The organism is Rhodoglobus sp. (genome assembly GCF_053580035.1).
This window is the reverse complement of the sequence record NZ_JBMDVL010000001.1, coordinates 1,705,064-1,760,748: the sequence shown is the minus strand read 5'-3', so window position 1 is coordinate 1,760,748 and position 55,685 is coordinate 1,705,064. Positions and strand designations below refer to the sequence as shown.

The 55,685-nt window shown below is 61.3% G+C and carries 58 protein-coding genes (2 of these 58 running past the window's edge); 27 read left to right on the top strand and 31 right to left on the bottom strand.

Features of this window, described 5'->3' with window-relative positions:
• The 3 genes in view from ACOH1Z_RS08645 to ACOH1Z_RS08635 are tightly spaced (at most 58 nt apart) and all read right to left on the bottom strand, a layout consistent with a single transcriptional unit that may run on beyond the window.
• Positions 1-356, bottom strand: partial view of an endo alpha-1,4 polygalactosaminidase gene (locus ACOH1Z_RS08645; protein WP_449648037.1) — the start only. The gene continues 544 nt to the left of window position 1, outside the view; 356 of the gene's 900 nt are visible here — the first part of the coding sequence; its start codon is at positions 354-356; the stop codon falls past the left edge of the window.
• Between the two features lie 58 nt (positions 357-414).
• Entirely contained in the window at positions 415-1,251 is an 837-nt protein-coding gene (locus ACOH1Z_RS08640; RefSeq protein WP_449648036.1) for a M56 family metallopeptidase, read from the bottom strand.
• Between the two features lie 2 nt (positions 1,252-1,253).
• Positions 1,254-1,616 carry a BlaI/MecI/CopY family transcriptional regulator gene (locus ACOH1Z_RS08635; protein WP_449648035.1) on the bottom strand — a complete coding sequence of 121 codons (363 nt, stop codon included), beginning with the start codon at positions 1,614-1,616 and terminating at the stop codon, positions 1,254-1,256.
• Between the two features lie 88 nt (positions 1,617-1,704).
• On the opposite strand from ACOH1Z_RS08635, the gene ACOH1Z_RS08630 reads away from it, so the two are divergent.
• The 4 genes from ACOH1Z_RS08630 to ACOH1Z_RS08615 all read left to right on the top strand — a co-directional run bounded on the left by ACOH1Z_RS08630 (position 1,705) and on the right by ACOH1Z_RS08615 (position 8,231).
• Positions 1,705-3,315 carry a cytochrome ubiquinol oxidase subunit I gene (locus ACOH1Z_RS08630; protein ID WP_449648034.1) on the top strand — a complete coding sequence of 537 codons (1,611 nt, stop codon included), beginning with the start codon at positions 1,705-1,707 and terminating at the stop codon, positions 3,313-3,315.
• An 18-nt stretch (positions 3,316-3,333) separates the two neighbouring features.
• Positions 3,334-4,377, top strand: coding sequence for a cytochrome d ubiquinol oxidase subunit II (cydB, locus tag ACOH1Z_RS08625; RefSeq protein WP_449648033.1), 1,044 nt, complete (start codon positions 3,334-3,336; stop codon positions 4,375-4,377).
• 45 nt (positions 4,378-4,422) lie between these two features.
• A complete protein-coding gene (cydD, locus tag ACOH1Z_RS08620) occupies positions 4,423-7,749 on the top strand; it encodes a thiol reductant ABC exporter subunit CydD (protein ID WP_449648032.1) in 3,327 nt (1,108 codons plus the stop codon).
• A 92-nt stretch (positions 7,750-7,841) separates the two neighbouring features.
• Positions 7,842-8,231 carry a hypothetical protein gene (locus tag ACOH1Z_RS08615; protein WP_449648031.1) on the top strand — a complete coding sequence of 130 codons (390 nt, stop codon included), beginning with the start codon at positions 7,842-7,844 and terminating at the stop codon, positions 8,229-8,231.
• Between the two features lie 11 nt (positions 8,232-8,242).
• On the opposite strand, the gene ACOH1Z_RS08610 is transcribed toward ACOH1Z_RS08615, so the two are convergent.
• From ACOH1Z_RS08610 to ACOH1Z_RS08585, 6 genes are all read right to left on the bottom strand, one after another.
• Complete coding sequence (locus ACOH1Z_RS08610) at positions 8,243-9,346, bottom strand: acyl-CoA dehydrogenase family protein (protein WP_449648030.1); 1,104 nt, start codon at positions 9,344-9,346, stop codon at positions 8,243-8,245.
• 39 nt (positions 9,347-9,385) lie between these two features.
• Positions 9,386-9,790, bottom strand: a complete 405-nt coding sequence (locus ACOH1Z_RS08605) for a type II toxin-antitoxin system VapC family toxin (RefSeq protein ID WP_449648029.1) — start codon at positions 9,788-9,790, stop codon at positions 9,386-9,388.
• Entirely contained in the window at positions 9,787-10,035 is a 249-nt protein-coding gene (locus ACOH1Z_RS08600) for a type II toxin-antitoxin system Phd/YefM family antitoxin (protein ID WP_449648215.1), read from the bottom strand. Before ACOH1Z_RS08600 ends, ACOH1Z_RS08605 begins: the two co-directional genes overlap by 4 nt.
• Before the next feature lie 167 nt (positions 10,036-10,202).
• Positions 10,203-10,400, bottom strand: coding sequence for a hypothetical protein (locus tag ACOH1Z_RS08595; protein ID WP_449648028.1), 198 nt, complete (start codon positions 10,398-10,400; stop codon positions 10,203-10,205).
• Positions 10,401-10,431: 31 nt separating this feature from the next.
• Positions 10,432-10,704, bottom strand: coding sequence for a HigA family addiction module antitoxin (locus ACOH1Z_RS08590; RefSeq protein ID WP_449648027.1), 273 nt, complete (start codon positions 10,702-10,704; stop codon positions 10,432-10,434).
• Positions 10,705-10,719: 15 nt separating this feature from the next.
• Positions 10,720-11,013, bottom strand: a complete 294-nt coding sequence (locus tag ACOH1Z_RS08585) for a type II toxin-antitoxin system RelE/ParE family toxin (protein ID WP_449648026.1) — start codon at positions 11,011-11,013, stop codon at positions 10,720-10,722.
• Positions 11,014-11,866: 853 nt separating this feature from the next.
• Between ACOH1Z_RS08585 and ACOH1Z_RS08580 the strand changes: the two genes are divergently transcribed.
• A complete protein-coding gene (locus ACOH1Z_RS08580; protein ID WP_449648025.1) occupies positions 11,867-12,307 on the top strand; it encodes a hypothetical protein in 441 nt (146 codons plus the stop codon).
• Positions 12,308-12,390: 83 nt separating this feature from the next.
• On the opposite strand, the gene ACOH1Z_RS08575 is transcribed toward ACOH1Z_RS08580, so the two are convergent.
• The 8 genes from ACOH1Z_RS08575 to ACOH1Z_RS08540 all read right to left on the bottom strand — a co-directional run bounded on the left by ACOH1Z_RS08575 (position 12,391) and on the right by ACOH1Z_RS08540 (position 20,641).
• A complete protein-coding gene (locus ACOH1Z_RS08575; RefSeq protein ID WP_449648024.1) occupies positions 12,391-12,780 on the bottom strand; it encodes a VOC family protein in 390 nt (129 codons plus the stop codon).
• A gap of 158 nt (positions 12,781-12,938) precedes the next feature.
• On the bottom strand, positions 12,939-13,352 hold the full coding sequence (gene mnhG / locus ACOH1Z_RS08570; protein WP_449648023.1) for a monovalent cation/H(+) antiporter subunit G: 414 nt from the start codon (positions 13,350-13,352) through the stop codon (positions 12,939-12,941).
• Positions 13,342-13,689 (bottom strand): MrpF/PhaF family protein, encoded by a 348-nt coding sequence (locus ACOH1Z_RS08565; RefSeq protein ID WP_449648022.1) that lies wholly within the window; start codon positions 13,687-13,689, stop codon positions 13,342-13,344. Before ACOH1Z_RS08565 ends, mnhG begins: the two co-directional genes overlap by 11 nt.
• Positions 13,686-14,324 carry a Na+/H+ antiporter subunit E gene (locus ACOH1Z_RS08560; RefSeq protein ID WP_449648021.1) on the bottom strand — a complete coding sequence of 213 codons (639 nt, stop codon included), beginning with the start codon at positions 14,322-14,324 and terminating at the stop codon, positions 13,686-13,688. The genes ACOH1Z_RS08565 and ACOH1Z_RS08560 overlap by 4 nt, the downstream gene beginning before the upstream one ends.
• Positions 14,317-15,879, bottom strand: coding sequence for a Na+/H+ antiporter subunit D (locus ACOH1Z_RS08555; protein ID WP_449648020.1), 1,563 nt, complete (start codon positions 15,877-15,879; stop codon positions 14,317-14,319). Before ACOH1Z_RS08555 ends, ACOH1Z_RS08560 begins: the two co-directional genes overlap by 8 nt.
• Positions 15,876-16,385, bottom strand: coding sequence for a Na(+)/H(+) antiporter subunit C (locus ACOH1Z_RS08550; RefSeq protein ID WP_449648019.1), 510 nt, complete (start codon positions 16,383-16,385; stop codon positions 15,876-15,878). Before ACOH1Z_RS08550 ends, ACOH1Z_RS08555 begins: the two co-directional genes overlap by 4 nt.
• Entirely contained in the window at positions 16,382-19,303 is a 2,922-nt protein-coding gene (locus ACOH1Z_RS08545; protein WP_449648018.1) for a Na+/H+ antiporter subunit A, read from the bottom strand. The genes ACOH1Z_RS08550 and ACOH1Z_RS08545 overlap by 4 nt, the downstream gene beginning before the upstream one ends.
• A 159-nt stretch (positions 19,304-19,462) precedes the next feature.
• On the bottom strand, positions 19,463-20,641 hold the full coding sequence (locus ACOH1Z_RS08540; RefSeq protein ID WP_449648017.1) for a low temperature requirement protein A: 1,179 nt from the start codon (positions 20,639-20,641) through the stop codon (positions 19,463-19,465).
• A 75-nt stretch (positions 20,642-20,716) separates the two neighbouring features.
• On the opposite strand from ACOH1Z_RS08540, the gene ACOH1Z_RS08535 reads away from it, so the two are divergent.
• Entirely contained in the window at positions 20,717-21,154 is a 438-nt protein-coding gene (locus ACOH1Z_RS08535; protein ID WP_449648016.1) for a nitroreductase/quinone reductase family protein, read from the top strand.
• Between the two features lie 51 nt (positions 21,155-21,205).
• On the opposite strand, the gene ACOH1Z_RS08530 is transcribed toward ACOH1Z_RS08535, so the two are convergent.
• The gene (locus ACOH1Z_RS08530; protein ID WP_449648015.1) at positions 21,206-21,427 is read right to left on the bottom strand and encodes a helix-turn-helix transcriptional regulator; all 222 of its coding nucleotides are present in this window, start codon (positions 21,425-21,427) and stop codon (positions 21,206-21,208) included.
• Complete coding sequence (locus ACOH1Z_RS08525) at positions 21,427-21,861, bottom strand: hypothetical protein (RefSeq protein WP_449648014.1); 435 nt, start codon at positions 21,859-21,861, stop codon at positions 21,427-21,429. The genes ACOH1Z_RS08530 and ACOH1Z_RS08525 overlap by 1 nt, the downstream gene beginning before the upstream one ends.
• 94 nt (positions 21,862-21,955) lie before the next feature.
• On the opposite strand from ACOH1Z_RS08525, the gene ACOH1Z_RS08520 reads away from it, so the two are divergent.
• Positions 21,956-22,699 carry a DUF4386 domain-containing protein gene (locus ACOH1Z_RS08520; protein ID WP_449648013.1) on the top strand — a complete coding sequence of 248 codons (744 nt, stop codon included), beginning with the start codon at positions 21,956-21,958 and terminating at the stop codon, positions 22,697-22,699.
• Positions 22,700-22,801: 102 nt separating this feature from the next.
• Here ACOH1Z_RS08520 and ddaH read toward each other — a convergent pair whose 3' ends face one another.
• Complete coding sequence (gene ddaH, locus ACOH1Z_RS08515; protein WP_449648012.1) at positions 22,802-23,638, bottom strand: dimethylargininase; 837 nt, start codon at positions 23,636-23,638, stop codon at positions 22,802-22,804.
• A 103-nt stretch (positions 23,639-23,741) separates the two neighbouring features.
• Here ddaH and ACOH1Z_RS08510 point away from each other — a divergent pair, with 103 nt between their 5' ends.
• The 12 genes from ACOH1Z_RS08510 to ACOH1Z_RS08455 all read left to right on the top strand — a co-directional run bounded on the left by ACOH1Z_RS08510 (position 23,742) and on the right by ACOH1Z_RS08455 (position 35,822).
• Positions 23,742-24,179, top strand: a complete 438-nt coding sequence (locus ACOH1Z_RS08510) for an Lrp/AsnC family transcriptional regulator (RefSeq protein WP_449648011.1) — start codon at positions 23,742-23,744, stop codon at positions 24,177-24,179.
• Positions 24,180-24,373: 194 nt separating this feature from the next.
• Positions 24,374-25,618, top strand: a complete 1,245-nt coding sequence (locus tag ACOH1Z_RS08505) for an ABC transporter ATP-binding protein (RefSeq protein WP_449648010.1) — start codon at positions 24,374-24,376, stop codon at positions 25,616-25,618.
• 13 nt (positions 25,619-25,631) lie between these two features.
• Complete coding sequence (locus ACOH1Z_RS08500; RefSeq protein ID WP_449648009.1) at positions 25,632-26,813, top strand: polyamine ABC transporter substrate-binding protein; 1,182 nt, start codon at positions 25,632-25,634, stop codon at positions 26,811-26,813.
• Between the two features lie 26 nt (positions 26,814-26,839).
• Positions 26,840-27,796, top strand: a complete 957-nt coding sequence (locus tag ACOH1Z_RS08495) for an ABC transporter permease (protein WP_449648008.1) — start codon at positions 26,840-26,842, stop codon at positions 27,794-27,796.
• A complete protein-coding gene (locus tag ACOH1Z_RS08490; RefSeq protein WP_449648007.1) occupies positions 27,796-28,638 on the top strand; it encodes an ABC transporter permease in 843 nt (280 codons plus the stop codon). Before ACOH1Z_RS08495 ends, ACOH1Z_RS08490 begins: the two co-directional genes overlap by 1 nt.
• 50 nt (positions 28,639-28,688) lie before the next feature.
• A complete protein-coding gene (locus ACOH1Z_RS08485) occupies positions 28,689-30,389 on the top strand; it encodes an amidohydrolase (RefSeq protein WP_449648006.1) in 1,701 nt (566 codons plus the stop codon).
• Positions 30,390-30,426: 37 nt separating this feature from the next.
• Positions 30,427-31,854, top strand: coding sequence for an NAD(P)/FAD-dependent oxidoreductase (locus tag ACOH1Z_RS08480; RefSeq protein ID WP_449648005.1), 1,428 nt, complete (start codon positions 30,427-30,429; stop codon positions 31,852-31,854).
• Between the two features lie 79 nt (positions 31,855-31,933).
• Positions 31,934-32,554 (top strand): TetR/AcrR family transcriptional regulator, encoded by a 621-nt coding sequence (locus ACOH1Z_RS08475; protein ID WP_449648004.1) that lies wholly within the window; start codon positions 31,934-31,936, stop codon positions 32,552-32,554.
• Complete coding sequence (locus ACOH1Z_RS08470; protein WP_449648003.1) at positions 32,554-33,171, top strand: hypothetical protein; 618 nt, start codon at positions 32,554-32,556, stop codon at positions 33,169-33,171. Before ACOH1Z_RS08475 ends, ACOH1Z_RS08470 begins: the two co-directional genes overlap by 1 nt.
• Positions 33,168-35,027 (top strand): YhgE/Pip family protein, encoded by a 1,860-nt coding sequence (locus tag ACOH1Z_RS08465; protein WP_449648002.1) that lies wholly within the window; start codon positions 33,168-33,170, stop codon positions 35,025-35,027. Before ACOH1Z_RS08470 ends, ACOH1Z_RS08465 begins: the two co-directional genes overlap by 4 nt.
• A 5-nt stretch (positions 35,028-35,032) precedes the next feature.
• On the top strand, positions 35,033-35,389 hold the full coding sequence (locus tag ACOH1Z_RS08460; protein WP_449648001.1) for a cupin domain-containing protein: 357 nt from the start codon (positions 35,033-35,035) through the stop codon (positions 35,387-35,389).
• A gap of 70 nt (positions 35,390-35,459) precedes the next feature.
• Positions 35,460-35,822, top strand: coding sequence for a hypothetical protein (locus tag ACOH1Z_RS08455; protein ID WP_449648000.1), 363 nt, complete (start codon positions 35,460-35,462; stop codon positions 35,820-35,822).
• Positions 35,823-35,857: 35 nt separating this feature from the next.
• Here ACOH1Z_RS08455 and ACOH1Z_RS08450 read toward each other — a convergent pair whose 3' ends face one another.
• The 6 genes from ACOH1Z_RS08450 to ACOH1Z_RS08425 all read right to left on the bottom strand — a co-directional run bounded on the left by ACOH1Z_RS08450 (position 35,858) and on the right by ACOH1Z_RS08425 (position 40,858).
• Positions 35,858-36,322: a nitroreductase family deazaflavin-dependent oxidoreductase gene (locus ACOH1Z_RS08450; RefSeq protein WP_449647999.1), complete on the bottom strand. Its 465-nt coding sequence runs from the start codon at positions 36,320-36,322 to the stop codon at positions 35,858-35,860.
• On the bottom strand, positions 36,319-37,527 hold the full coding sequence (locus tag ACOH1Z_RS08445) for an MFS transporter (RefSeq protein ID WP_449647998.1): 1,209 nt from the start codon (positions 37,525-37,527) through the stop codon (positions 36,319-36,321). Before ACOH1Z_RS08445 ends, ACOH1Z_RS08450 begins: the two co-directional genes overlap by 4 nt.
• 83 nt (positions 37,528-37,610) lie before the next feature.
• Positions 37,611-38,120, bottom strand: a complete 510-nt coding sequence (locus ACOH1Z_RS08440; RefSeq protein WP_449647997.1) for a hypothetical protein — start codon at positions 38,118-38,120, stop codon at positions 37,611-37,613.
• A gap of 117 nt (positions 38,121-38,237) precedes the next feature.
• The gene (locus ACOH1Z_RS08435) at positions 38,238-39,239 is read right to left on the bottom strand and encodes a 3-hydroxyacyl-CoA dehydrogenase (RefSeq protein WP_449647996.1); all 1,002 of its coding nucleotides are present in this window, start codon (positions 39,237-39,239) and stop codon (positions 38,238-38,240) included.
• A gap of 56 nt (positions 39,240-39,295) precedes the next feature.
• Positions 39,296-40,075: an SDR family NAD(P)-dependent oxidoreductase gene (locus ACOH1Z_RS08430; protein ID WP_449647995.1), complete on the bottom strand. Its 780-nt coding sequence runs from the start codon at positions 40,073-40,075 to the stop codon at positions 39,296-39,298.
• Positions 40,076-40,858 carry an SDR family NAD(P)-dependent oxidoreductase gene (locus ACOH1Z_RS08425; RefSeq protein WP_449647994.1) on the bottom strand — a complete coding sequence of 261 codons (783 nt, stop codon included), beginning with the start codon at positions 40,856-40,858 and terminating at the stop codon, positions 40,076-40,078.
• A gap of 312 nt (positions 40,859-41,170) precedes the next feature.
• Here ACOH1Z_RS08425 and ACOH1Z_RS08420 point away from each other — a divergent pair, with 312 nt between their 5' ends.
• From ACOH1Z_RS08420 to ACOH1Z_RS08385, 8 genes are all read left to right on the top strand, one after another.
• Positions 41,171-42,136 (top strand): VOC family protein, encoded by a 966-nt coding sequence (locus tag ACOH1Z_RS08420; protein ID WP_449647993.1) that lies wholly within the window; start codon positions 41,171-41,173, stop codon positions 42,134-42,136.
• Between the two features lie 17 nt (positions 42,137-42,153).
• A complete protein-coding gene (locus ACOH1Z_RS08415; protein WP_449647992.1) occupies positions 42,154-42,933 on the top strand; it encodes an amino acid ABC transporter ATP-binding protein in 780 nt (259 codons plus the stop codon).
• Complete coding sequence (locus tag ACOH1Z_RS08410; RefSeq protein ID WP_449647991.1) at positions 42,933-43,706, top strand: amino acid ABC transporter permease; 774 nt, start codon at positions 42,933-42,935, stop codon at positions 43,704-43,706. The genes ACOH1Z_RS08415 and ACOH1Z_RS08410 overlap by 1 nt, the downstream gene beginning before the upstream one ends.
• Positions 43,707-43,766: 60 nt before the next feature.
• Complete coding sequence (locus tag ACOH1Z_RS08405; RefSeq protein WP_449647990.1) at positions 43,767-44,597, top strand: transporter substrate-binding domain-containing protein; 831 nt, start codon at positions 43,767-43,769, stop codon at positions 44,595-44,597.
• Between the two features lie 3 nt (positions 44,598-44,600).
• Complete coding sequence (locus ACOH1Z_RS08400; RefSeq protein ID WP_449647989.1) at positions 44,601-47,285, top strand: FAD-dependent oxidoreductase; 2,685 nt, start codon at positions 44,601-44,603, stop codon at positions 47,283-47,285.
• Positions 47,286-47,343: 58 nt separating this feature from the next.
• Complete coding sequence (locus ACOH1Z_RS08395; protein WP_449647988.1) at positions 47,344-48,288, top strand: dihydrodipicolinate synthase family protein; 945 nt, start codon at positions 47,344-47,346, stop codon at positions 48,286-48,288.
• Positions 48,285-48,611 (top strand): (2Fe-2S)-binding protein, encoded by a 327-nt coding sequence (locus ACOH1Z_RS08390; RefSeq protein ID WP_449647987.1) that lies wholly within the window; start codon positions 48,285-48,287, stop codon positions 48,609-48,611. The genes ACOH1Z_RS08395 and ACOH1Z_RS08390 overlap by 4 nt, the downstream gene beginning before the upstream one ends.
• A gap of 97 nt (positions 48,612-48,708) precedes the next feature.
• The gene (locus ACOH1Z_RS08385) at positions 48,709-49,791 is read left to right on the top strand and encodes an NADH:flavin oxidoreductase/NADH oxidase (RefSeq protein ID WP_449647986.1); all 1,083 of its coding nucleotides are present in this window, start codon (positions 48,709-48,711) and stop codon (positions 49,789-49,791) included.
• A gap of 43 nt (positions 49,792-49,834) precedes the next feature.
• Here ACOH1Z_RS08385 and ACOH1Z_RS08380 read toward each other — a convergent pair whose 3' ends face one another.
• The 5 genes in view from ACOH1Z_RS08380 to ACOH1Z_RS08360 are tightly spaced (at most 22 nt apart) and all read right to left on the bottom strand, a layout consistent with a single transcriptional unit that may run on beyond the window.
• Positions 49,835-50,815: an NAD-dependent epimerase/dehydratase family protein gene (locus tag ACOH1Z_RS08380; protein ID WP_449647985.1), complete on the bottom strand. Its 981-nt coding sequence runs from the start codon at positions 50,813-50,815 to the stop codon at positions 49,835-49,837.
• A gap of 12 nt (positions 50,816-50,827) precedes the next feature.
• Positions 50,828-52,561 (bottom strand): FAD-dependent oxidoreductase, encoded by a 1,734-nt coding sequence (locus tag ACOH1Z_RS08375; protein WP_449647984.1) that lies wholly within the window; start codon positions 52,559-52,561, stop codon positions 50,828-50,830.
• The gene (gcvPB, locus tag ACOH1Z_RS08370; protein ID WP_449647983.1) at positions 52,561-54,093 is read right to left on the bottom strand and encodes an aminomethyl-transferring glycine dehydrogenase subunit GcvPB; all 1,533 of its coding nucleotides are present in this window, start codon (positions 54,091-54,093) and stop codon (positions 52,561-52,563) included. The genes ACOH1Z_RS08375 and gcvPB overlap by 1 nt, the downstream gene beginning before the upstream one ends.
• A complete protein-coding gene (gene gcvPA, locus ACOH1Z_RS08365; protein WP_449647982.1) occupies positions 54,090-55,496 on the bottom strand; it encodes an aminomethyl-transferring glycine dehydrogenase subunit GcvPA in 1,407 nt (468 codons plus the stop codon). Before gcvPA ends, gcvPB begins: the two co-directional genes overlap by 4 nt.
• A gap of 22 nt (positions 55,497-55,518) precedes the next feature.
• Positions 55,519-55,685: the 3' end of an ATP-NAD kinase family protein gene (locus ACOH1Z_RS08360; RefSeq protein WP_449647981.1), read on the bottom strand. The gene runs 961 nt beyond the window's last position; only the last 167 of its 1,128 coding nucleotides appear in the window; the start codon falls outside the window, past its right edge; its stop codon occupies positions 55,519-55,521.

Below are 55,685 nucleotides of genomic sequence, written 5' to 3'. Positions count from 1 at the left end.
GTCGGCCACTGCTCGCCCGGTTGCGATTGGAAAGCATTGATGTAGCAAATGGAATATGCCCCGTCGAGCGGCTGCTCTTCTGAGTCGCGAACGACCACCGACACTGCCGCGCCGGGCTCGTAGGCTCCGCCTAACTGGTAGTCGGCGATCGCTCCCGGCTCGAAAAGGCTCCAGGCCGAGGGAGATGACCCGGCGTTGGCGGATGCGGCGGGAGAGCTCGAGTGCGTCTCCCCTGCGGGGGCGGCGGCAGTGCATCCCGCGATGGAGAGCACGAGCGCCGTCGCGAGAGTGAGTCGCATCGTCCGCGAGTTGCGTGGCCACACCGTGGAGGGTGCGTTAGGTGTGGTTGCGTTCATGACGCTGAGTTTAGACCGCACGCTATCACGTCGTGAAACGCGATGAGGCCGCGAAAAACTACGCCAACCGCAACAACCGCGCCCGCAGTTCTTTCGGGGTCGACTCGGGCAGGGCAGCGGAAAATTCTCTGCGCTGCGGCAGCGCACCACCTTCGGCGACGACGGTGATTGCCCGAGCCAAACTGCCGCGACTCACGTGCGTGAGGGCGTTGTCGTCGGCGTGCATCTCGAGAAGCAGTGCCACTTCACGCGAGGCATTGCGCGCGGTCGGTAACCACGGCAGCGATACCTTCCAGGCCGTGAAAAAGATGAGCACGATGTCATGGCGCAATCGAACGTGGGCCCGCTCATGCTCAATGACGGCACGAAGTTCTTCTTCATCCAGCAGTTTGATCAGGCCAGCCGTCAAGACGGTGATCGACTTGAGGGCACCAGGCAAGCAGTAGGCGACGGGAGCCGGGGTGTCGATGAGTCGGGTGCCGGGACGGTCGACCATTGGCTCACTGAGAAGGGTGATGAGTTGAGCATGGCGGGCACGCTCTCGCTCCGCATATACAACCGTGACGAGCAGGTTTAGGAGGAGGTGGGCGGTGAGGAAGAGAGCTCCCGAGAGCGCGAGCAACGACCACACCGAGGAGCCGTCTGGCAACTCATTGTGGGTGACGAAGCGCCACATGCCGTTAGCGGCATCCGAAAGGTCATTGGCGAATGTTGAGGCCCCCAAAAGAACGAGCGAGCCAATCATGCTGGTGCCACCGACGAGTGCGACGAGTTGCCAAACCAGCAACCCCAGTGTCGGGCGACGGTAGGCCCATCTCGCCCCTGGCAGCAGTGCGGGAACAGGCCACGCTAACAAGATCGCGATGAGGCCGAGCGCGATGGCGGCAACGAGCATTTTTAGCGACCGGCGAGGATGCGGCGCAGAGTGTCGGCTTCTTCGCTCGAGACCTGACCGACGAAACGTTCGAGTACCGCAGCGCGATCGCTCGCACCACCAAGCACTTCGTGCATGAGGTCGGCCATGTGCGCCTCGCGAGCGGCGGCGGCACGGTAGCGGTGTGGTCGGGAGTCTCGCTCGCGCACCACAAAGTTTTTGTTTTCGAGCCTCGACAGCACGGTGAGGATCGTGGTGGGGGCGAGCTCACGGCCCGATTCCGAATGCTCAGCTAGTGCCGCTTGCAGGTCATACGCCGAAAGGCTTTCGCCACCTGCCCACAGCAAATCCATGACGCTGCGTTCGAGTTCTCCCAACGAATTCATGAGCCAATTCTACCTCAGGTAGAAATTATTTCTACAACCGTGTAGAAATAGTTCTACAAGACGTAGAAAATGCAGTGGAAGGTGCGGAGTGGACCCCCTAGAAATCGCGAGATGGCAGTTCGGCATCACCACCGTTTACCACTTCATCATGGTTCCCCTCACGATTGGCCTTGGCCCGGTCGTCGCACTCATGCAAACCCAGTGGGCGCGCACGGGCGACGAGAAGTGGCTGCGCATGACTAAATTCTGGGGCAAGTTGTACCTCATCAACTTCATCATGGGTGTTGCCACCGGCCTCGTGCAGGAGTTTCAGTTCGGCATGGCCTGGAGTGAATACTCTCGCTTCGTCGGCGACGTCTTCGGCGCACCGCTCGCCATGGAAGGCCTCCTCGCCTTCTTCTTCGAATCAGTCTTCCTCGGCCTCTGGATCTTCGGCTGGAGCCGCCTGCCCAAGAAGATTCACCTCGCCACCCTGTGGATCGCGGTAGCCGGTTCGATCGTCTCCGCCTTCTTCATCATCGTGGCGAACTCGTGGATGCAGCACCCGGTCGGAGTTGAGCTCATCGACGGTCGCCCCGTCATGACCGACATCTGGGCAGTGCTCACCAACAACACCGCGCTCACCGCCTATTCGCACACAATCACTGGCGCCCTCGCCGTCGGCGCCGGGTTCGTCGTCGGCATCTCCTGGTACCAGCTCTGGCAGCGTCGTCGCGATGGAATCGACACTGTGGATGCCGCAGGCCGTGTCGTCGTCGGCGAGAACACCAGCATCCCCGGCCGCGATCGCAAGGACCACTCGGTCTGGATCACGAGCATCCGCATCGGTGCCGTCATTGCGATTGTCGGATTCGGTGGAGTCGCCATCACCGGTGACCTGCAGGCGAAGCTCATGTTTGAACAGCAACCGTTGAAGATGGCCGCGGCCGAGGCCGCCTGCCATGACGGTACGAGTTTCTCGGTGCTTTCGATTGGCCCGCTCGGTTCTCAGGACTGTGAGGCTGTGGTCGGCATTATCGAAATTCCGGGCATCCTCTCATTCCTCGCTCATGGCGACTTCGATACGGAGATCAAGGGTGTGAACACGCTCATCCCCGAGTACCAAGCACTTTATGGAACCAACCTTCCCGACGACCCGCTCTATGGCGAACGTGCCGGAATGGAAATCAACTACTTGCCGATCATGGAGGTCACCTACTGGGGCTTCCGCCTGATGATCGGCTTCGGGATGCTCGCGGCTGGTTTCGCTCTGCTCACCCTATGGATTGTTCGCAAGGGAACGGTGCCGCGGTCGAAGTTCCTGATGGGCACGGCACTCCTCAGCATTGCGGCCCCGTTCGGTGCCAACATCGCGGGTTGGGTGTTCACCGAAATGGGACGTCAGCCGTTTGTGGTTGCCCCTAACCCGACCCCCGGTGGCGTTGACGGTGTCTACATGTTCACCGCGGCAGCAGTTTCCCCTGGGGTGAGTGGTGAAGAGATCATCTTCTCCCTCGCTTCCCTCGCGCTCGTCTACGCCTTCTTGCTGGTCTTCGAAGTGAAGCTGCTCGTCAAGTACGTGCGCGGTGGCGTTGCCTCGGCGATGCCTGAGCTCGGGCATCCAGAAGCTGGTCCCGGCGACAGCGAGAGCGATCCCAACAACCCTGACGACCCCAACCGGCCAGACCAACGCGACGACGTTCTCGCGTTCGCCTACTAAGTAGAGAGGCAGACACTCATGGAACTTCTTCCCACCGTCTGGTTCATCGCCATCGCGGCACTCTGGATTGGCTACCTCCTGCTCGAAGGCTTCGACCTTGGGGTCGGGATGCTGCTGCTCTTCAGCACGCGCAACGACAAGCAGCGCCGGCTCATGCTCAATGCCATCGGCCCGGTCTGGGACGGTAACGAGGTCTGGCTGATCACGGCTGGAGCCGCCACCTTCGCTGCATTCCCGTTTTGGTATGCGTCGCTGTTCTCAGCCCTTTACATCCCGCTGACAATCGTGCTCGTGAGCCTCATCTTCCGCGCGGTCGCGATTGAGTACCGCGGCAAAGGTTCCACGGATAAGTGGCGTATGTGGTGGGATCGCGCTCTCGGTCTCGGCTCCCTCGGGTCAGCGTTCGGCATCGGTGCAGCGCTCGCCCTCACTACGACCGGCCTTCCGATTGATGCAAACGGTGACCGCGTTGGCGGCGCCTTCGCCTGGTTCACTCCCTATGCCGTGCTCGGTGGCCTTGCTGTTGTCGGCTTCGCGCTCGTGCACGCCTCCGCGTTCCTCGGTCTGAAGACCGATGGCGACGTGCGTGTCCGTGCCCGCAACTTTGTGGTGCGGTGGAGCCCCGTTGCTCTGCTGCCGATTGTCGCGTGGGTGCTCATCATCCAATTCCAGAACGGCACCGTTATTACGTGGGCGCTCGTGGTAGTTGCGGTGATCGCCGTAGTCTTCGGCTGGGTCAGCGCGCGAGCCGGGCGCGAGGGCTGGGCCTTCGTCGGTATCGCAGCATTTTTGGTCGCGGGAGCGTCATCCATTTTCGCTGCGGTCTACCCTGTAGTCCTGCCGTCGACCATTGATCCTGCCTTCAACCTGACGATCTCCAACGCGGCGAGTGGCGAATATACCTTGGGCGTTATGAGTGTCGTGACCGCGTTTGGTCTGCCGCTGGTGTTCGTGTATCAAGGCTGGACCTACTGGGTATTCCGCAACCGCCTGAGCGACAAGCACATCCCGGAGGCTCACGTGGTGAAGCCTGCGGTGGCACCCGCTTCCTCCGCAAACTAGGGCACTCCCAGCGTTGCACAATCAGCAGAGGGCACCATGGAGGGCATGAAGGCCAAACTCCGCGAACGACTCGCAGCCGGTTTCGGCCCAGGCGGCGTACACACGCTGTTCGGGCTCGGGCTGTTGGCCGCGCTCAAGGGGCTCGCCCTCGTGCTCATGGCGGAGGCGGTTGCCCGCGGCGTCGTCGGCGTCATCGAAACGGATGATCGGGCGTGGCAGTTCGCGATTGTGCTGGGCATTGCCGCTGGCCTTCTGCGCGCGGCCGCCGCTTGGGCAACGGAGAGTTTTGCAACCCGCGCTGCTCTCGGCGCGAAGGAATCGCTGCGACGCGAACTCGCCGAGCGAGTGCTCACGGGTTCGGATTCGCGCGTCGGTGCGAGCACGGCAATTGCGACGGTCGGTCTCGATGAGCTCGACAACTACTTCCGTGTTGTGTTGCCGTCGATTGTGACGACGGCAACGGTTCCGTTGCTGATTGGCGCCCGCATCCTCTCGGTCGATTGGGTGAGTGCGCTCATCATTGTGTTGACGGTTCCTCTGGTTCCCGTCTTCATGGTGCTTGTCGGTGGGCACACGCGCGAGCGTGCTGACGCGGCGAGTGCGAGTCTCGAACGCCTTTCCGATCATCTTGTTGAGCTGGCGCGCGGCCTGCCCGTTCTGGTGGGGCTTGGCCGGGTCGGTGAGCAGTCGCGTGCTCTTCGGGCGATCTCGGCCGAGAATCGCACGACCACAATGGCGACGCTACGCACGGCGTTCCTCTCCTCCCTAGTGCTGGAACTCATTGCCACCATCTCGGTCGCTATTGTTGCCGTCTTTGTTGGTGTGCGGCTTGTCAACGACCAGCTCCCCCTCACGGTTGGCCTCATCGCCCTTGTGCTTGCGCCCGAGTGTTTTGCGCCGTTCCGCGAACTGGGTGCCGCGTTCCACTCCTCCGAGAATGGGCTCACCGCTCTGCGCCGGGCCCGCACGATCATCGATGCGCCGCGAGCCCGTGTTCACCGGCAGCCGGAGGGCTCCTTCCGTGTTGTCGATCTGACGGTCGCCTACAACGGTCGTGCTCTTCCTGCGATTGACCAGCTCAGTTTCCGAGCGACGCCGGGAACAATCACGGCATTGGATGGGCCAAGCGGCAGCGGAAAGTCCAGTGTTCTTGAGGTGCTGGCGGGCAATCGTGAGCCCGACGGCGGCACCGTGTGGGGCGTCGACGTTTCCCGGGTGGCGTGGGTTCCGCAACATCCGCAGACCGTTGCCGACACCGTCCTCGACGAACTGCGCCTCTATAGCGACGATGAACAATCCATCAAAGCAGTGCTGCTCGAACTTGGCTTGGGTTCAATCGCTGACACCGACCCCCGCCAGGTGAGCCCCGGCGAGCTGCGTCGCATTGCTGTCGCGCGCGGACTGCTGCGCGTCGAAGCGGGCGCAACTCTGTTGCTGTTGGATGAGCCAACAGCCCATCTCGACCCGGCATCCGCTGCTCGCGTGGAGACAGCAATCGCTGAGTTGCGCGGCCGACCGGTGACGGTGTTGGTGGCGTCGCACGAGTCGGGAATCGCAGCGCTTGCCGACCAAGTGATTTCGGTCGGTGTGTCAGGCGGAACCAGGGCTGTCGAAGCGCGCGTTGACCCGATTGCGGCAACAACGGAACCGGATGCTGGCGCCCTCGCCGCGCCAAGCTCACCCCGCGCCACTCTCGCCGCCCTCCTCGAGTTTGTGCGTCCCTCATTCGGCACTCTCGTCGGAGCTATTGCTCTCGGCATTGGCGCGAGCCTCTTCGCGATCTCGTTGACCGCAATCTCGGGCTGGCTGATTGTGCGGGCGAGCGAGCATCCGCCGATCATGTACTTGCTGGTGGCGATCGTTGGCGTGCGGTTCTTCGGGTTGGGTCGCGCCGGCCTGCGCTATGCCGAACGTCTGGCGACTCACAGTGCGGTGCTGCAATCGTTGATCGAACTGCGGGTATCACTCTGGAACGGTCTCGGCGCTCGGGCCCTGGGTTCGCGGGCTCTCGCGAATGGCGGGGTCGCTCTCGACTATCTCGTCTCGGCCGCTGACCGGGTGCGCGATCTGGTTCCTCGGGTCGTGCTGCCGCCCGCGGTTGCTCTCGGCACGTCACTCGCTGCGGTTATTGCGGTTGCGTTGCTTCATACTCCCGCCGTGTCGGTGTTGCTGTGGGGGCTCGCCGCTGGTCTTATCGCGGCACCGGTCGTTGCCGTGCTGGTTGATCGCTCGGCCGCCAACGGCATCGCCAATGTGCAATCTCGTGTCGTGCGCGCCTTTGCCGCCATGACGGGTGCGGCTAACGATCTGCGCGCCAATGGTGTCGGTGAGCGGATGCTCGTGCGCCTCGATCGCATCGACGCCGAAGCCGGGGCACTCTCCCGCCGCAGCGCTCGCGCCCTTGGCCTCGGCAATGCCGTCGTCGTACTCGCCTGCTCGGTGACCGCCGTCACGATGCTCCCCGTTGCCGCGCCCGCCGTCGTCGCCGGCACCCTTCCGATCGGTATTGTCGCCGTGCTCGTGCTTATCCCCATCGGCCTCGTCGACTCGCTCATCGCCTTTGTTGATTCCGTACAGCAGTGGCCAGCACTCAGTGCCGCTTTGGCGAAGGTGCGTGGGGTGACGGCGGGGGTGGACGCTGCGGGAGGTGCCATTTCAGGCGGCGCTGCTGCCGCGAGCGCAGACCAACCACTCGGCGACGTGACCATTCTTGAACTGCGGAAGCTCGGCATCCGCTGGCCTTCGAGCCCGACGCTCGCTTTCTCGGGCGCGACCGCTCGGGTTGAGCGGGGTGAGTGGCTTGTCGTCGAGGGGCCATCGGGGGCGGGCAAGTCGACGTTGTTGGCGGCGCTGCTCGGGTATCTTCCGGCAGCCGCGGGTTCGTGGAGCCTCAATGGGGTGGATGCGCGCGAGCTGTCGCCTGAGCAATTGCGCGCGGCGGTCACATGGTGCCCGCAGGAGTCGCACCTCTTCGACTCAACGATTCATGGCAACCTGCTGTTGGGCCGCGCCCACGATGATCAGCCGACCGAGCAGGAGCTTGTTGCGGTGTTGCGCCGGGTGGGTCTCGGCCCGCTATTCGATTCGCTCGAGTACGGCCTCGATACTCGGGTGGGTTCGGCGGGTGCGAGCTTGTCGGGCGGCGAGCGTCAGCGCCTCGCGGTTGCCCGCACCCTGCTCACGCGAGCGGATGTCGTGCTGCTCGATGAACCGACCGCCCACCTGGATGCCGCGAGCGCCGAGCACCTCATCAGCGACCTGCGCACGGCTCTCGCCGACAAGATCGTGGTGCTCGTGAGCCATCACGATGACGAGCGCCGCGACTTCGATGTGAGCTTGCGGCTCGGGGCGCGCGAGGTCGCTGCGGTCTAGCGCTGCCGCTTTGGCTGAGGGTGCGCCCGTAACACACTGCACCTTGAGCTAGCTGCGACGATGCGTCAGTTGTTCTGGTACCGTCAGATCGCATGAGCATAACTCGCAAACAATGGGTGTGGGTCGGCGCAAGCGTGGTCATCACCGCATTCGTGATCGTGTATTTGCTGCGTCTCACCTATTTGACCGTTGCCGTTTCGGAGTGGGAGGTTCCTCCGACCTCCTCAATTCCCCTCCCTCAGGGAAGCGAGATTGTTGCGGTCGACGAAAAGTGCGCCTCGGGCGGCTGCTGGTCTCTGGTCTCGGTGCGTCCGCCCGAGGGCATGACCCCGGGCGAGCTCTCAAACGAGCTGGGGACATCGCCGCGAGAATACATCTCGGGCTCGTTCTGGAATCCGCTCACCATCGAGCTAAGTTCCGAAACTCAGGGTCCGCTTCTCATTGTCACCGCCGGCTTCGCTCCGGACAACTACATCCCCTGAGCCCTGCCCACCTAACTCCCGAACAGGTCGCTCGCGACGGTCTTATGCACCGACTCCGGGTTCGAGGGGTGGTAGATCCCGGCGAGCACATCGCGTTGCAAGCGCGAGAGTTCGCTTGTGCTGCGGAAGGCTCCTCCCCCGGCCGAGCGCATGACCTGGTCGACAACGTGGCGTGCGGTTTCGATGCTGCGGTGCTTCACACCGGCCAGTTTGCGGAACCACCCAGCCCCGTGATCCACGAGCGCATCAACGTCATCGACAATGCCGTGCAGTTGGGGTTCGATCGCATCGAGCGCGAGGGCGGCATCCGCCATCCGCCAGCGCAGATCCGGATGCTCGGAGTACGCGGCACCGGTGATGGCCGAGCTGCGCTGCTGGAGTGCTTCGACACCGAGCTCGAGCGCGCGGTCAGCAAGCCCCGCGTACACGGAGGCGATGAGCGGCAAAAAGTTGGCGAAGACCGCGAAGATGAAGGGATCGGCGTTGGGGCCGACGGGCAGCACCCGGGCGACCCGGTTCGCGGGAACGAAGGCGCCATCCAACACCGTCGTGTGGCTTTGGGTGGCGCGCATGCCGAGGGTGTCCCAGTCCTCGAGGGAGCGCCAACCGGGTGCCGAGCGTTCGATGAAACCGTGCACGAGAGTTTCAGTTCCATCGTCGGCGGTGTGCTTGCCGAAGAGGCCGAGCTGGGTCCACGCCGGCGATAGCGACGTGAAGATTTTGGTGCCCGTAAATGCGTAACCGCCTTCGACGGTTTCGGCGGTGGTGAGCGAGTCCCACATGACGAGATCGTTGCCGGGTTCGCTCAGGCCGAAGGCGAAGATTTCACCGGCTTCGGCATCCGCCAACAGCCAGTCGAGGCTGGAGTCGCCGCGTTCGCGCAGCGCCCAGGCGACGCCGATCCAGACGAGGTGCATGTTGATGGCGAGCGCCGTAGCGGGAGCGTAGGCGGCAAGCAGGCGCTGGTCATCCGAGAGCTCACGCAGACTGCGCGGCTTCAGGTAGCCGACGGCACGCAGCTCTTGCAGGTCTTCGGTGAAGAAGATGTTCTCGTGGTCGTAGCGTTCGGCGCGGGAGCGGATGCGGTTGAGCAGTGCTGGGGTGAGTACCGTCATGGGTTCACGCTACCGCGCGAACCGGAGCATCACAGTGGTTTACGAATTCACGGAAGGCGAAGTGACATTCATCGCCAAGTTTTTCGCCGCCGGGGCAAGGCGATCGTCGTTAGTCCACAACTCGTCACACCCATGCATTTGGGCGGCGGCGAGGTGAAGCGCATCTGGCGTTTTAAGACCATAGCGGGCTCGAAGCTCAGCCGCTCTCATGTAGTGCTCGGCCTCCAGCGGAAGCGGTTTGAAGTTGCTGAGCGCTCGGAGGTAGTGGTCGTGGAGACCGAAGTTTTCGTCGCGAAGTGGTCCGACGAGACATTCGAGAGTGACAAGGGGGCTCACTGCGACAACTGCATCGGCAGCGTCAGTAAGTCTCTGACGCACTGCGTTGCCACGCGGCCCGTCATCTTCCACAGCGTAAATCACAATGCAGGAGTCGAGGTAGATCACTCCCAGCCCTCACGCTCGGCTGCAATCTGGCGGTCAAGTTCATCTGCGGCGCGCGCCGGGTGGCTAGGAACTGGGTTACGGGTAAGCCATTCTGCAGCTTGCGCCGCAGTGTGCTCGGAGACGATCTCGACGGCAGGTACCAGCCGCGCGACCGGCTTGCCGCGCTTGGCAATAACCACTTCGTCACCATCGCTCACCGCCGCCACCAGCCGGGACAGCGTATTGCGCGCTTCAAGGATGTTCACAAGTCTCAATTGACACCTCCACCATTATGGCTAGCTTTCCTAGCCATAATACGCTGGTGTGAACTTGGGCTCAATAACCCCCAAGGCGCAACGTCGCTTTGGGGCTTCCCTCCTGCAGGCAAGCCGTCGTCCGAGCGGTCGATGGCCTGCGGAATGTCGTCGGGCACCTATTTTTCGACTGCCACCGTGACATCGATAGCCTCTGGGTCAACATCGAGCCAGAGACCGATAATTTGGCGGGCTACCGTTGTGCACTCTGTGACGCTCCGCGCTTGGCCGACGGTGTCGAGTTCAGGCGCCTCAATGAGCCACCAATCGCCGTCCTTGCGAGCGGTTGCTACGTAGGACTGTTTAGTGGGCGTCATGGGTTTTCTCCTATCGCGCTCGGCGCTATGCCTAGCTCGCTAGCGACAAGATTTCGGGGAGAGGCTTCTGGCGCTCAACCCACAGGTCGTACGCGGTCTGCATGCCGAGCCACAGCTCAGCGCTGGTGCCGAGCAGAATTCCGAGGCGCACCGCCATATCCGCGGTCACGGACGCATGACCATTACGGATGCGCGACAGGGTCGCCCGCGTGACGCCGAGTCGGCGGGCAGCTTCAGCGAGGCTGACGTCGCCGAGGTAGTCCTCCAGCAACATGCCGGGGTGGGGTGGGTTGTGCATGCTCATCGTTGCTGCTCCGTTCTAGTGATAATCGAGGTAGTCCAGAAGATAAACGTCGGTACCTTCAAATCTGAAAACCATCCTCCAGTTACCGCTCACCCAAATTGCATAGTGACCGGCGACATCGCGTCCCCTAGCTGTTGAGCCGCTGAGCGAGTGCGGTTTCCACACCGCGGGGATGTCGTCGACCGACTGAGCATTATCGAGCACTGCGAGCTGTCTCTGAAGTTTGTTCGCGTGATCTGGCCGTATCCCCGACTTCTTTCCTGTCGCGAAGAACGTTTCGAGACCTTTGTGGCGAAACGACTTGATCACAGCTTCAACCGTACAGCGACGCTATACGTATAGCAAGGGCATACACATGATTGTTGGAGTGATCGATCGTGGGCGGAGTCCAGCGCAACTGTTGCTTCGGCACGGTTCTGCATAGCTGCCAGTGGGCTCCTGTCGCCGCGTTGTTCAGCGCATTGCGCGCGTCCAAGGGCTTAGGGAACAGCTCGCGACTGCTGAGGAACAGAGGCAGTTCGATCAAGGGGCGTAGTTCGGAAGGAGAGGCCCCACACCTTTTCCTGCGACCAACACCTCGCCTTCGTCGCGACAAGCGTGCCTACCGGTCTGTTCCGCGGCCCTGCCAAATCGAGCCCAACAAATAGCTCCTGAGCGCGCCGGTCTCGGAGTCCCACGCAAGCCTTATCTTCGTCACCTGCCCCGCCTTCACCTGACGCGAATGGGTGCGTGTAGGGGTGCGGAAGCTCAACTCCCCGTCAGCGTGGCTCGGAAAATCTAGAGTTTCGAGTCGACTCACGTTTCCGACTTCGACTCCATCCCATAGGACCCTGACTCCGGGGTTCACAGCGAATTCCTCCAGATAGCCATGTACCTCTACCCTCGACTTCGCGGACGCAAGAGCCTCCGGTCCCCAGCCTTCTGCTGTCGGAACTTCCGTAGATTTTTGTACCCAACTGGTCGGTGACAGCGAAACATCGCGAGCATCTCGCGGAGTCGAAGATGCAGCGCGCTGCATCAACGACTCGACGTGTTTAGAAGCTGCCTCACGCGCAGCATCGGCTTGTTCGCGCGCCTCCCTCTTGGAAGCCAACGCGAAAAAGGCATATGAAGCCCCAAAACCGAACCCGTCACCGAAGCACCCGCGGAAGAAACCAACACTGTGCAGCGCTGGGCGGACGACACCTTCGGCACCTTCGACCCCGTCACTCAGTCAGGCACCGGCGACCTGCTCGTCAACACCATCGGCCCCTACAGCGGCATCAGCGTGTACGGCTTCAACTCCTTCACCGATGCCACCACCCTCGAAGTCAAAGCCGACGGAAACTGGACCATCACCATCACACCCATCTCCACTGCTCCCGCCCTCGCGACATCGGGAACTGGCGACGGCGTGTATCTGTTCGACGGCCCGGCCGGAAAACTCACCGCAACTCACGACGGCTCAAGCAACTTCGTCGTGCTCGAAGAGACCGGCGAAACCTTCTCGGTAGGACTCCTCGTCAACGAAATCGGAGCCTACAGCGGAACCGTGCCGCTGAGCTCAGGCCCCTCCGTGATCAGCGTGCAAGCTGACGGCAACTGGACGCTACTCGCCGAGTAACCCGACGGCGCGCGAAGGCAGTGTGGGGCGAGACGATTGCCGTCTCGCCCCACAACTCTGACGTGAATTCGCTCACGCGAAAGCTAAGGCGCCATCACAGACAGCACGTTTCCCGCCGGATCCATGAACCAGGCGATCTCTGGCCCGTGCCCACGCATGATCCCGTTCTCGTCAGTGTTCAGATCGCCTTCGTGCCCAGAGTCGTCATAGATCTTCGTGCGGACCCCGAGTTTGTTCAACTGGTCAACGGCAGCCTCAACATCATCAACCACAAAATTGAGCATCGTATAGCTAGCGGGTTGATGATCCGTCTTGGGATAGACGATCAACTGTGCACCACCAGGCACCGTGATCAGCAGTGTTCCCATCTCGCCATCGACCACGGTCAAGCCCAGAGTCTCACCGTAAAAAGTCTTCGCTGCATCAAGATCATCCACACTAAAACCAGATAGCGCGAGTGTCGGAGAGAACATGATTGGCCTGCTTTCGTTGAGGGAGTTCACGCGTGAACATTCCATACCCATCGAAGCCCCGGTGCAACCAGTTTGCCTAAGCCGCCGCCAAACGCACCGGCAAAACTCGCGTCACCACCTCAGTCAGGGTGAGATCGCCAATCAGAGGATTGTTGTGCTCAACGATCGCGAGCTGCACCCGATGGGGGTGGTGTCGGTGCTTCCTGACCGGATGACTCCTCGTCGTTCGCCTGCTCAATCGCGGCGGCGAGCTCATCCTTGTACATCAGGTCCTTCGTGAAGTTGCCCATACGGTACGCGGCCCGCGCGACAATATGGGCCGAGATCGGCACAGTGATCAGTTGGAACACGATAACGGGGATCAGCATCAAGAGAACTGACCAACTGCGTGCCGACAGCGCGAGTGCGATAACCACCAGAACGAGGCCGAGCACTTGGGGCTTGGTTGAGGCGTGCAACCTGCTCGGGGCATCGGGGAAGCGTACGAGTCCGACACCAGCGGCGAGGGTGAGGATGCCACCAAACAGGAGCAAAATTGCCGCGATCAGGTCGGGGACGGTATCAGTCGTCATCGGAGCCCTCCCCGTGCGCAGCCGAAGCCGTGGAGGTGCCGATCGCGTTTGCCGCAATCCGGGCAGACGAATCGCTGGCGTCTTGCTTCGAAACGTAGCGGGAGACGGCGATCGTCGCAAAAATCGCGGTCGCCGCGAGGGCGAGCACGACCGGAATGGTGCGCGTATGGCCGTTGATCACCATGTCGGCTCCCACCGCCAGCATGAGTGTCGTTAGCAGAACGTCGGATGCGATCATCCGGTCGAGAATTGTGGGCCCCCGAAGCACGCGGTACAGGGCTAGCAGCGCGCCAATGGCAAACAGCGCTACGGCCACCCCCTGAAGTATGGGAATCATCGCGAACCTCCCGCTCGGTCGCTCGACGGGCTCGAGTGTCGTTCGCGCTCGTCGAGGGCGGCGACCGTTCTGCAATTGGAGACATCCTCCGGGGATCCGAGCGCCCGCACGAGGGAGCGCTCGAAAGAATGGACGGAACGTCGCAGTGCGTTCACTGCCACCTCATCCGTGGTGTTGAGAGCGTGCAGGTACAACACGGATTGTTGACGATCCACCTCAAGGACTAAGGAGCCGGGAATAAGCGTGACCGAGATCGCGGTGAGGGTCATGATGATGTCGGAGCGCGTCACCAGTTGCACCGCAATGACCGAGTTGCCCGTAACCCCGCTCGGGGAGAACGCCCGCAACGCAACGTTGACCGAACCGACAACGAGTTCGCCCAGAAAGCGAACCAGGTAAACGGCGAACCAGAACGGGTTGAAGCGACCGGAGAGCTGCACGGGCGGCAAGTAGAGCACGGTCGTCACAACGAGTGCGATCACGACCCCGCTCGTCACGCTGAGCACGCTGACGGTCCCCCAGAGCAGCATCCACAGGGCAACGAGCACGAGGATCAGCGGCAGCTGTTGCCAGAGTCGCCAGCGAAGCTGCCGTTTCGTCAGCGGATCGCTCGTCTCGGGTGCAGAATCACTCATTGTCACCGCCCGGGAAAACAATGCCAATATACGTGCGCGGCCCTTGCAGGTTCTGGCCAGCACGGTCGCTGAAGCTATAGAGCGGCCCCGCGAAAACGGTGAGGGCAAGGCTGACCAGCACCATAATGCCGGTCGCCACCACCATCAGTGTTGGCGCTCGCCGGGCAGCGCGTACCTTCGTTGAACCCGGCGCTTCGGAGACGTTATCGAGCAGCGGCGATTCGTACCCCTGAACGTCTTTCACCGGCCTCCAGAAAGCCATATTCCACACCCGCGCGAGGGCATAAAGAGTGAGGAGCGAGACGAGGGCCCCGGCCGCGATGAGCACATAACCGAGAGGCGTGCCCTGCTGTGCCGTCGCCTCGAAGAGTCCGAGCTTGCCAATAAATCCGGAGAAGGGTGGGATGCCCCCGAGATTGAGTGCGGGAACAAGGAACATCACGGCCACCAGCGGCGCGGCCTTCAGTAGACCACCCAACTTCGTAATGGATGTCGTGCCTCCGATGCGTTCGATGAGTCCAGCACCGAGGAACAGGGTCGTCTGCACGATGATGTGGTGCACGATGTAGTAGATCGCTGCAGCGGTTCCGGCCGCGGTCCCCAGTGATATCCCGAGGATCATGTAACCGATGTGGCTCACGAGGGTGAACGACAGCAGTCGTTTGATGTCCGCCTGCGCGACCGCTCCGAGCACGCCAACAACCATCGTGAGCAGCGCAACCACCATGAGTGCTGTGTTGAGTTCTGGGCCGGGGAACATGATTGTCTCGGTGCGGATGATCGCGTAGACACCCACCTTCGTGAGAAGGCCCGCGAACACAGCGGTCACCGGTGCCGGAGCCGTTGGGTAGGAGTCGGGAAGCCAGAACGACAGCGGGAAGATGGCCGCTTTGATACCGAAAGCGATGAGAAGCATCACATGCAGCACAATCTGCACATCGAGCGGAATCTGCTCCATCCGTAGTGAGATTTGCGCGATATTGACGGTGCCCACCGCGCCGTAAATCATCGCAATAGCGGCCAAGAAGAAGAACGACGATACAAGGCTGACCACTACGTAGGTGGTTCCTGCTCGGATGCGTTCCTGCGTTCCCCCGAGAGTGATCAGCACATAGCTGGCGACTAGGAGAATCTCGAAGCCGACGTACAGATTGAAAAGGTCCCCGGCGATGAAGGCATTGAAAACGCCGGCCGCAAGAATCAGGTAGGTCGGATAGTAGATCGACACGGGGGTTTCGTTGTCACTGTCAGCGAGACCCTGCCCGAGGGAGAAGACGAGCACTGCGAGCAACACGATCGCGGACACGACAACCATCAGCGCCGAAAGGCGGTCAACGACGAGCACAATGCCGAAAGGGCTCGCCCAGCCGCCGACCTCCATCGCGAGCGATCGTTCAGCGTCCACCACCGAAATGAGAACGATGCCGATAGCGAGCACAACGACGAGGGCGCCAATAGCGATGACACGCTGTGCCTTGGGTCGTTTGCCGAGGATGAGAGTCAGCGCAGCACTCACGAGCGGGATCAAGACGACGAGAGGAACGAGGGCGTTCATGAGTCACCCCGATCTGTCGTTATTGTCAACTGTTCTATCTCAACGGCCGCTGCCTGCGCATCCGCTTCTTCAATATCGCGCATCTCTGCGCCATCGTCGTCAGCATCGCTGCCGGAGGTTGCGTCTGCGGGGTTCTCCCCCGGAACGCCGAGGCTCGTGCGGAGCGCGATATCTTCCTCGTCGTCTTGGAGGGTGTCACCCTGCGCGAGTCGCCAGGCCCGGTAGATGAGCGCAAGCAAGAACGCCGACACCCCGAAGGTAATGACGATGGCCGTGAGAATGAGGGCCTGAGGCAGAGGGTCAGTCATGTCTTCGGCGGGGATTCCGCCTCCGACGATCGGTGCGACGCCAACCTTGCCCGCCATGATGAGCAGAAGCAGGTTGGTGGCGTTGCCGACGAGCAGGAACCCGAGCAGCACCCTAGTGACGCTGCGCTCGAGCATGAGAGAGATCCCGCACGCGTACAGCACCGCCATGACGATGATGGGGATGAGTGCAATCGTCACGACGGCACCCCCTCTGAGTCGCTGTCGCGCTTCGCCGTCGTACCGACATTGTCTTCCTCATATTGCCGGTCAACCTCTGCCCCGAGGCTGCGCAGCACATCGAGCACGAGTCCAATGACGACAAGATACACACCGATATCGAAGATGGTGGATGTCACGAACTCGACATGACCAAAGATGCCGAATTCACCTTCGAACAGGGTCGAGGAGAGCGCGTCACGACCAAATAGCAGTGGTGCGATCGCCGTTCCGACGGCGAGGACGAGGCCAGCACCGAGAACTTTGCCAGCGTCCAAGGGTGCGGCAGCACCGAGTTCGTATCTACCCCCGGCGAGGAATCGAGCCACCAGTGCCATGCCGGCGACGATTCCCCCGGCGAAGCCTCCTCCTGGCGCGTTGTGGCCGGAAAGAAGCAGGTAGATCGAGAGCACGATGATGGAGTGGAACAGCAGCCGCACGACCACCTCGAGGAGAATGGAACGGTTGAGAGCAGCGAGCGCCCCACCGGCGAGCAACCACGAGCCACGATCGTCATTGCTGGGATCGCTGGCGTTTCGCAGTGTGGCGCGTCCGGTCAGTTGAGCTTCCCGCCGCCCAACTTTCGGAAGATTGTCGACGCCTCGGCCACTGATGAATACGAGGCTTGCCACCCCCGTCGCGGCGGCGATGATGACTGAGAGCTCTCCCATCGTGTCCCACCCCCGGATATCGACGAGTGCGACGTTGACCACATTGCGTCCGTGGCCTTCGTTGAAGGCGAGAGCTGGCCACTCGAGCGAGATGGGGAGTTGAGTTCTGACCCCGGTGGCGACGAAAGCAACAACGCCCATGATCATTCCAACGGCAACACCGATAGTTATCCGGAGACCACGTTTCGCAGAACCGTGGGCGGTGCCGAGCCTGGCCGGCAATCGTCGCAAAACGAGGACGAAAGCGATGAGGGTGACTATTTCAACGAGCACCTGGGTAAGAGCGAGGTCGGGGGCGCCCTGCAGCGCGAAGAGTGCCGCCATCCCCATACCGGTCACGCCAACAAGCACCGCCGCCTGGAACCGTTTCTTCGCTCGCGTCACGGCAATCGCCGCAATCACCATGATGAGGCCGATGATGGCCTGCACGGGGTAATCCCAGAGCCGGAGAGACCCGGTCCAGGTGCGGTTGAATGCGAGCGAAGTGCCCACGGCAAAGACAAATACGGCCAAGATGATGCCCAGGTAAAAGGGGAGGGAGCCGCGCTGGGTCAGCCCGGTTGTGCGTGCCGCGGTGCGATCGATCGCACGCATGACAGCGTTGTATCCAGCGGATGCCGAGTAGCCGGTCGCGATGCGCTTCTGCAGGCCAGCGACCCGGATTCGGGCGAAAAACAGCGCTGCACCTGCCACTAGCGTGAATGCCGAGAAGGCCAAAGCTGGCTCAAATCCATGCCACAGAGCGAGATGGTATGTCTCGGCGCTTCCCGCTGTCGGGTATGTCTCGAAGAGCGCCGGATAGCCCGCGATGAAGTGGTCGACGACGGGTGCCGCGAGCCCAAGCACGAGCCCCGTCAGCGCGAGTATGACTGGTGCACCCCAAAACAGCGGACGCTCCTGAACTGGTCCGATTCGTTCGACACCCGGCTTGGTGGCGAAGGCACCCCACATAAACCGAGCGCAATACGCCACCGTTAGCGCCGATGCGAGCACCACGCCAACGAGCGCAACCCACCCGAGGGCGTCACCGCTCTCGGCATCGGTGAGGAGAGCAGTGAATGCCGCCTCTTTCGCGACGTAGCCGATCGTCGGTGGAAGCCCGACCATTGATGCGAGCGCGAGCGCACTTATGACAGCAAGAACGGGGGCGCGCCGGCCGAGGCCAGAGAGCTTGCGCAGGTCGCGGGTTCCGGTGCGGTGGTCGATGATCCCAATGGCCAGAAACAGGGTGGATTTATAGAGAGCATGGGCGAGGAGCAGGGCGATACCAGCGAGAGCGGCATCCTGTGTTCCGTATCCAACGATGACGAAAAGGAAGCCAAGCTGGCTAACGGTGCTCCAGGCGAGGACGAGTTTGAGGTCGTTCTGTTTGAGTGCATTCCACCCGCCAAGCAGCATTGTCGTGAGGCCGAGTATGACGATGACTTCGCGCCAGCCAGGTGTCTCTGCAAATCCTGGGGCGAACCGCGCAACCAGATAGATACCTGCCTTGACCATGGCCGCAGCGTGCAGGTAGGCGCTCACTGGGGTCGGTGCCGCCATCGCTGCTGGCAGCCAGAACTGGAACGGCACGATAGCCGATTTGGATGCTGCGCCCACGAGCACAAGCATGATCGCGACAGTGGCGATGGTGCCAGACGGGCTCTCAGCGATGATCCCGGAAAGGCTAGATGTGCCCGTCTCCACCGAGAGCAGCACGAGACCCACGAGCATCACGAGCCCACCGAGGGTGGTGACCAGCAGGGCTTGGAGGGCCGCCCCTCTACTGGCCCTATTGCCGGTGTAGTGGCCGATCAGAAGGTAGGAGAGCACGCTCGTCGCCTCCCAAAAGACGAAGAGTAGGTACACGTCGTCGGCGAGCACCAGTCCATACATCGCCCCAGCGAACGCGAGCAGTAGGCCCGCAAATCGGCCGAGGGCGACTTCGTCGTTTTCGAAGTACCGTGCACCGTAGATGAGCACGAGGGCGCCAACTCCGGTTACGACGAGGGTGAGCAGCCACGAGAGCGTATCCATGCGCATCGAGATTGAGAGACCGAGTTCGGGGATCCAGTCAACGTTCTGCGCGATAGTTGCGCCGGCAACAACGCGCGGCCCGTCTACGAGCGCTGCAACGAAGGCGGCGAGCGGCACGAGCGCTGCAACGAAAAACACTTGGCGACCGAGCCAGCGCGTGAGGGTCGGCATGAGAACCGCCCCGGCACCGAAAGCTGCGAGGAGAGCGAGCATCGGGCCTCCACGGCATTGATCGGTCGTTCAGAACGGCTCCGGCGGCGGAGCAACCGGGCGGAAAGAGAAGGCAACAACCCACACATTGCCCACCCCTATTCTAAGGGGGAGGCTCACAGATTGGCGGGCTCCCGCAATGGTTGCGATCATGCAAAGACTTCACTCAGGGGTGCTGGTCATCCGCTGACCCTCGGCGAAAAGAGTCACAACAAGCAAAAGCACGGCAACGCCGGTAATCGCGACAACTACACCGATGGCGCCGAGCACTGTCGCCGAGAAAGGTAGTGCCAGGATGACCGTGATCGCACCGACCGATGCCGACCGAGGAATGGAGACGCGCTCCACCATGGGTGCATGAACGAGCCACAACAGAAGGATGATTACAGCACCAGGAATTGCCAGTGAGAATCCCACCACGAGCCCGCTCGACTCCACTTTTCCGTTGATGCTGCGAACGGCAACCTCGAGTCCTGCGCCTACCGCTGCCAGTGCCGCATAGAGAAAGTAGTGGCCATAGCTCCACAGGTGGGATCGTTCTCGACGACTCACGAGGCCTTCTGCTGCGGGTTCCGAGAAATAGAGCCACCAGAGGGTGAAGAGCAACACGAGCCCGGCGATCGCGGCTGTCAACAACTCCGGGGAGAGTGCACTCTTCAGCGACTCCTGCACAGCAACCGTCACGGCCAAAACACTTTCACCGAGCAGGATGATCGTGAACAGGCCATAGCGTTCCGCAACATGGTGTGGATGCCACGACAACTGTGAAGCCCGATCAGCCCACGGAGAGACGCACAGTTCACCAATCGCGAGAATGACAAAACTCGCAACAGCAAACTCGTCTGGCAATAAAAGCCGAAACAGCCATCCAATCTGGAGAACGGCAATGCCGGTGGCGTAGCGTGCAGCCGTTGCTCGAGTCTCCGGGTCGTCCTTAATCGCACGCAGCAACGTTCCGAGCAGTCCTAGGCGCATCACCAGGTAACCAATAGTGATCGCAGTGAAGTTGCCATCCTCGAACGCACTCGGCACCCCGGCGGCGAGCACAAGCACCCCACCCATCTGCACCATCGTGAAGAGTCGATACAGGGTGTCATCGGTGTCATAGGCCGACGCCAACCACGTGAACTGATTCCAGGCCCACCAGATGGCAAAGAACACCATGAGGAACGGCACGATCGCCTCCCCCGCATGGCCCACCTCGATCGCGTGCGTCAGCTGTTTCACGAGTGACGCGATCGAGACCACGAAGGTGAGGTCGAACAGCAGTTCTAGCGGTGTTGAGGCACGGTGTTGTTCCTCAATGTCACGGGCGCGCATCCGAACTCGAAGAGCATTCATGACTGTGACTGTAGCGAAATGCTTCGTCACCGAGCAGACTGCAGAACAACTGGGTCAGTGCGAGACAATGGGTCAATGCGAAGCCAACGATCCAGCGATGTCCTCATGAAGCTCATGAACGGTGTGCACCGTGCGGCACTCGCGATCTCTGGTGGTCGCCTCGGCTGGACCCTCGGCAGCATGCCCGCACTTGAATTGCACACCACGGGGCGGGTATCGGGCGCGCAACGGTCGACCATGCTCACAGCTCCCGTGCATGGCGACGGACGCTGGATCATCGTGGCGTCAAAGGGCGGCGACGATCGTGACCCGCTCTGGTACCGCAATCTGCAGGCGACTCCGGATGCCGCAATCACCGTTCGTGGACGCACAGTGAATGTGCACACCCATACCGCCAGCCCCGCCGAAAAGGCAGAACTGTGGCCGCAGATTGTGGCAGCGAATTCGCGGTATGCGGAGTATCAGACCAAGACGACGCGCGACATCCCCGTGGTGATCTGCGAAGAGTACTGAAGACGCAGCTCAGCGCCTCGCGGCACCGCAGCTCGCTGGCGGCGACCCTCGCTATTCGGCGTCTGCCGGGTAATGAAATACATCGTCGAGCCCGGAGTCAAAGATGCGCGAAATCTGAAATGCCAGTTCGAGCGTTGGCGAATACTTGCCCTGCTCGATCGCGATGAGCGTCTGACGCGTCACCCCGATGCGGCGGGCGAGTTCGGCCTGCGTCAGCCCTTTTGCTTCACGAAGAGCCCGGATGTTGTTGGCGACTTTGGTCGGTTTGACCATCAGGCGAGTCCGCGGCGGTAGGCAATCACTGAGGCAATGCCGCCGACAATGGCGGACAGCGCGAAGCCGAGGAACATCGTATTCGCGATCCAGAAAGTGTCTGCTTCGAAGGCGCACAGGACGATAACCCCGAGTCCGCCGATCACCATGAAGGATTGGCCGACGCGATCACCCATGCGCGAAATGTCGCGGTCGCGTTGGTCAGATTTTCCTACGCCGTCTGGGTCAAACATTCCAGCAATGATGCCCCACAGCACGCTAATGACGATCGTGGCCACGATGCTGATGCCGATGGTCCAGGCCATGATGGGCCACCACTCCACGTCAGTGAGGGGCCCAGCGTTCGCAGTCTGAAGGACTGTGATCACGTAGCCGATCGTGGTGATGAGCGCGACGACGAGTCCCGACCATTTGTTTCGCTCTTCGTAGACCATGCCAACCTCCGGTGTAAATAATTCTTGACATTACGAGTATGCGGGCTTTACCTTCAAGTGTCAATAATCTTTTACATCAATTTCGGAGGAAGAAATGCTCTCACTCACCCGCACCGCCAGACTCACGGGCGCCGCCTACTTCGGCCTTGCCCTCACCGGACTGCTCGGCTACCTGGTGATTCGGCCACAATTACAGACCGCGGATGACCCAGCTGCAACGGTCGCGAACATTCTAGAGAACAGCGCGCTCGCCCACCTCAGCGTCGGCCTCGAACTGCTCGTCGTGATCACCCAGGCACTCGCAGCACTCGGCTTCTACGCCATCTTCCGAAACGAGCGCCCAGTTACCGCCTACGGTGTCGCCACCTTCGGAATGATGAATGCCGCAGCGATTCTGGTGAGCGCCGCGATGCTGTCAAGCGCAGTCAGCGTCGCCACCACCCCGGGACTCGCTCCCGCCGGTGACGCCGCCGGAACCGTCGCGCTGCTGTACTCACTCTCCGACTCGCTCTGGGCGGCCGGGGGCATCTTCTTCGGGCTGTGGCTGATCCCGATGGGCTGGTTCATGATCTCCACGAAACGGATGCCGCGCATCCTTGGCATCATCCTCATCGTCGGCGGAATCGGCTACGTGCTCAGCACCGTGCTCGCCGCCGCAATCGACACTTTCCCGACCGTCATCGCCGATGTGCTCGTGCTCCCGGCGACAGTCGGCGAACTGTGGACCGTCGGATACCTGCTCATTCGAGGCATCCGCCCGGCACAGAAGTCAGAGACGACGCCGGCGACGGCAGCGACGGCAATGTCAACGAAAACGACAGCCGCTACGCCCCGCTAGCGAAAACACGAATGGCCCGCGCTCGACGCGCAGGCCATTCGTTCTGTTCAGTGCGCCAAGCGCATCTCGCCGTTTAGCGGCGAAGTCAGAGGTACCGTGCCGCTAGCGGCGAAGTTCTAGGGTGCAGCATTTGACGCCGCCACCACCCAGCAGCAGCTCCGACAGGTCGACCCCGATGGGGTTGTAGCCGCGCTCTTTGAGTTGACGCTCGAAGTCTTTGGCGCGGGCGGCGATGACGACGTTGTAGCCGTCGCTGTAGGAGTTGAGTCCGAGCACTGCCGCATCCTCTTCAGTGGCGAGGATGGCGTCGGGATACAGCGCACGGAGTTTCTCGAGGGAGGGCTCATCGAAGGCGCTCTCCAAGTAGGCGATGTTGGTCTCGTCAAGCTTCGCAATCGCAGTGTCTACGTGGTAGAAGCTGGGGTTAATGAGGTTGAGGGAGACAACGTTGCGGCCGGAGATTTCAGCGAGTTCTCGGTGGCTTTCGACTGAGGTGCGGAAGCCCATACCTGCAAGGATGTTGTCGCCGACAAGGAGGAAGTCGCCCTCACCCTCATTAACGTTCTCGGGGGAAGCTACGTCGAAGCCGTTGGCGCCAAACCAGTCCATGTAGGCGGGGCCTTCGGCCTTGCGCTCGTCGTAGGTGAAGAGGGCGCCGTAGGCTTTGCCGTCAATCACGAATCCGCCGTTTGCGGCGTAGACCATGTCGGGCAGGCCGTCGATGGGGTCAATGAGCTCAACGGTGAAGCCAAGGTCAATGTAGGTGTCGTAGAGCGTCTGCCACTGCTTGACAGCGAGGCTGGTGTCTGTGGGATCGTTGGGGTTCATCCACGGGTTGATGCTGTACGTGACCGTAAAGAAGTCGGGACGGCACATCAGCACGGTCTTCGCGGTGGCCTGGCGTGCAGGCGTGGTCGATGAGGTGTCAGTGATCGTCATAGCTCCAGTGTTTCACGCACCTATCCGCAATGTCTCGGCAATATGCGCACTAATTCGGCGCAAAGGCTGGTCAACGCACAATATATCGCCGTAGACTGTCCGAATGGACAAGTTGGACGCTGGAATCATCGACATGCTCCGCCTCAACGCCCGTGCGGGCTATGGAGATATCGGTGAAGCTGTAGGACTTTCCGCCTCCGCAGTTAAACGTCGCGTTGACCGGCTCGTCTCTACCGGCGTGATTCGCAGTTTCACCATTCAGGTAGATCCAGCCGTAGACGGCATGGGAACAGAAGCCTATGTTGAACTTTTTTGCCGCGGCAATGTCGCTCCGCACGAACTCAAGCGAATCCTGAGCGCCATCCCCGAAGTGGTGGATGCCGGAACCGTCAGTGGGTCGGCCGACGCTGTCGTTCATATGCGCTCGCGCGACATCCACTCGCTAGAGGTCGCCCTTGAACGCCTGCGAACCGCCACGAACATCGACAACACCCGCAGCTCGATTGTGTTGTCCCGCCTCATTCACCGCCGCTACGAATAACTAAACCGCGACAACCGGCTCGCTGCCCAGCTGCGCGAACCGTGCTGTTTTGCGCAGTTAAAGCCGTCTTTCGCAACGAATTCCGTTCTGTAACACGAACATAACCATGCATACCGTTGCATCTTGCCCCGTTTTCCGATTGACTACATCACTAGTCGTGAATCAGTTTTCACGAACTCGGAGGTGCGTACAACGTGACGGTTTCAGCTCAGAACATCGGGTCCGAAAGCTCAACGGCAGAGAGCACCAACGTCGAAACAGGGAGCACCGAAGAGCCAGAAGGCTCGGTCGTTCTCGAGGGTGTGACCAAGAAGTTTGGCGGCGCAATAGCCGTAGACGACATCAGTCTGCACGTGCGGCCAGGGGAGTTCCTGTCCCTGCTCGGTCCTTCCGGTTGCGGAAAGACCACGACGTTGCGGATGCTCGCCGGCTTTGAAGAGCCAACCGAGGGGCGCATCCGAATTTCTGGTCAGGATGTTGTCGGAATTCCGCCACATAAGCGCAACGTCAACACGGTTTTTCAGGCCTACGCGCTCTTTCCACACATGAGCGTTGCCGAGAATGTGTCTTACGGTCTGCGCCAAAAGGGAATCGCTAAGGCGGAGATCCGCGAGCGCGTCACCGAATCGCTTGACCTCGTGCAAATGCGGTCATTTGCTGACCGAAAACCCACTCAACTGTCTGGTGGCCAGCAACAGCGCATCGCGTTAGCTCGAGCACTGATCAACAATCCTTCCGTGCTGCTGCTCGATGAGCCGCTCGGCGCTCTCGACCGCCAGCTTCGTGAAGAGATGCAGATTGAGCTCAAGCTTCTGCAGTCGCGGCTGGGGATCACTTTTATCTTTGTCACCCACGATCAGGGCGAGGCCCTCTCCATGAGTGACCGCATCGCCATCATGCGCAAAGGCCGCATCGAGCAGTTGGATGACGCGGATTCGATCTACGACAACCCGGCGAGCGCCTACGTTGCCGGCTTCATTGGTCAGCAGAACTTCATCCCGGGAACGGTGTCGACCAATACGGCCGTTATGGAGTCACGCTTTGGAATTCTGAACGCGGCAACCCCTCATCCTGAACTTGATGCGGGGTCCGACGCGCAAGCAGCGGTGCGGCCAGAAGCGGTCACAGTCACTGCAACAAATTCGGCCGGCGCGGAAGTGTCCAGCGCTGCGGTGAACGAGATTGCTGGAGAAGTAATCGGCGTCTCCCATCAGGGTGAGACGCTTCAGTTCTTGATATCGATCGGTCACGGCCAGACGCTCCTCTCGCGCATTCCGCGACCCAACGCCCCTCGACTCGCCGTCGGCGACACCGTCGTCTGCGCTTGGGAGTCGGCGAGCGTTCACCTTTTCCCGAGCGAGCAGGCGACCGAGGCCCAGGCCGACATCGCCCGCGCGGTCTCCAATCCAGCCCCACCCACCAGTTCGATCGCCCTTTAGAAGGAGCAGCCTGATGTCACACGAAACCCCTATTCGCATTCTCGCCTCGACCTCGGCAACCAAGATCATCAAGTCGGAACTCAACCGGCGCCGTTTTCTTGCCCTCTCCGGCACCGCAGCCGGCGCGGCGTTGCTCGCCGCCTGCACCCCGCAATCTGGTGCTGGCTCGTCGCCGCAAGCCAGCGGTGGCGCACTCGAAAGTGGCCTGTCGATCTACAGTTGGGGTGACTACGACGACCCCGACGTGGTCTCCGAGTTCTCAAGCGAACTCGGCCCAACAATCACCTTCGACTCATTTGCTTCCAATGAAGAATTGATTTCCAAGCTCATCGCGGCCCGCGGCACCAGCGGCTACGACATTGTGGTCCCCACCGGCCCATTCATTCCTCAGATGATCGAGAACGGCCTGCTGAGCAAGCTCAACCTTGATCTGATTCCCAACATTGCCGACATGGACCCCGATTTCCTGGGCCGTGATTGGGATCCCAACAACGAGTACTCCATCTGCAAGGCCTGGGGAACCACGGGGTACGTTTACGACAAAACCAAAATCAGTCGTGAGCTCACCACGTGGGCAGACTTCATCGATGCTGCGCAGAACGAAGCCAGCGGTAAGACCTCGGTGCTCGACGACCCCTCCCCCTTGCTGGGCATTTACTACTGGGCCAACGGAATCGACTGGAACACCACCGACGAGGCAAACTTGGCCGCGGCAGAAGAGTTCCTCACCACGCAGCTCGCTCCCCACATTTCGGCCTTCGACTCCTACCCGGGTGGTGCGGCTATTCCTCAAGCGCAGCAGATCCTCATGCAGTCTTGGAACGGTGACGCTCGCATCGGAATCATGGAGAGTGACGAGCCCGACCGCTGGCAGTGGGTGCTCGGCTCCCCCGATACCGAGCTGTGGATGGACAACTGGGCTATCGCGGAGGGCGCGACCAACCCCGAGGCTGCTCACGCTTTCATTAACTATGTGCTCGCGCCCGAGAAGGCCTTGCGCGAGCTTGATTACATCGGGTACCACACCGGTGGTGCCGGCATCGAAGAAGCGGCACGTGCTGCCGATCTGGAAATGCTTGACTTGGTTTTCTTCGATGAAGAACAGGTCAAGACAATGCACACGGGGAAGCTCACCGAAGCACAGCAGCGCATTGTTGAGATCTGGGACAAGACCAAGGCTGCTGCTGGCGCTTAGCCATTGCAGCTAGTCGAGAGTAAACAATGACCGTCACCGTTGAGGACCGCGCCGCCCCAGAACTTGGGGCACGCGCGCCTCACGCGCGCCCGCGCCGCCGATTGACATTGCCGGGGTTCGCCCTCGCAATTCCTGCGTGGGCGTGGCTGTTCGCCTTCTTCGTCGCGCCCGTCGCGCTTGTTGTGTGGTTCAGTTTCGGATACAAGCCCGGCATTTTTGGCACCCACGCTAATGATGTGCTCTCGCTAGATCGCTACGCTGAAGCGCTCTCCCCGACGTTCTTCGCTACTTTCCAAAACACGCTGTGGGTGGGAGTTGTTGGCACGCTTATCTGCTTGGCGATCGCCATCCCCTTCTCCTATTGGCTCGCCTTCAAGGCCCCGGTGGCTCGCCGCGGAATCCTCTTAGCCATGGTGATGATTCCGTTCTGGACAAACTTTCTGGTGCGCACTATTGGCTGGCAAATCATCCTCGCCCCGAGCGGATTGCTCTCCAACGCCCTCCAGTCGATCGGCGTGCTCGATCAACCACTCGAAATCCTCTTCACTCGCACGGCAGTGCTGATCGGTGTGGTCTACAACTACATCCCATTGATGATCTTGCCGATGTTTGTAGCGTTTGATCGGGTGTCGTTGCCTATGCGTGAGGCGAGCAAAGACCTCGGCGCGGGGCGATGGTCCACCTTCCTCAATGTCACTCTGCCTCTGGCAAAGCCGGGCATTATCGTCGGCATCTTGCTCGTCTACATCCCGCTCATGGGCGACTACATCACCGCGACCGTGCTGGGTGGAGCCAAGGGAAATATGGCCGGCCAAATGGTCGCCAACCAGTTCCAGACCGCACAAAACTGGGCGTTGGGCTCGGCAATGGCAGTTGTGCTGGTGTTGACAATCCTCACGACCGTGCTCATCGCCGCGCTCCTTTCATGGTTGGCAACCTGGCCGCTCAGGAGTCGTAATCGTCTCGTGTTGGGAGACAAATAATGAACCGGCTATCGCTCACCGACATTTCTCTCAAGGTGTGGGCAGTCCTCGTTTTCGGGTTCCTGTTTGCCCCCATCGCCATCATCATCATCTATTCCTTCAACGAGGGCCGACTGCTCGTAGCGTGGAATGAGTTCGGGTTTGGCTCCTTCGCCACGATCGTCACGAAGCCCGCCATCACGGATGCCGTGATGGTGTCGATACAGACCGGCTTTATCGCGGCCCTGATTGCGACAGCCCTCGGCACCATGGCCGGAGTCGCGTTGGCGCGCCGGGCCGGCAAGTGGGCGCCAGCGTTCTTGCTTCTGCTCATCCTTGTCACGGTCACGCCCGAAATTGTGGATGCCGTCTCGCTCTTGCCGTGGATGGTTTTTCTCGGTCAGGATGTCGGCCTCAGCATCTTCGACAACGGCATTGTCAGACTCGTCGTCGGTCATTCCCTGTTCTCGACCGCAGTCGTGGCGTATATCGTGCGCTCGCGCCTGATCGGTATCGATGAAAGCTTGGAAGAGGCAGCAGCTGACCTGTATGCGCCTCCGTTCAGACGTTTCACGCAAATCACCCTTCCGTTGGTGATGCCTGCCGTGCTCGCTGGTGGGCTTCTCTCGTTCACGTTGAGTCTCGACAACACGATCGTGTCGGCGTTCGTGCAGGTTTCAGGCACCACCCCGTGGCCCGTTTATGTACTCAGCGCGGTGCGAAGCGGGTTGCGACCAGAAATCGCGGCCGTCTCCACGATCATGCTGCTTCTCACCCTGGCTGCGCTGGGGTTGGTGGCCTACGTCCTGCGTCGGGCCGGCGACTCCGCGACCGACATCGCTAAGACCGTTGGCGGCGGCTAGACCGTCACCGCTCTCCAAACACCAGACCGCTAAGGGAAGTGCACAAAAATATGTCATTCGCTGATCTTGTCTTGACTGGAGGTGCCGTCTTCACGGCGACCGGTGCTGAACCGAGCATGGGAAGTGTCGCCGTGTCGGCTGGCCGGATCGTGGCCGTCAGCACTGGTGCGGATGTTCCCGCAGGCGCTGACGACTCGCCGATTACCGAAGCTGACATCCAAGCTCTCATCGGTCCTGATACCGAGGTCGTTGCCCTTGCAGGCAAGCTGTTGAGCCCAGGCTTTCAGGATGCCCATGTGCACGCCGTCTGGGGAGGTCTCGACCTCATCCGCTGCGACCTCGCCTACGACTCCACTCGCGAGCAGTACCTCACCCGGATTCGCCACTACGCTGACGCTAACCCCGAGCTTGAGTGGGTTTTGGGTGGTGGCTGGAACATGGCGGCTTTCCCCGGAGGAACACCAACGGCATCCGATCTCGACACGGCGGTCGCAGACCGGCCAGCGTTCATCCCGAACCGCGATGGCCATGGCGCGTGGGTGAACTCGCGAGCGCTAGAACTGGCCGGCATCACGAGCGAAACCCCCGATCCTGCTGATGGCCGGATAGAGCGCGACGCCGACGGTCACCCCACCGGCACCCTCCACGAGGGGGCGATGTCGCTCGTGAACCAACTGCTGCCCGAGACCTCGCCCGAAGACTATTTGCGCGCCCTGTCGATCGGTCAAGAGTATTTGCACTCGCTCGGGATCACGGCTTGGCAGGACGCCATCCTGGGTGGCTACGGCGATTCTGGCGACGCCACTCCCGCCTACATGGAAGCAGCAGCAGCTGGCACGTTGACGGCTCGCGTCGTCGGAGCCCTGTGGTGGGATCGCAAGCGCGGCCCCGAGCAGATTCCCGAACTTGTTCTTCGGCGCAAGCACAATGCTGCCGGACGTTTCGCTGCGACCACCGTCAAGATCATGCAAGACGGAGTAGCCGAGAACTTCACCGCCGCGATGCTCGAGCCCTACCTTGATGGTTGCGGTCACCACACCGGCAATTCGGGCATCTCCTTTGTCGACGCCGCTCAACTGATCTCGAATGTCACCGAACTCGACGCTCTTGGGTTCCAGGTGCACTTTCACGCCATCGGAGACCGCGCCGTGCGGGAGTGCCTCGACGCAATCGAAGCCGCCCGAGCTATCAACGGTCCCAACGACAACCGTCACCACATTGCGCACCTTCAGGTCGTGCATCCGGATGACGTTCCCCGCTTCGCTCAGTTAGGAGTGACAGCCAACATGCAGTCCTACTGGGCTGCACTCGAGCCCCAAATGGTCGACCTAACCCTGCCGTTCTTGGGTGAACCGCGCAGCTCATGGCAGTACCCGTGGGGCGATCTGCACCGCGCCGGAACACATTTGGCGTCGGGCAGCGACTGGTCGGTGTCTAGTCCAGACCCAATGGCGGCCATCCATGTCGCCGTGAATCGCATTGCGGCGCCCGGCCACGAAGAAGGCGAGTACGAGGCGTTCTTGCCCAAGCAAAGCCTCGACCTGTTGACCGCGATGACCGCATACACCGCCGGTTCTGCCTTCACCAATCACCTCGATGAGACCGGCACTATCGAGGTGGGCAAGCTTGCCGACCTCGTGGTTCTTGACCGCAACCCTTTCGCGGGCCCCGTTGCCGAAATCGGCCTCACCCGCACCGAACAGACCTTCGTCGAAGGCGAGCGCGTTTACCTCGCGCCCGCACAATCATGAACCTCGCGACCAACCACGCGAGAAGGGAACGTGCCCCGTGGGCAAAGTAGTTTTTGAAAGAAACCCGCCAGCAGCATCCGTCATCAGCAATTCGCTCCATGGCTCGATACACAAGCCGTTCTGGATCGACGACGTCAAGGATGCCCCCGAGTTTGCTGCACTCCGTGGCGAGATCACGGCCGACCTCGCGATCGTTGGCGGTGGCTACCTCGGACTGTGGACCGCCGTGCTCGCTAAGCAGCGCAACCCCGACGCGAAAGTTGTGCTGCTCGAGGCCCGCGAACTGGGTTGGGCTGCCTCTGGCCGCAACGGCGGTTTCTGCGAAGCCAGCCTCACCCACGGTGAAGAGAACGGCCTGAGCCGTTGGCCGAACGAGTACGAACAGCTCGACCGCCTCGGCATGCAGAACCTCGATGAGATTGAGGCCAGCGTGACGTCACTGGGGCTCGATTGCGACTTTGAGCGCACCGGATCCCTCGACCTCGCTATTGAGCCGCACGAAATTGCGTGGCTGAAAGAGGCCAAGACTGACGAGAACACGGTCTTTCTTGACGAGGCTGCGGTTCGAGCAGAAGTGAACTCCCCCACCTACCTTGCCGCGGTGTGGAACAAACGCATCAACGCGCTCGTGCACCCCGCGAAACTTGTTCGTGAACTGGCGCGGGTCGCGAGCGAACTCGGGGTCGAGATCTTTGAGAACTCGCCAGTGCGTGAGGTCGAGACATCCGGTGGCCCAACGGATGCTGCAGCAGTGCACACCCGAAAGGGTATGGTGCGTGCCGCCAGGGTTGCACTCGCGACGAATGCTTTTCCGTCGTTGCTCAAGCGTGCGCGCCTGCAGACGGTTCCCGTGTATGACTATGTGCTGATGACGGAACCCTTGAGCCCCGCGCAACTCGCTTCTATCGGGTGGTCGAATCGTCAGGGTCTTGCCGATATGGCGAATCAGTTCCACTACTACCGGCTGAGTGCTGACAACCGTATTCTCTTCGGGGGATATGACGCGGTTTATCATTACGGTCGCAAGGTTCGTGACAAGTATGAGCACCGTCCGGAAAGTTTTGAGCGGCTCGCGAGTCATTTCTTTACGACGTTTCCGCAGTTGGAGGGTCTCACGTTCACCCACCGTTGGGCTGGGGCTATTGATGCCTCAACGCAGTTCAGTGCGTTCTTTGGAACCGCGCGTGCTGGTCGGGTCGCTTACTCGGCTGGCTTCACCGGGCTCGGTGTTGGGGCGACTCGTTTTGCTGCTCAGGTGATGCTCGACAAGCTCGATGGGCTGACGACGGAGCGCACCGAGTTGGAGATGGTGAAGAAGATGCCGTTGCCGTTCCCGCCTGAGCCGATTGCCTCGCTGGGAATCAATGCGACGCGGTGGTCGCTGAACCGGGCCGACCACAATCAGGGTCGCCGCAATGCCATTCTCAAGACGTTGGATGCTCTCGGGCTCGGTTTCGACTCGTAAGCGTTGCTCGGCAGAGCGCTGACCTGACAGTAGCCGGTAATAACTTGCACATCATTGTGCAAGTTATTACAGTGAGGGAATGACCACCCCCGCCACTCGACGTCCCCGCCAGGATGCTGTCGACAACCGCGCCGGCATCCTGAGCGCCGCCACTGCAGCGATCGCCCACGACCCGCAAGCCTCGATCGACACCATCGCGCGCGAAGCCGGCCTCTCTCGGCGCGCACTCTATGGGCACTTCACTGACCGCAACGCTCTCGTCACCGAAGTCATCGCGGCAGGCGCCCAACGGTTCAACGCGATCGCACTGCGGGTTGACGACACTGACCCTCAAGTGGCTCTGGCTCGACTCGCCTCGCTTCTCTGGGGTGAGGCCGCCCACATGCAGGTCGTGGCTGCCACCGCCCTCGATGAAACCCATGTTTCTGCCACGGCAGAAGCTCTTGCACCCTTGCGGCGCACCGTGGTTGAGATCCTGCAGCGCGGCCAAGATGCCGAAACTCTCCGCACCGACATGGATGTCACCACACTTTCGCGACTTGTTGAGGAGGCGGCCCGCGCCGCGATCACTCGCGTCGATGCTGCGTCGCCCGAAGCACGCTCCCTCGCCGTGCGCACCACCCTCAGCGTGGCTGGGCTCTCCTGGCGCGAAAGCGTCGCACTGCTCGAAGAGCACCCGTCGATTCTCGGCTCCGAGTAATGCGCGTCGAACTGACCACCGTCACTAAAGGGCGCAACAACGAAGCCCTGCCCGCGACATCCGCTACGTTCTCCACCGGCAATGTGACCCTCGCTGTTGCCGAAACAGAACAACGCCCAACCGTGCTTGGCCTGATTGCTTCCGGTCGCATGCGGCCAGACTCGGGAACCGTGACCATCGACGGCGCTTCGGATGCCCGTGCGCTACGTCGTCGGGTTGCTCTCGTTGATGCCCCCGGCGTTTCTGACCCAGATGCTGGCGTTCCCCTAGCTGGTGTTGTGGCCGAAGAACTCATGTTCGCTGGCCGTCGCGCCGACCCACTATCTACCCGACGCTGGTTAGAAGAACTGGGCTATCGCACGCTTGCCACCACGCCGATCGCAGATATTGAGCCCTCCACGCGACTGCGGGTGCTGTGCGAACTGGCCACTCTTCGCCCCGGTGTCGAGGCACTCGTCGTGACCGCCCCCGACCGCCATGGTGGTCCGCCCCTGGAATGGTGGAACCTCCTCGACGAGTTCGCCACTCGTGGCTTCGCGATTCTTGCCGTCGCTGGTCGCGCCTCGGAGTGGGCCATTACCCAGAGCGGCACCACCACAGGAGTACATCCCGCATGAAGGTTTTCTCCATGGTCGTCGCTGAACTGCGACGACTCACTTCTTCGCGCATGGCCATGCTGGCGCTACTCGCGCTCATGCTTGTGCCCGTGCTCTATGGCGGCGTCTACCTGTGGGCAAACCAAGACCCCTACGGCAGCTTCGCTGAAGTGCCCGTCGGGCTCGTGGTCGCCGACGATGGTGTCCCCGCCGACGGTGACACAGAGGCAGTGAACTACGGTGAGCGCGTTGCCGACGACCTGCTCGCAGGAAACGACTTTGAGTGGCATGTCTTCACGGCATCCGCGGCGTCTGCGGCTCTTGCTGACGGAACCGTCGACTTCACGGTGACACTCCCCAGCGACTTCTCGGATGCTCTGACCTCCATTGCGGGCACGAATCCGCATCAGGCCGAGATCGCTCTTGAGACCAATGACGCTAACAACTATTTGGCGTCGACCATCGGCAAGCAGGCTGTTGAGCAGATCCGGCGCTCGGTAGCGGAACTCATTGGTCAAGAAGCGGCAAACACGTTGTTGACCGCAATCTCTGACATCCGCACCGAACTTTCTGATGCCACCGACGGCGCAACACTGCTCGTCAACGGGTCGAATGATGCTGCGACGGGTGCCCACAAGTTGTCGGATGGCGCGGGAACGTTAGCGACAGGACTGTCTACGCTCAGCACCGCAAGTGGCAGTCTCGCCAACGGTGCCGACCAGATCTCCGCGGGGGCAGCTCAGGTCGCCGCCGGCAATCGTGAGCTCGCCGGGTACGCCGACCGCGCGGGCACCGCAGCCCAAACCATTGCGGATGCGCTTCCTTCCGCACGCGCCGACCTCATCACCGCGCTCACCGATCAGGGTCTTGATGCTGCTGAGATCGACACCGTGCTTGCCTCCCTCGACCCGCTGAGCGCGCGCATCACTGAAGGAAATGGCACCGTACAGTCTGCTGTGTCGAAGGTTGATGAGCTTTCGGCGGGCGCCACGTCGCTCGCGAACGGCGCCGCCGACCTCGCCTCGGGCGCAACCCAACTCGCTGCCGGGGTGAGCTCGGCACAGTCCGGTGCTTCAACCCTCAGCGCTGGCGTTGGTGCGCTAGAAAGCGGACTGGGAACTCTCGCCGATGGCACGACTCAGCTTCGTGACGGGCTTGAGAATGGTGTTGAAGCGATCCCCGCCTCGACTACCCACTTGCGCGAACAGCAATCAGCGGCGATTGCCGATCCGGTTGATGTCGAAACGAGCGCAGTCACGGCAGCGGGCAACTATGGCGCAGGCCTCGCGCCCTTCTTCACAGCGCTAGCCGGATGGATTGGAATCTACGCGCTCTTCCTCATCGTCAAACCCATCTCAAAGCGTGCCGTAACGGCCCTCCGGTCACCGTTACGCGTCACACTCGCTGGCTGGCTCACCCCAGCAGTGCTCGGTGCGCTCCAAATGGTTGCGCTCTTCGGCGTGCTCGCTGCTGCGCTCGGCTTCAGCTTCACGCATCCGCTCGGCACTCTCGGGGTCATGGTGGCGGCAAGCTTCACCTATGCCGCAATCATTCTTGCTCTCAACATTTGGTTCGGCTCGGTCGGCCAATTCTTAGGGCTCGTTCTCATGGTGCTGCAACTCGTCACCGCCGGCGGCACCTTCCCGTGGCAAACCCTGCCAGCCCCGCTCGCCGCGCTCCACCATGTTCTGCCCATGGGCTACGTCGTGGATGCGATGCGCCAACTCATGTACGGCGGCGACCTAGCCCGAGTCGGCACCGACGCTCTCGTACTCGGCGCCTGGCTCAGTGGCGCACTCATCCTGGCCGCCATCGGAGTGACACGAATGACCCACCGCCGCACCCTGCGCGATCTGCAGCCCAGTCTCATAGGCTGAACCCCATGACCGAACCCGCCCCGCTTCTCACTCCCGGCACTCCCCTTGCGGCGAGCGCCGTCCCCGTCGCACACGAAACACTGGAGCCGGGCGACGTCGTGGCAGGCAGTCCCACCGCGGGGTACGCCGTACTCGATACCCTCGGCGACACCGAGATCGGCGTCTGGGAAATGAGCGTTGGCACCGCAACAGACACCGAGGTCGATGAGGTCTTTGTGGTCATTAGCGGGCGCGCCAGCATCCACTTCGCTGCGGATGATCGCACGATCGCTGTTGGCCCCGGTGACGTTGTGCGGCTCACCGACGGCATGAAGACCACGTGGACGGTCACCGAAGCGCTGCGCAAGATTTACCTCAGCTAGTGGCTTCCATTGGCGCGCAGATTCGGACCAACAAGTACGGGCGCCCGCCCAGTTCGCGTACCGTAGGAACATGATCACACGACGGGAAGCTGCACTGCGCCTCGACATCCCTCTCGAGATGGCTCGACGGCATGACCTCCCGAATCGGATGTCGGATGCCGAGTTCGAAGAACTCGAAACCAACCCCCCAGCCTGGTTGGTTCAGTCGCGCGCCAACCGCACCGGCAAGCGCCCCGTGTGGATGCAGCTGACGTGTACGGTCTGCGGCTTCACGGAAGCAGCCCGCCCGAAGAAGTGGTGGCCAGCCTTCACGTATTTGACGTGCGATTGGCATGATGCGGATGAGCTTCCCGCTCCCGCTGAAGGGGTGTTCCGCTCGGAGATCGACGGCATTGGCAGTCGCTTCGTGGGCATCGTCGACGAAAAGGTTTAGACCCAACGAATACTTCCGGGTTTGTTCGGCCCGGCTTAAGGGTGGAGCGTGATGCGAACGAGGGGGATTTCGAAGTCAGGGTTTCCGTCGTGGAGCGAAGTCATGAGTGCGGTGAGTTCTTTCCATGTCCTCGGATGCCGCACTTGGTAGGCCGCAAGATAGGCTTGGGCGTCGGCTGGCCCGAGCACCTCTGCGCTAGCGGGGATTCGGCGGCGCAACCCGATGCTGACGTGGCATTTCGGTTCGGCCACCAGATTGCGAACCCACTGGGCGCGTCGACCGAGGGCTGACGCAATCACCACTTCGTTCGGGCTCGGGCTCGTCACTACTTCTAAGACGACGTAGCGGGATTCGCCGGAGTTGCGGCCGGTGTGCTCAAGCATCATCAGGCGTCTGCCAAAAAGGAAGCCGAACCCGGCGCGGTACAGTCCGATCGGCGCACGCATCAGTCGACGACTCCGAAAGGCTCGAGCGATGAGGGAGCGAGTTCTAGTGCTCATAGCTCTGCTTTCAGGGGAACGCTGTCGCGCAACGGCCGCGCGGCCCCAGCCAGCACGAGAGCAATCAGGATGGGAACTCCGATTGCCAGCAACGCGAATCTGATTCCGACGATGTCGCCGAGGAAGCCCAGCAGTGGTGGTCCGGCAAGGAACGCGACGTACCCGAGGGTGGAGACCACTGATACGCGGGCGGCAGCATGCTTGGGGTCATCGGCTGCCGCCGACATCCCCATCGGAAATGTGAGCGCGGCGCCGATGCCCCACAGAGCGACGCCGACCATGGCTAGCCCTATGTTTGGCGCAAGCACGAAGAGCGTGAGGCCGATTGCTGCGGCCGCCATACTGGCGCGCAGCACGGGAACGCGACCGTAGGCATCGATCGCTTTGCCTCCGAAGAATCGCATCAGGGTCATGGCGAGCACGAAGGTCGCGAACATGAGGGCGCCATTGGATTCTGTGACGTCGAGTCCGTCGACTGCTGCTTTGGCAATCCAGTCATTTCCTGCGCCCTCCGTGAGGGTTGCACCAAGCACAACAACACCGATCAGTAGGGTACGGCGGTCGGTCCAGGCAGTGCGCACCTTCGGCGGGGCAGGTTCTCCTGCGGGCTGCGTCACTTCAGGAATACGCGCCAGGAAGTACTTCGGGATAACAAAAGTCGTCACGGCTACCACCACAACGATCGCGAGAAGATGCGCGGGAAATCCGACCCCCAGAGTCGACAGCCCGGCACCGAGGAGCGCGCCCAGAAAGGCACCACCGCTGAAAGCGGCATGGAGTTGCGGCATGATGGTGCGGCCGATTTTGTGCTCGACGTCGGCACCCTCAATGTTCTGAGCGACATCCCAGAGTCCGATTCCGATGCCAAAGAAGAACAAAGAGATTGCGGTTCCGACCGTGGTTGCCGCTGAGAGCGACAAGGCGATACCGACTCCGGCGAGCGCGGCGATCAGTCCCGCAACGCGCACGGTATTTGCGGTGCCAATTCTGCCTGTCACATAACCGGCTGTGGGCAAGGCGATCAGCGAACCAACGGCGACACAGAGCAGGAGAGCACCCATCTGGCCGGGTGTGAGATTGAGGGTGTCGGTGACGGCAGGGATGCGGGCCGCCCAACTCGCAAACACAAACCCATTGATACCGAAGACAAGGAAGGTCGCGATCGCGGCAGCGCGGAGGCGGGCCGGCGTGGCAGTGGCGGTCATGGGATCAATACTCCCAGTGAAAAGCAGAAGCCGGTGCCTACCCTGAAAATCGCCAGTGTGCTGAGGGGGGAACGGCATCCGTCCTATTGCGTAGTGATCGGGGTGGTGATGAGGTCAACGGCACCGAAGGGGAACGGGAAATAGAACGTGCCGCTGCCGTTCCAGTCAGTAATCGGAATCATCCAGAACCAAATCTGGCTGATGAGCAACGAAGCGACGGCCAGAACCATGATCCCAAGTTCCGCGCGGTCGAGATATTGCAGAGCAGATTCTTCGTCGTTTGCTCGTCGGAGCACAAAATTCAGAGTAACGATGATGATCGCAAAAATTGCCAAATAGATGAGGCCGCTGGGGTGAAGCGTGAGATTCACACAGCTGGGTGCTACTTCAGTGAAGTTGCCGTCGCTGCCTACAAGAGAACCACCAGTAGCGACATCAATCGGGCAGTAACCTCGGTTGGCCGTAGTGAAAATCGAATAGACCATGAGGGTGAAGCCAGCGGTCAGAATGAGCTTCCGGATGCGCGCCACGATCAGTCGCCCAGACAACATGTTCGGGGCATCCAATAGTTCAGTTTTCAGCGCCTGCGACACGGGGTTCCCCTAACGACGAGTGATGGGTTGCCTTAGAGTAAGGCAAAACCGAGGAAATGTCGATCGGCTAACTTGGCTCGCAGGCACTGAGTTCGCGGCGGCCCTGTTTGGTTTTAGCTAGACCGCTCGGCGCGGCTTGAGCGGGTTCTCGAAGCCGCGAAGTAGCGAGGCCACTTGGATCATCGCGTGGTCACGCTCTCGAACATTCTCTTCCCATCGCGGATGCGGGAGGTGGTTCTCAATCGCATTGGCGACGATGTCGATCGTTTCGCGGGTCCAAGGGTTGTCCTTGCCCCGTTCCAGGCCGAAGCGCGCATAGACCGAGCCCAGAATCTCCGAATGCTGGCGAAGCCCGCCGCGGGTGTTCAATTCGCTCGTCGTAAAGGGCCCGATGACCGACCAGCGTCTTCCCAGCCCTTCCCGCACGAGAGTGTCTACGTCAACAGCGGAAACTACGCCATCCCGCACCAAGCAGTAGGCCTCCCGGAGCAAGGCTCCTTGTAGACGGTTAAGGGCGAAGCCTTCGATTTCGGTGTTCAGAAGGACGGGCGAAATGTCTACCCTTGTCAGCAATGCAGCCGCGATCGCGACAGTGCGCGATGCGGTGAATTCTGCGGGAACCACTTCGGCGACGCGAAGGAAATAGGGCGGGTTGGCAGGATGAACAACCAGGCAGCGTGCTCGACCCTCGAGGTGGCGCGCAAACTGAGAAGAGGGTATTGCTGAGGTCGAGCTCGCAAGAACTACGTCTGGCGAGGTCAGCTCATCGAGCTGTCCGAACAGAACACGTTTAACGTCAACGTCTTCTACGATGCACTCCTGCACATATCCGACGCCATCGACTGCATCCGCCAGCTCTTTCCACACAGTCATCCGCGCGAGGATGCCAGACGTCGGCTCAGAGAATAGGCCCGCCTCTCGCATCTCCAGCAGCAGAGATTCAGCGGCGGTGAGTGCCGACGCTCGCCGAACTTCATCAAGCTCGAAAATGCGAACGTTAATGCCTGCGCACGCGAAGACGATGGACCACGCAATACCGATGCTGCCGGCACCGATGATCGCGACCGAATGGATATCGACATCCGCAGTAGCTTCATCGGGATTCGAAATGAGTGTCATGTGGTTGACCTAACTGAAAAGTTGGAGGGCGCAAGGCGGGAAAGTCATGGAGGGCTCTAACGGATGTACGACGCCCCATTGAGGTCAATAGTCGACCCGGTGAGGCTCGGGCAACGGTCAGTAGCTAAGAATGCGGCGAGTTCAGCGACCTCGCGAGGGTCAACATGGTGTCCCATCGCAAGCCCCTCCGCGGCGGCCTGAATTTCGGCGGGCTGGAGGCCTGAGGTGCCCATCCCGCCGCCGACAACGCCGGGAGCAATGATGTACACCCGCACCCCGTCCCGAGCATAGGATCTGGCGAGAGTCTGAGCGAAGTTGCGCAGTGCTGCCTTCGACGCCGCGTAGGCGTTAGCGTCTGGAATCCGAGAACCTTGCTCGGCCGCCCAACTGGAAATCGCCACAATACTTCCGTAGCCGCGCTCCGCGAAGGAGAGTGCCGCTTCGCGCATCAAGGTCGCGGCACCGAGCACGTTCACTTGGAGGAGGTTTTCCCAACTGCGGTCCCATGCCTCGTCATCGCGGCCGGCGAGAGGGGCGGACGCCATGGTCGCGGCATTGACCACGAGAGTGTCGATCGCATTCCACTCTTCTGCCCGCTGCCATAAACCCCGTGCGGATTCGGGCGAGTCGATATCTGTCTGCAGCAGAGTCGAGTGATCAGGCCGTGCAGCGGCGAGAGCGGCTCGTGCAGACGTTTCACGACTGCGGTACGTCCCGGCCACTCGAGCGCCACGGTTGATGAATGTGGAGGCGATATGAGATCCGATCGCCCCCGAAACACCCGTAATGAGTGCGGTGCGGTCAGACAGGTCCAGAGTGTTTGCAAGATCAGGCATCTAGAGCAACCCTCCATCAACGGGAAGAAGGTGCCCCGTAATTGCGGCCGAACTCGGTGAGGAAAGAAAGGCAACAGCGTTCGCGACATCGTGAGCGCTGGCAAGCGCCCCCAGCACCGTGAGTTGTTCTGCAGCACGCACGGCTTCGGCTGGCTCCATCCCCGTGCTGGCGCTGCGCTCCTTCATCCGGCCGAGCAGTGCAGCGGTCGCAACGGGCCCTGGCGCGACCGCGTTGACACGGATGCCGCGAGGCCCCAGCGACTGAGCCGCTGAACGGACCACCCCGAGCACGGCGTGCTTGCTGGCCGCGTAGGCCATGACATTGGGGTCCCCTCGCCAGGAATTCAGAGACCCAATCGCGACGATCGTCGAGTTCCGAGGCATGTCTCTCGCCGCGTACTTCATGACCGAAACAAAGCCGGTGACGTTCACGGCGATCGTTTTATCAAGCACGTCGAGATCGATATCGGTCGGGTTGTGCCAGGCGGGAACAATTCCGGCTGCCGCAACAAGTCCATTAAAGGCACCATGCTCTGCAACGTCGCTTTCGATTGCGTGACGTACGGCGGCTTCGTCGGTGACATCGACAGCGACTGACGGCCACGGAGCAGGCACGCTGGCGCTCGCGCCGAGATCAAGAATGAGGCCGGAGGCGCCGGCTGCAGCCAAACGGTTAACAATCGCGAGACCGAGGCCTTGCGCTCCACCGGATACAAGAAAGCGGCGCGATGCGAACTCCGTTGACGCGGAGTTCGACTGGGGTGCGGGTGCTGTTTCGTCCATTTCCCCTCCAGTGTTTCGTCGGCTGATGAGTGTGCTTCGGCGGTCTGTTGCGCAAACCTCGTTCGATCGTGACGGCGACGCTACGACCGCTGAAATCTCTGGTTTCCCGCAAAATCGGGGGTTCGCTGTTCAAAACAGTACGATATGCGAACCTTTGAACGCAATACGAACTTTTGTGTTCGTATTGCGTTCAAACGTTCGGTGTGCAAACATTTCTGCACGGGCGACGAAGTAGTCATCCCGTGCCGTGACCCGCACCGCTAGCCCTATCGGCATCCCAGTAGCCACAATTTCGAGCACCGGAGGATTCGGATGACCAGTCATTCCACGTACGGTTTCGGCTCCCTGGTCGGACTCGACCACATCGGAGTCGGCGTCTCAGACATGCAGGCGTCGCTCAACTTTTACGGCCAGCTCGGCTTCTCAGACATCGTCTTCGACTACACGGGCCCTCTTGGCGGCCTTGAGCAGGCAACAGGGCACGCCTCCACAGAAGCTCGCGTCGTGTACCTCCGCAGCATTAACCCCACCGTCCTTGGCCGGTCCGGCGTAAAACTCGTTCAGCTGACGAACCGTCACGCCGCCCCAGTTCCCGAAGGCTTCGCATACGGCGAGCCCGGAATCTGCGAAGTGTGCCTGCATGTGAAAGGCCAATCCGAGTTCTATGATTCGCTCGTCGCCGCCGGCCACACCAGCCTGATGGCTCCCGACGATCAGGTCTTAGAGCCCTACCAAACACACTGCGGCCTCTCCTATGTGTCCGACCCCGATGGGGCGAAGATCGAGCTCATCGAATGGTCGAGCCTCGAATCAGGATGGCCACATCCCGCAGGCCCTCAAGGCGTGAATCACGTGGCCTTCGGAGTTCACGACATCGACCGCACGGAAGCGTTCTACCGAGACCTAGGCTTCACCGGCAAACTCTTCGACGCCAGCGGAGTAAACGAGCCCATGAACCCCTGGTTCGAATCCGTCGGCCGTGTGCCTCCGGTACAGCGGATGATGCTGCTCACGAGTCCTCACGGCGGCGCGCTTGAGCCGGTAGAACAGGATCCTCCCGGAGCCGACATGCGTGGCGAGTGGGGGCACCTCGGTACTTTCGAGTTCGCAATCGGCGCTCGCAACCTCGACCTTGCACTGGCCTACCTTGCCTCGATCAATGTTCCTCTCGTGGGTGAACCGGTTGAGATCGCTATGCCAGACGGTCAAGTGTGGCGTTATGCCTACTTCCAAGACCCCGCAGGTCTGTACGTCTCCATTACCGAAGTTCGAGCCTGACAAACGATATCGAGAATATGACCATTGCTACTAGCGCCACCGCGCGAACCCCCATCGTTCAGATTCGTGGGCTCCACAAGTCCTTCGGGCAAACAGAGGTGCTGCACGGGATCGATCTCGACATCCATAGGGGTGAACACGTCGTACTCTTCGGACCCTCCGGATCGGGAAAGTCCACAGTGCTTCGCAGCATCAACCTTCTTGAAGATCCCACAAAAGGCTCGCTCAAGGTCGACGATGTCGAGTACGGGCCAGGGCGCCCAGGCGAGACAAACGTCAAGCGCGGGACCAAACTGCAGCTGCGCCGCAAAGTCGGCATGGTTTTTCAACAATTCAATCTGTTCCCCCACCTTTGCGCCCTCGACAATGTGGCTCTCCCGCAACGCAAAGCGCAAGGGAAGAGTAAGGGTGATGCTCGCGAGCACGCCGCGGAAGCGCTGCGCAAGGTCGGCCTACTCGAACGGGCCGGGCACTACCCGTCTGAACTTTCCGGAGGCCAACAGCAACGAGTCGCGATTGCTCGCGCCCTCGCTCTCGACCCAGACGTCATCCTGTTTGACGAACCGACATCAGCCCTCGACCCGGAACTCGTCGGAGAAGTACTGAAGAGCATGCGTGAAGTTGCGGAGACGGGAATGACCATTGTCGTCGTCACCCACGAATTCGGCTTCGCCCGAGAAATTGGCGATTTGAACGTTTTCATGGAAGACGGACGAATTGTTGAGTCGGGACCCCGCGGGTTCTACGACAACTGCACCACAGATCGTGCCAAAGAATTCTTGAAAGCGGTGAAGTAATGAGCCTGTTGGACTTCGACTGGAGTTTGATCTGGGATAACCGTGAGGCCCTGATCAACGGAATGTGGACGGCACTGTCTGTCTCCACCGTCGCGCTCGTGATCTCGACGGTTGTCGGATTGCTCTTGGCGGTACTGCGCAACGGCCCCAAGTCCGTCAGCTGGATCGCCGTCGTGTACATCAACGTCTTCCGTGGTGTGCCCGCGCTCGTGAGTGTCATCTGGGTCTACTTCGGTCTCTCCCTAGTGCTCGACATCAGCTTTAGCGTGTTCCAAGCCGGTGTCATCGCGCTGTCGATGCTCTATAGCGCCTTCTTGGCAGAGATCTTCCGTTCCGCGCTCGCCGCTGTTCCTCACGGACACACCGAGGCTGGCTGGGCGCTCGGGATGCGCTCGAGCCAGATCTTCTTCTCGGTGACGCTCCCGCAGGCCATCAAGATTGCGCTCCCGAACATCGGAAGCATGTACATCGGAATGGTCAAAGACACCTCGACCTTCACTGTCATCGGGCTACTCGAAGTTGTTCGAGTAACTCAAAACCTTGTTGCGACCACATTCCAACCGTTTGTCCTCTACACCGCAGCAGCAATCATTTACGTGATTGCCGCTTTCGCCATCGACCTGATTTTCCGGCTCATCGAAGGCGTCTATGTTCGGCCCCCAAAGGCCGTGCTTGGCCGCGCCATCCGTGCTCGCCAGCGTCGAACGATCGAAAAAATCGTCGCCAGCACCAAAGCCAACTCCCTCGCGACCGCGCAGTTGTTCGTGAAGTAACACGCGGCCCGACCCGACACCTAGTTAACACACAACGAATAAAACTAGAAGGAGAACACAATGAAGAAGTCACTACGCTTGCCGCTCGTCGCGGCAATGGCGACTGCAGCGATGGTGCTGTCAGCTTGCTCAGGCGGAAGCACCACCGATCAGGGCGCTGCTGAAGCGAATGACGCCCTGATGACACCGGGCGTGCTCGTCGTCGGGATGAACCTGCAGTACAAGCCACAGATGTACCTCGAAGGCGACGAGCCCACAGGTTATGACGTCGAGCTGCTCAACGCCCTCGCCGACGAAATGGGCGTCGAACTGGAAATCAAGAACCTCGACTTCGCTGGCCTCATTCCGGGACTGCAAGCCAAGCAGTTCGATATGGTCTCCGTCGGCCTGAGCGCCACCGACGAGCGGAAGGAAGTCATTGACTTCTCGCGCGGCTACGTTCCTTACAGCAGCATCCTTGCTGTGCCGGAAGGGTCAGCAACCAGCCTGTCAATCGACGAGCTGAACAAAGAGGGCGTCATCATCACCGCTCTTCAGGGTTCGAGCAACGAACAACTGATTCGCGACAACTTCCCCAACGCCACTGTGCAGGGCTTCCCCGACCAGAACGCAGCGCTTCTTGAGGTTGCTACCGGTCGTGCCGCTGCAGTGGTCGTTGAGGACTACATCCTCGCTCAGTTCAGCGTCGCCAACCCCAACCAGTTGGCTCAGGCTGAGGTCGATGGGCCGCTGAGCCTTTACTACGGTTCGTGGGGAGTTCAGAAGGGCAACAGTGCTCTCGTAGCCCAGCTCGACGAGTTCCTCTGCTCCGCACAGAACGATGGAACGCTCAAGGACCTCTACACGTCGATCATGGCACCGCAGATGCCCGATATGCCGGGTGGCTGCTAAACAATGCACACAGATGAGCGTGTTTTTGATGTTCTGGTAGTGGGGGGCGGCCCCGCCGGAATGGCTGCGGCATCCACCGCAGCGGCCGCAGGCCTGAACGCAGCGCTCATCGACGAACGCCCAACTCTCGGGGGCCAGGTCTATAAACAACCTGGCCCCGGGATGCGGGTAACCAATCCGCGCGCGATGGGGGCGCAGTACCCCGCGGGGCGCCGCCTCATTGACGAGGCAGAGCAGAGCGGCGCAGAAATCATCCTTCGGGCGAGCGTGGTCAACCTCGAACCCTCTTCTGAAGGCTGGACCGCTATGGTCCAACGCGAAGGCAACGCCGTCGAACGGCTAAGCGCTGCTCGCATCATCGTGGCGGCCGGAGCAAATGACCGGCCAGTGGTCTTTCCTGGCTGGACCCTCCCCGGCGTTATCACCGCCGGTGGCTTGCAAACGCTCGCCAAAACTCAAGCGGTCGTTCCCGGCGAGCGCATCGTCTTTGCCGGCTCAGGACCGGTGGCGTTGGCCTTCCCCGCCCAACTTGCGGGTTACGGCGCCAACATTGTCACCGCTCTAGAGTCTGGCCCCACGCCGGGCATCGTCGACCTCGCGAACGTCGGACTCGCTGCGCCGGGCAACATCGGGCTACTGATGGATGCGGCCAAATACCGCGCTTCGCTCCTCACCCACAAGATCCCCCTCAAATACGGTCGCATCATCGTGCGCGCTGAGGGTGACGGGCGAGTTGAACGAGTCGTTCATGCCGCAGTGGACGCCGAATGGCGTGTCGTGCCGAACACAGAAGAAACCATCGATGCCGACGTTCTCTGCGTTGGCTACGGCTTCTCCCCCTCCACAGAACTTCTGCGCCTCGTAGGTTGCGACTTCGACAGCAACGAAGACCTGGGCGGCCCCGTCGTCAAGCGTGACGACTGGTGCCGCACGGGCGTCTCCGGAATTTACGCGGCGGGAGACGGCGCCGGCGTCGAGGGCTCCGCTGTCGCCGCTGACGAAGGGCGACTTGCTGGCCTAGCGGTGGCACAGGACGCCGGAATCCTGAGTGAACGAGAGAGCACCTCTCGGGCATCCCGTCTTCTCAAACGAGTCGGGCGCCGACGTGCGCTCACGACTGCGGCCGACCGCATGTATCACGTCGGCGAGGGAATCTTCGAGCTCGCCGAACCCGACACCACTGTGTGCCGGTGTGAGGGCACAAAGCTTGCGGCTATCCAAGAAGCGATCGAGAGCGCTCCCGACGTCAGCGCTGTCAAGGGGCTTACCCGCGCGGGCATGGGGCCATGCCAGGGGCGGATGTGTGGCCGCCATATTGCGGCAATGATCGCCACGAGACGCGGAGTTCCTCTCGCCGACGTCGAGCCCGCAACACCGCGGATGCCGCTGCGACCGACCGCGATCGGTGCGATCGCGAACCCAGCGGTCACCGATCCCGGCCTGTTCGACACTTCGGCCGTGCGACCAACGGAACCCGAGCGCGCCGACCTGAACTCTGCTGCACGCTCTGATGCAGCCTCGAGCGTTGTCGGCGAGACCGACGTGCTCGTCATCGGTGGCGGCATCGCTGGCGCCGCTGTCACCTACTACCTCGCCAAAGAAGGCATCGACGTCACGCTTCTTGAGCGTGGCGAACTCAACCGTGAGGCATCCGGAACCAACGCAGGAAGCTTCCACTTTCAACTCGCCATCCACCAGCTCTCTGGCCAGGGAACTTCAGCTGACCGGGATCGGCTACTCGGTGATGCGCGCGACAGCGTGCGTGCCTACGAGCTCTGGAAGGGGCTCAGCACCGAGCTCGGCGCAGATGTCGGGCTTCACCAAACCGGTGGTTGGATGGTCGCCGAGACTCCTGAGCAACTCCAGATTCTGCACGAGAAGCACCTGCTCGAGGCTGAGGCCGGGATCGAAACCGAGGTGCTAACCGGTGCTGAACTCGCCAACCGGGCTCCCTACTTCTCTGATCGAGTTATCGGCGCTACGTACTGTGGACTCGAAGGGCACGCGAATCCGCTCACCACGGCCCCTCTCTATGCGCTTCGTGCGGTTGAAGCCGGTGGCACCGTCAAGACCCACACCGAAGTGCTCGGCATCGAAGTGAACGCGGCGTCGGAGTCACGACGCTTCACCGTGCGCACCACTCAAGGCACCTACTATGCCCGCCGCGTGGTGAACTGTGCCGCAGCTTGGGCTGGCGATCTCGCCGAAATGGTTGGGCTCAACTTCCCCATCCGGCGCGAGGGCCTGCACGTGAACGTCACCGAGTCACGCCCGAAGCTGCTGCCATCGATGGTGCAGCACATCGGTCGCCGACTCACTCTCAAGCAGACCTCTCAGGGTGGGTTCATCGTGGGTGGAGGCTGGCCGACAGGCGCATCGGCCTACCCCACCCGGTATCCCACCCAGTGGCAGAGCGCCGCGGGAAACCTCAACGTTGCCCGAGATGTCATCCCTGCACTCGACGACGTGAGGGTCATCCGCACTTGGTCGGGAGTGATTGCGTTCACCGATGACAAATCACCCATCGTCGGTGAATCCGAAAAAGTGCCCGGCTACTACGCGTGCGTTGCCACCACCGGATTCACGTTCTCGCCGATATACGCCTTCCAACTATCGGAACAGATCGCAGAACAGCACAAGGGCGCTTCACCCTTCCACAAGCGATTCTCTCTCGATCGAATGTCGTAGGTTACGCGGCAGGGAATTATCCACAGTTTTGTTACACCACATATAGAGGAGCGTTGAGATGAATCGTGATGACGTCGATTGGGCAGGCTATTTTCCCGCCGTTGTGACTCCGTTTACCGAGTCGGGAGCGCTTGATACCGAAACGATGCACGCGCTGATTAATCAGTACGCGGAACGCGGGATGCACGGTGTCGTCGTTAATGGCACGTGCGGGGAATGGTTCTCGCAGAGCGTTGACGAGCGAAAGGCCGTGGCTGAAACTACCGTCGCTGCCGCGAACGGAAGAATGCCCGTGCTGGTGGGATGCACTTCGAACACCGTGGAGAATGTGCAGGTACTGGCGCGTCACGCTCTCGATGCGGGAGCCTCCGGCGTTCTCGTCTCCCCGCCGCCTTACATCAAGCTCTTCCCCAACGAAGTAGTGACCTGGTACGAAGAGGTCAGCGCCGCTGTTCAGGGACCAACTGTGGTCTACAACTGGCCGCACGGCACCGGCATAGATATCGATTCTGACCTCGCTGATCGTCTCGCCGACATTGACTCCATCGTGGCCATCAAAGACAGCACACCCAACGTTGACCAGTTCTTCGAGACGTCGCGACGAGTTCGCGACCGGGTACGCGTTTTCGGGCCGTATATGTCTGCTCGCGGTGTTGAAGTACTGCGCACTGAAGGCGGTGACGGCACCGTTGGTGGCGGCTCGCTCTTTGGTTCTCCCGATCCGCAATTCTGGGAGAACTACTGGGCAGGCGACTTCGATGCCATGGAGCGCTACGCCGCGGTGCAAGACCGTCTCTTTCCGAAGCTCTGGCTTCCCGGCGGTTGGGCAGGAATCTACGGCGGCTACCAGTCGCAGCTGAAGGCCCTGATGCACATGCTCGACCAGCCCGCTGGCCACGTTCGACGCCCGCGACTTCCCGTCAGCGACCCCGCTGCTTTGGATGCCATGCGCGCCGTGCTTGTCGACGAAGGATTACTGAGCGCCACTGCGGGGCAAGCGTGACCTCGGGCCGCATTCCGGGCCACGGCATGGAACGTGGAACCCCGGTGCGTATCGTTGTCGACGGTGCGCCCCAGGATGCGTTCGAAGGCGAAAGCGTCGCCGCCGCGATCATGGCGTGTGGCCAGAATGAACTTCGCGAACACGAATCAGGTGAGCCGCGGGGATATTTCTGCGGCATGGGCATTTGTTTCGATTGCGTTATGACGGTCGATGGCGTGCCCAACACTCGCACGTGTGTGACGTGGGTGCGGGATGGTTTGACCGTCGAACGACAGCGTGGTGCAGGGCTTGCATCGGATGAGCCAGGAGAAGTGCACAGTTAGGGCGGCACGGTTGAGCGCTGACTCCTCAGCGCTGCGCCCCACCGTCGGGCCCGTGCGAACCCCAGTTTTGAAGTGATCTCCATCGAAAGGACCTTGTATGTCTCTCCCCAAATCTCAGCTATTCGAACCGATCACGATCAACGGTCTTACTGTTCCGCATCGCCTCTGGGTCGCCCCCATGTGCATGTACTCGTCGGTCGACGGTCAACCCGCTGACTTCCACATTGCCCACTACGGTTCATTTGCGCTCGGCCGCGCCGGTCTCATCATGACCGAGGCCACCGCGGTCTCGCCTGAAGGCCGAATCTCGCCCGACGACGCTGGGCTCTGGAACGACGAGCACACCATCGGTTGGCGCCGCGTCGTGGACTTCGTGCACAGCATGGACTCCCTCATCGGAATGCAGCTCTCGCACGCTGGCCGCAAGGCGTCAACGGCTCCTCCCACGCGCGGTCGCGGTTACGTTCCGCCGGCTGAGGGTGGCTGGCAAACGGTCGGGCCTACCGACCTGCCCTACGAACCATTCGCGGCTCCTGTTGCGCTCGATCACGTGGGCATTGCTAAGGTCGTCGACGACTATCGGGATGCCGCACGCCGTGCTGTTGAGGCTGGTTTCGACTTGGTCGAGGTGCACGCCGCCCACGGCTATCTTCTCGGGCAGTTCCTGTCGCCGACCTCGAATACGCGTACGGACGAATACGGCACCGATGAGGCCGGACGCACCCGCATCCTGCGCGAAGTAGTTGCTGCCGTCCGCGAGGTCATCCCCGCCGACATGCCACTCGTACTGCGCCTCTCGGCCACTGAGTGGGTTCCCGGCGGCGTGACCGTCGATGACACCATCGCGGTTATTCGCAGCCTAGAGGGCGTTGACCTCATCAGCGTCTCCTCCGGTGGAAACAGCCCCGGCCAGCACATTGTGCCGGGACCCGGTTACCAGCAGCCGTTGGCTCGCAAGATTCGCGCCGAGGTCGACCTGCCCGTTGGTGTTGCTGGCCTCATCACGTCGCCCCAGCAAGCAGAGGCGGCGATCGTGACCGGCGACACCGACATCGTGTTCGTCGCGCGCCAGTTCTTGCGCGAACCCAACTTCGCCCTGCGGTCAGCTTCTGAGCTCGGCGGCGAGCTTGAGTGGGCGTGGCAGTACAACCGCGCAAAGTACTGGAACAGCATTCCCTAAGCGCGCGAGCCGCCCGCAGTTCTGTGAGGCCGTCGAGCAGTGGTTAACTCAGCCACCGCTCGGCGGCCTTTGGCGATAGTCCACCCGTAGCGCAGAGCCAGCCCACGGATGATGCGACCGCTTCTTCTGACGTGAAGCGAGGGCGATACCCCAGCTCTGTCTGAGCGCGTTCGATGCTCATGACATGGCTTCGAGTGATGTGCTCGAACGACGTGGATGCTTGCTTCGGCGTTACTCGCTCGCGAAAGCTCTCGAAGGGGAGGAAGTCATAGGTCACGTCGTGACCGAAGCGCTGAGAGATCGCCGCCGCCAACCCGCGAAGATTGCTTGCGCGGGCAGCAACAGCATTGAACACGTCGAATGCCGGAGCGGTTTCTCGCTCGACCGCCAGCTGGAACACCTGCGCGACATCACTGGCATGCACATGGTGAAGGGTCTCGAGCCCAAAGTTGGGCAGAGCCACTGGTTCGCCAGCGGCGAGGGTCTCCCACACTTCCAGACCACCGTGGCCCTGAGGGTTAATGACGGCCCAGCCTGGCCCACAAATCTGACCCGGGCGGATGACGGTGCTGGGAAGCCCGTCGGGCCGCAACGACTCGAGACGGAGGACTTCTTCAACCGCAGCCTTGAGAATGCCGTAATCGCCCCACGGTTCGCTCACGACATCTTCGTCCGCCGGCACAGACGACAGCCGTCCTTTCACCCAAATGGTGCTGCACATGATGAGGCGCGAGATGCGTCCGCGCAGTCCCTCAATAAGGTGCGCAGCTGACTCCGGAGTGAAGCAGATCATGTCGACAACAACGTCGGCGTTCAAGCCTGCAATATCGTCTGCGAAGGTGCCGGCCTTTTCGCCAGCGTCGCGGTCGATCATGACGTGCTCAACCGAAGCCCACGCCTCGTGTTGGCGGTAGCGCGGAGTTGCTGTGCGGCTCACAGCGACGACATCGTGGCCCGAGGCTACAAGCTCGGGAACCAGGTAGCCGCCGACGTGTCCAGTAGCTCCAACGACAACAACTCTCACGCGTACCTCTTTCTACTGTTCTGGTGATGCGATGACTGAAATCGGTGTCGGCTTAAACGGAACTTGAGGCGCGAAGCCTGAACGTTCATCCACCGGATTTCCGCTTCGTTCGGCAGAAAGCGCCACAACAACCGGACCGCAATAGCGGCCCTGGCACTTGCCCATTCCCACCCGCGACACTCGCTTACTGGCACCGGCGCTCGACGTCAGTTCATCGACGCCGCGCGCGACCGTCTCAAGGCTGAGGCTCTCACAACGGCAGACTGTTGTTTCGGGGGTCGCCAGCTCGATCGTGAGAACCGGCGCAGCAAAGACGCGGTTCAGCGAATTCTGGAACCTCAAGTTGCGAGCCAAGTTTCGGCGAGCTGCGCGGAGTTCACGGTTATGTGCGCTCGAGGCAACTCCGCCAAGTTCGGCCACGATCGAGGAACCGGCGATGACACCGCGGGCCTGCGCAACCTTCGCGCCGTGCACCTGGGCAGAGTCGCCAATCACATATGTCTCCGGCACGGAGGTACGACCGTCGGCGTCGCGCTCAACCACGAGGGTCTTGAGCGAGTCATCCCACGAGTGGCGGCAGCCGAGCATCCGCGCGATCTCGTTCGATGGCAAGAAGCCGTAACCCATGCACACCGCGTCAATTTCGAAGCTGCGCTCGGTTTCGGCGATGGGCGTTCCGTTGGCACGCAACCGTGCCACCACGGCGCCGGTCACTCCATTCTCGTCGCCGGTCAGGCGCACGACCGCACTTCCTGTGATGACGGGAACGCGGGCCCGAGCGAGCGCGAGGCCGTACTTTGCGCCATCAGCGATGAGTCCGGGAGACGAAAAGGCCATCGTTGCGCCCGAGAAAACGTTGGCGGCCCGCACGGGGCTCGCTAATTCAACGAGAGCGACAACGCGCGCCCCTGCCGCCGCGAGCTCCGCTGCGACCTGCATGTTCAAAGGACCGTTGCCCGCCACCAACACCCGTTGACCTGGCGACACTTGATACGAACGCGAGAGAGTCTGAGCTGCGCCGGTCGTCATGACCCCGGGCAGGGTCCAGCCTGGCATCGGGACACCACGCTCATACGCCCCTGTCGCGAGAACGACTCGCTTGGCACGAATGACCCATCGTTCGACCGGACTCGCGGCAACGATGTGATCCGGAGCAAATGCTCCCCACACTTTTGCGCGGTCGAGAATACGAACGCCTGATGCCCGTGCGCGCTCAATCAGAGCCCGACCACGCTGATACTGGCCATCAAGGCGCTGCTCATCGAGGTCGAAGTCGGGAGCGGGCTGCTTGTAGTACTGGCCACCGAGTTTGCCACGCTCGTCGAGCAAGATGACATCGAGCCCGCCCTCGGCCGCAACCGCTGCGGCGGCAAGCCCCGACGGGCCAGCGCCAATCACGACCACGTCGGGCGTCAGCGTCGACTCGGGAAGGCTGGTGCTGTCGTCCAAGCTGGGCAGATCGAGCCGCGGCTCAGCAGAATCGACGACCATGCCGTCCGCGGCTGGGGTCATGCACGCGAGACTCTCGCCCTTGCCCTCGATCATGACCGTGCACTCAGCGCACACGCCCATTCCACAGAAAACTCCGCGCTTGTCGCCTTCTCGGGCCACCCGCAAAGCCGGATCCCCGGCGGCAATAAGCGCCGACGCTACCGTGTCACCGGCTTGGGCTTCGACAGCTTCCCCGTTGTAGTTGACCGTAATGGCGCGGGGAGCGTCGCCGAACCCCTTGCTATGAATTCGCACTAGTGGTTACCGTTTTTTCGCTGGTAGGCGCGCCACGTCGTTGCCCAACGCTCGGGGTCATCAAGCCCCGCTCCGTTGGCACGCGCGACAACCTGGTTGTGGGGCGAGGTTTTTACGAGCTCTGCATCGCTGCGAGCTTCGTCGATTACGTGAGCGAGCACGTCGATCCAGTAGTCAATGTCTTCAATCGACCACGCCTCGCCGGCCTCCGGGGTGAAGGGCTCAGGAACAATCCACGGTTCGTGGCTCAACCAGTACGCATCGATGCCGAAGTCGGTCATCCGGTTCTGGATGTCCACTGCCGTCACCCCAGTCTCGGCGGTGATGTCGCCCAGACTAAACCGAGTCATTTCCAGTCGGCGCTTGGTCATGTCGGGAAAAGCCTTCGTGATTCCGGGAATCTCGAGAATGCGCTTCTCCATGTAGTTGTTGGTGAGCACTGACAGGTCTGCTGCTTCGCGCAAACCATTGCCGCCCATTGCTGTGAGCCAGGTGTATGCCGCGATTACCTGCGGCACGTTTCCGAGATATTCGCGGATGCGACCCAGGCTCGATGGGGACTCCACGAGCGTGAAGGTGTCGTCGACCTTCTCGATGCGGGGCCCGGGCAAGAAGGGAGCGAGTTCCTCGGAGCATCCATAGGCACCCACAGCCGGACCGCCACCACCCTTCGTAACGCCGAAGGTCTTGTGGAGCATGAACATGCACGCATCGAAGCCGAGCTCTGCCGCGCGCAAGCGAGTCATTACGCCATTGAAGTTGGCGTGGTCGTAGAAGCAGAGTCCGCCCGCTTCGTGAACGATTTCGACCCACTCCTTAATGTGGGGGTTGTAGATGCCCATATCATCAGGGTTGTTGACCATGAGTGCTGCCGTGCGATCGCTCACCGCGGCCCGCAGCGCTTCAACCGACGGGTATCCGTTCTCTTCAACGGGAAGGGTAATGATGTCGAAGCCTGCAGCCGAAGCAGTCGCGGGACTAGACGGGTGCGATTGAGCCGTGGTGATGATTTCAGTGCGCTGCCCGAGCTCGCCACGTGATGCGTGATACGCGCGAGTGACGGCCGCGTGCGTGAATGCGGCAGCGGCTCCACCGCCGGGCTGGAAGGTGAAGGCTGGCATTCCCGAGAGCGTCGTGAGAGCCTGAGAGAACTCATCCACGATCTGAAGAACGCCCTGCATCGTCGACGGATCCTGGGCCGGATGCACATCCGCGACATAGGGGCGGGCAATGATTCGCTCGCTGATGCGCGGGTTGTATTTCATGGTGCAGGTCCCGAACAGGCTGATGCCCACCATTCCCATGGTCTGCTGAGAGAGGTGAAGGTAGTGGCGAAGAACATCGGGTTCCGACATCTCGGGAAGCCCGGGTGCTTCGGCGCGACGCAGTCCAGCGGGAACAAGCCCGGCTGCATCGGCACTCGCCCACGAAGTTGGCGGCACGGTACCGCGCCGGCCGGGAGAACCCATCTCCATAATGACGGGTTCGCTCCAGCGTGCGGAGTGGAATGGACGAATTTCGCTGCGAGTCATCGCGTGACCGCCTTTCCTAGGGAGCTGATCAATCGCTCGATATCGCCCTCCGTGTGCACTTCTGTCACACAGTAGAGAGCACTTTGCCCGAGCTCAGGGAAGTCGACGCTGAGGTCCTTGCCGCCGAAGATGCCCTCGGCAAGCAGCCTCTCGTTGATTTCGGCGACAGTCATTCCGGTACCGGTGAAGTCGACGACGAACTCTTTGAAGAAGCCGGAGTCAAAGCGCACCGTCACGCCATCGATACCGGCGATGCGATTGGCCGTTTCGTGCGCATTCGAGATGATCGTGCTGCCGAGTTCAGCGAATCCCGTGGGCCCCATGAGTGCCATGTAGACCGTGTTGCGAATAGCCCAGAGATAAACCGAGTTGCCTGTCCAGTCGTTACCGTCTTCTCGCGCACCGTAAGAGCTCTGCCCGAAGAGCGTCAAGCCGAAGGCACGCTCACCAGGGACGAGCGTTTCTGTGATGCTGACCTGAAGGGTCGGAAACTCCCGGGCATACCGTTCTTCGTCGCGCGTCGCGATGAAACCGCCAACGCCACCACCCGCGTTAAGAGGAACACCGAGGGGTTGGGTCGAGCCGATCACGATGTCCGCGCCATAGCTGGCTGGCGGTGCCACGATTCCGAGGCTAACCGGGTCGGTTCCGACGATCATTTCCGCGCCAACCGCGTGCGCCCTGGCCGTAATCTCTGCCGCTTGGGCTTCGAAGACTCCGAGGTGGTTGGGGGTGTCGATGTAGACGGCAGCGATGGTGTCATCGAGCACCTTTGCAAGCTGATCGAGGTCTGCTTTACCTGTAGCGGCATCGTAGTCGAGATCGATAATCTCGAGTGCTCGCGATGACCCCTGCGTCCCACAGTAGCTTTCGATAACGGCGCGACGCTCGGGATCGATGGCCTTCGTGACGATGACCCGGTTGCGTCCCGTGAGGCGGGCCGCCATGCGCAGCGCGTTTCCGCCCGCCGAGCCCCAGCTGTAGACCGGGAGGCCGACGAATTCAAGGTCAAGGAGTTCTCCGAGCTGAGAGGAGAACTCGAACCAAGCCTGATTGCGTCCGTGGTCAGACGACGGAGTTCCCCACACCGATGTGAGAAATTCGCTTCGCCCAGCGATCTCGTCGCAGACAGCCGGAACGTGATGCTGCCAACTGCCGGCACCCAAGAAACTCAGATTGTCGCGAGTGTTCTTGTTCGAACGAAGAATGTCATCGACGTGACGCTCAAGGGCTGCCTCCGACAGGATCCCGTCGGGAAGGGTTTCGCCCTGCGTGCCATAGTGCTCAGCGGGGATCTGCTCGAACAACTCCTCAATCGAGGAGGCTCCAACCGCGGCGAGCATTCTCTCGTGAATGGCCTCGGTTGAGTTTCCCATATAGGGATGAGGGGTGAGCTGGCTCATTTTCGCTTCCTTCCAGCGGGAACTAGTTGGTGATTCTTAGGACAGTGCTGCGTGTCGGCGACGTGCGGACTCGGCGATGACCCTGCAGTGCAAGGTGCGGCTCAGCCCGACCGAGGTCGACGTGAAGTACAGGGGGTTGCAACGCATCGATCTTGTTTTGCGCTGCGACGATCACAATGTTGTCGTCGT

Excerpts from the sequence above, each read along its gene's own strand:
- ACOH1Z_RS08640 (WP_449648036.1), bottom strand. The coding sequence starts at position 1,251 with ATGCTCGTTGCCGCCATCGCGCTCGGCCTCATCGCGATCTTGTTAGCG.
- ACOH1Z_RS08635 (WP_449648035.1), bottom strand. The coding sequence starts at position 1,616 with ATGAATTCGTTGGGAGAACTCGAACGCAGCGTCATGGATTTGCTGTGG.
- cydB (WP_449648033.1), top strand. The coding sequence starts at position 3,334 with ATGGAACTTCTTCCCACCGTCTGGTTCATCGCCATCGCGGCACTCTGG.
- cydD (WP_449648032.1), top strand. The coding sequence starts at position 4,423 with ATGAAGGCCAAACTCCGCGAACGACTCGCAGCCGGTTTCGGCCCAGGC.
- ACOH1Z_RS08615 (WP_449648031.1), top strand. The coding sequence starts at position 7,842 with ATGAGCATAACTCGCAAACAATGGGTGTGGGTCGGCGCAAGCGTGGTC.
- ACOH1Z_RS08610 (WP_449648030.1), bottom strand. The coding sequence starts at position 9,346 with ATGACGGTACTCACCCCAGCACTGCTCAACCGCATCCGCTCCCGCGCC.
- ACOH1Z_RS08595 (WP_449648028.1), bottom strand. The coding sequence starts at position 10,400 with ATGACGCCCACTAAACAGTCCTACGTAGCAACCGCTCGCAAGGACGGC.
- ACOH1Z_RS08590 (WP_449648027.1), bottom strand. The coding sequence starts at position 10,704 with ATGAGCATGCACAACCCACCCCACCCCGGCATGTTGCTGGAGGACTAC.
- ACOH1Z_RS08575 (WP_449648024.1), bottom strand. The coding sequence starts at position 12,780 with ATGTTCTCTCCGACACTCGCGCTATCTGGTTTTAGTGTGGATGATCTT.
- mnhG (WP_449648023.1), bottom strand. The coding sequence starts at position 13,352 with ATGACGACTGATACCGTCCCCGACCTGATCGCGGCAATTTTGCTCCTG.
- ACOH1Z_RS08565 (WP_449648022.1), bottom strand. The coding sequence starts at position 13,689 with ATGATTCCCATACTTCAGGGGGTGGCCGTAGCGCTGTTTGCCATTGGC.
- ACOH1Z_RS08560 (WP_449648021.1), bottom strand. The coding sequence starts at position 14,324 with ATGAGTGATTCTGCACCCGAGACGAGCGATCCGCTGACGAAACGGCAG.
- ACOH1Z_RS08555 (WP_449648020.1), bottom strand. The coding sequence starts at position 15,879 with ATGAACGCCCTCGTTCCTCTCGTCGTCTTGATCCCGCTCGTGAGTGCT.
- ACOH1Z_RS08545 (WP_449648018.1), bottom strand. The coding sequence starts at position 19,303 with ATGCTCGCTCTCCTCGCAGCTTTCGGTGCCGGGGCGGTTCTCATGCCG.
- ACOH1Z_RS08540 (WP_449648017.1), bottom strand. The coding sequence starts at position 20,641 with ATGAATGCTCTTCGAGTTCGGATGCGCGCCCGTGACATTGAGGAACAA.
- ACOH1Z_RS08535 (WP_449648016.1), top strand. The coding sequence starts at position 20,717 with ATGCGAAGCCAACGATCCAGCGATGTCCTCATGAAGCTCATGAACGGT.
- ACOH1Z_RS08530 (WP_449648015.1), bottom strand. The coding sequence starts at position 21,427 with ATGGTCAAACCGACCAAAGTCGCCAACAACATCCGGGCTCTTCGTGAA.
- ACOH1Z_RS08525 (WP_449648014.1), bottom strand. The coding sequence starts at position 21,861 with ATGGTCTACGAAGAGCGAAACAAATGGTCGGGACTCGTCGTCGCGCTC.
- ACOH1Z_RS08520 (WP_449648013.1), top strand. The coding sequence starts at position 21,956 with ATGCTCTCACTCACCCGCACCGCCAGACTCACGGGCGCCGCCTACTTC.
- ddaH (WP_449648012.1), bottom strand. The coding sequence starts at position 23,638 with ATGACGATCACTGACACCTCATCGACCACGCCTGCACGCCAGGCCACC.
- ACOH1Z_RS08510 (WP_449648011.1), top strand. The coding sequence starts at position 23,742 with ATGGACAAGTTGGACGCTGGAATCATCGACATGCTCCGCCTCAACGCC.
- ACOH1Z_RS08500 (WP_449648009.1), top strand. The coding sequence starts at position 25,632 with ATGTCACACGAAACCCCTATTCGCATTCTCGCCTCGACCTCGGCAACC.
- ACOH1Z_RS08495 (WP_449648008.1), top strand. The coding sequence starts at position 26,840 with ATGACCGTCACCGTTGAGGACCGCGCCGCCCCAGAACTTGGGGCACGC.
- ACOH1Z_RS08490 (WP_449648007.1), top strand. The coding sequence starts at position 27,796 with ATGAACCGGCTATCGCTCACCGACATTTCTCTCAAGGTGTGGGCAGTC.
- ACOH1Z_RS08485 (WP_449648006.1), top strand. The coding sequence starts at position 28,689 with ATGTCATTCGCTGATCTTGTCTTGACTGGAGGTGCCGTCTTCACGGCG.
- ACOH1Z_RS08475 (WP_449648004.1), top strand. The coding sequence starts at position 31,934 with ATGACCACCCCCGCCACTCGACGTCCCCGCCAGGATGCTGTCGACAAC.
- ACOH1Z_RS08470 (WP_449648003.1), top strand. The coding sequence starts at position 32,554 with ATGCGCGTCGAACTGACCACCGTCACTAAAGGGCGCAACAACGAAGCC.
- ACOH1Z_RS08465 (WP_449648002.1), top strand. The coding sequence starts at position 33,168 with ATGAAGGTTTTCTCCATGGTCGTCGCTGAACTGCGACGACTCACTTCT.
- ACOH1Z_RS08460 (WP_449648001.1), top strand. The coding sequence starts at position 35,033 with ATGACCGAACCCGCCCCGCTTCTCACTCCCGGCACTCCCCTTGCGGCG.
- ACOH1Z_RS08455 (WP_449648000.1), top strand. The coding sequence starts at position 35,460 with ATGATCACACGACGGGAAGCTGCACTGCGCCTCGACATCCCTCTCGAG.
- ACOH1Z_RS08450 (WP_449647999.1), bottom strand. The coding sequence starts at position 36,322 with ATGAGCACTAGAACTCGCTCCCTCATCGCTCGAGCCTTTCGGAGTCGT.
- ACOH1Z_RS08445 (WP_449647998.1), bottom strand. The coding sequence starts at position 37,527 with ATGACCGCCACTGCCACGCCGGCCCGCCTCCGCGCTGCCGCGATCGCG.
- ACOH1Z_RS08435 (WP_449647996.1), bottom strand. The coding sequence starts at position 39,239 with ATGACACTCATTTCGAATCCCGATGAAGCTACTGCGGATGTCGATATC.
- ACOH1Z_RS08430 (WP_449647995.1), bottom strand. The coding sequence starts at position 40,075 with ATGCCTGATCTTGCAAACACTCTGGACCTGTCTGACCGCACCGCACTC.
- ACOH1Z_RS08425 (WP_449647994.1), bottom strand. The coding sequence starts at position 40,858 with ATGGACGAAACAGCACCCGCACCCCAGTCGAACTCCGCGTCAACGGAG.
- ACOH1Z_RS08420 (WP_449647993.1), top strand. The coding sequence starts at position 41,171 with ATGACCAGTCATTCCACGTACGGTTTCGGCTCCCTGGTCGGACTCGAC.
- ACOH1Z_RS08415 (WP_449647992.1), top strand. The coding sequence starts at position 42,154 with ATGACCATTGCTACTAGCGCCACCGCGCGAACCCCCATCGTTCAGATT.
- ACOH1Z_RS08410 (WP_449647991.1), top strand. The coding sequence starts at position 42,933 with ATGAGCCTGTTGGACTTCGACTGGAGTTTGATCTGGGATAACCGTGAG.
- ACOH1Z_RS08405 (WP_449647990.1), top strand. The coding sequence starts at position 43,767 with ATGAAGAAGTCACTACGCTTGCCGCTCGTCGCGGCAATGGCGACTGCA.
- ACOH1Z_RS08400 (WP_449647989.1), top strand. The coding sequence starts at position 44,601 with ATGCACACAGATGAGCGTGTTTTTGATGTTCTGGTAGTGGGGGGCGGC.
- ACOH1Z_RS08395 (WP_449647988.1), top strand. The coding sequence starts at position 47,344 with ATGAATCGTGATGACGTCGATTGGGCAGGCTATTTTCCCGCCGTTGTG.
- ACOH1Z_RS08385 (WP_449647986.1), top strand. The coding sequence starts at position 48,709 with ATGTCTCTCCCCAAATCTCAGCTATTCGAACCGATCACGATCAACGGT.
- gcvPB (WP_449647983.1), bottom strand. The coding sequence starts at position 54,093 with ATGACTCGCAGCGAAATTCGTCCATTCCACTCCGCACGCTGGAGCGAA.
- gcvPA (WP_449647982.1), bottom strand. The coding sequence starts at position 55,496 with ATGAGCCAGCTCACCCCTCATCCCTATATGGGAAACTCAACCGAGGCC.